Genomic DNA, 45,680 nt, shown 5'->3' on the forward strand with positions numbered 1-45,680 from the left:
TCGGCGGTCACCCGCCGCAGGTAGGTGCGGAGCTTCTGCTCGTCGTTGATCGGTCCGCTCCGGCCGTCGTCAGTCTTCCCGGTACGGGCATGACAGCCGGGGGTGCCCGGCGCTACCGTCGGGGAACGCGCGCGCCGACCGGGGTGCGACCGTGGCGAGGAGGAGCCTTGGCGGCGTCGGAAACGGGAACCGCCGGGACGGTCCCCACAGCGGCGGCGGGCCCGCCGACCCCGGGCGCGGCGGGCGGCGGCCGAGCGACGGACCAGCCGCGCGGCGGACCCCAGGGGGACCGGCCGGCCCGCGGCGAACAGCGGATCGGGCTGTTGAACGGGGTCGCCGCGTACGGCATGTGGGGACTCGTCCCGCTGTTCTGGCCGTTGCTCAAGCCCACCGGGGCGGTGGAGATCCTCGCCCACCGGATGGTGTGGTCACTGGTCGCGCTCGCCCTCGCCCTGCTCGTCGTCCGGCGTTGGGCGTGGATCGGGACGCTGCTGCGCCAGCCCCGGAAGCTGGCGCTGATCGCGGTCGCGGCGATCCTCATCGCCGTCAACTGGGGCGTGTACATCTGGGCCGTCAACACCGGGCACGTGGTGGAGGCGTCGCTGGGCTACTTCATCAACCCGCTGGTGACCATCGCCATCGGGGTGCTGCTGCTGAAGGAACGGTTGCGGCCCTGGCAGTGGGTGGCGGTCGGAACGGGGCTCGCGGCCGTCGTGGTGCTCGCCGTCGGCTCCGGCCGGCCGCCGTGGATCTCGCTGTGCCTGGCGTTCTCGTTCGCCGTGTACGGGCTGGTGAAGAAGAAGACGGGTCTCGGCGGACTGGAGTCGTTGGCCGCCGAGACCGCCGTCCAGTTCCTGCCGGGCCTCGCGTACCTGGTGTGGCTGGGCTCCCGGGGTGAGGGGACCTTCGGTACCGAGGGCGTCGGGCATGCCGCGCTGCTCATGGCCACCGGAGTGGTGACCGCCGTGCCCCTGGTGTGCTTCGGGGCGGCGGCGATACGGGTTCCGCTGTCCACGTTGGGCCTGCTCCAGTACCTGGCGCCGGTGTTCCAGTTCGGGCTCGGGGTGCTGTACTTCCGGGAGGCCATGCCGGTGGAACGGTGGGTCGGCTTCGGTCTGGTCTGGGCGGCCCTGTCGATCCTCACCTGGGACGCGGTCCGCACCGCCCGCCGAGCCCGCAAACGGCTCGCCCCGGGTTAGGCGGGCGCGGCCAGCCGTTCGTCCCGCGGGGCGGGTTCACCGGCGGACGGCGCCTTCGGCGGACGGCTCCGGTACATCCCGTACAGCGCGAGGGCCAGCCCGACCAGCGCCATGCCCAGCGGCACCGTGAGCGCCCAGCGGAACGCACCGAGCCGTGCGTCCCCGCCGGCGAGCCCGTACACCGCGGTCACCGAGGAGATGCCGATGGCCGAGCCGAACTGCACGCACGTGGTGAGCAGTCCGCCGGCCAGCCCCTGTTCCGAGGAGTCGACGCCGTCGGTCGCCGCGACCGTCAACGGCCCGAAGACGAAGGCGAAGGCGATCCCGGTCATCAGCAGCCCCGGGAACATCGCGGCGTACGACCAGTCGCTCCCGATCCGCAGGGTCAGCCCGTAGGAGAGGGCCGCGAGGACGAACCCGCCGAGCACCACCCGGGCGCTGCCGAACCGACGCACCAGCACCGGGGTGAGCGTCGGTGCGAGGAGCGCGTCCACCCCCATCGCGATCAGGGCGAACGCCGTCTGGAGCGTGGACCAGCCGCGCAGTTCCTGGAGGTAGAGGGTGAGCACGAACTGGAAGCCGAAGAAGGAGCCGACGAACAGCAGGGCGCCCAGGTCGGCCCGGACCATCGCGGCCCGGCGGAAGATCCCCAACCGGACCAGCGGACGGGCCGCGCGCCGTTCCACCCGGACGAACACCACCGCGCTCAGGGCGCCCACGGCCAGCACCGCCACGGTCAGCGGCCACCCGTGGAACCCGTGCTCGAAGCGGACCACCCCGTAGGCGGTCAGCAGCATCGCCCCGGCCGCCGTGACCGCGCCGAACACGTCGAAGGACCCGGTGCCCCGCGGCGGGCGCGGGGGGTCGACGGGGACCAGCCAGAAGGCCGTGGCCAGCAGGACCGCCGCGAACAGCACGGGTGCGAAGAACACCCACCGCCACCCCAGCGCGGTGAGCAGCCCACCGGTCACCAGGCCGAGGGAGAAACCCGCGGCGTTGGCCCCGGCGTAGATCATCAGCGCTCTGGTGCGCGCCGGACCCTGCGGGTACGAGGTGGTGATCAGCGACAGGGCCGCCGGGGTCATGAACGCGGCGGCGACCCCAGTCACGAAACGTGCGGCGACGAGCATCCAGCCGTCCGTGGCGAAGCCGCCGAGGCCGGAGAAGGCGACGAAGACGGCGAGCCAGAGCAGGAACATCCGACGCCGACCGAGTAAGTCCGCCGCGCGCCCGCCGAGCAGGGTGAAGCCCGCGTACCCGAGCACGTAACCGCTCATCACCCAGGCCGCCGTGCCGGTGCCGAGACCGAGGTCGGCGCGGATCGTGGGCACCGCCACCCCGAGCATGGCGACGTCGGCGCCCTCCAAGAAGATCGTTCCGCAGAGCACGAGCAGGAGGGCCCCACTCCGTCTGCTCATCCGGGGGGTGGTCTCCGCGCCCATGGCGGGGCTCCTTCGAGGGGTCGCTGTGCCGCGCACCCGTCGGGGCACGTCCGGTCGGGTTACCGGCGTGAGGGTCAGTTCCCTCTTGTAACCACCTTGATCGTGCGGCACCCTCGGGAGTTGTGGAAGAGGGCACTTTGAAGTCACCGAGTAACCCGGACGGCACCGTGGGCGGCGGCGCGCGCCCCGAGCCCGATCCGTTCCAGTGGGACACCCGCGAGGACTGCGAGGTCCGGCAGATCCTCGACCGGATCGCCGACAAGTGGTCGCTGCTGGTCATCGCGCTGCTCGACGGGCACCGGATGCGGTTCACCGAACTGCGCCGGGAGATCGACGGCATCAGCCAGCGGATGTTGACGGTCACCCTGCGGCAGTTGGAACGCGACGGCCTGGTGCTGCGCACGGTGTACCTGGTGGTGCCGCCGCGCGTGGAGTACGAACTGACGCCGCTGGGCCGCACCTTGCACCAGACGGTCCACCTGCTGGTGGAGTGGACCGAGGAGCACCGCACCGAGGTGGCCGCGGCCCGTGCCTCGTACGACGAGCGGGCCGCGGCGGACCAGGGCGACCGCTGACCCGCTGCCGGTGCAGGGCGACCGCCGCCGTGGCAGGGCGCGCGGGGCTCACCGAGGGGCGGGCGGGGTCTGCCGTGCGCGGTGGGCGCGGACCTTGTGGCGGTTCCCGCAGCGCTCCATGGCGCACCAACGGCGCCGACCGGGGCGGGAGGTGTCCACGAACAGCAGGGAGCAGTTGTCCGTGGCGCACTCCCGGACCCGCTCGGCGTGCGGGCCGGTGAACAGCTCGACGGCGTCCCGGGCGACGGTCGACAGGAGGTGGGGCGCGGTGGCGCCGGGGGCCCAACCGCGTTCGCCTCCGGGGGTGAAGCACACCGCGAGGGGGGCGTGGGCCGCGGCGGCGTTGACGACCCGGTACGCGGCCTGGTCCGGCTGACGCCCGTTCACCCGGTCGGCGGCGATGCCGTGGAGGGCGTCCCGCAGGGCGCGGGCGGCGGGCAGGTCGTCCTCGGTGACGGGGAGGTCGAGGCCCCCGGGGAGGCGGCTCAGGGCGGCCCAGCGGATCAGGTCCGCCGGTTCGTGCAGCACCTCGAACCGGGCGAGCCAGCCCGGGCCGCCGGTGAGCAGCAGTTCCAGACAGAGCGCGCCGGGGTCGAAGCGGAAGGTCGTTCCGGCCCGGTCGCGCAGGGTGAGGCCGTCCCCCGGAGCGCGCCGCGGCGCACCCAACTGGAGTCCGTTCACCACCGCTTCGGCCGCGGGGCCCTGATCCGTGCTTGCCGTCTCCGTCACCTAACCACTATAAGTGGTTACATGACCTCACGGACACTGCACTGGAAGCTCGTCGTCGACGCCGGCGACCCCCACGCCCAGGCCGCCTTCTGGGCCGCGACCCTCGGGTACGAGATCGAGGACAACAGCGCCCTCATCGAACGACTGCTGGGGTTCGGAGCGGTGACCGAGGACCAGACCGTCGAGTCGGGAGGGCGCCGCGCCTGGCGGGACCTCATCGCCGTGCGACACCCCGACGACCCGTACGACGGGGACACCGGTACGGGACTCGGGCGCCGGCTGCTGTTCCAGCGCGTACCGGAACCGAAGACCGTCAAGAACCGGCTACATATCGACGTGCACACGCCAAACGGGGAACGGGAGGCGGAAGAGGCGCGACTGATCGCCCTGGGCGCTTCGGTCCTGCGCCGGGTGACGGAACCCGCAGGTGGATGGGTACTGATGGCCGACCCGGAGGGGAACGAGTTCTGCCTGCACTGACGGACCGACCCCCCGGGCGCACGGGCCGGGTCCGCTTACCGGACGGTCCACCGGTATCCGAACACCAGTGTCCAAATAGCGCCCTTGAGGGAATCCCTGATTCCGCTGACCATCGGGCTCCCCCGTCCCCACGGAATCCGGAGCCCCCGCCATGCCCTCCACCCCCACCCGGGCCGCCGCCGCACGACGCGCCCTGACCGCCGCCCTCGCCGCCGGGGCCACTCTGCTGACCAGCGGGTTCGTCACCGGGACCGTCGCCGCGCCCAGAGTTGCGGCGCCCGACATCCCGGTGACCGCCCTCCAGGCCCATCTGACCCAGTTCCAGTCCATAGCCAACGCCAACGGCGGCAACCGGGCCCACGGCAGGCCCGGCTACCGCGCCTCGCTCGACTACGTGAAGGCCAAGCTGGACGCCGTCGGGTTCACCACCTCCATCCGGACCTTCACCTCGGGCGGGCGCACCGGCTACAACCTGATCGCCGACTGGCCGGGCGGCGACCCGAACCAGGTGGTCATGGCCGGGGCCCACCTCGACAGCGTCGCCGCGGGCGCCGGCATCAACGACAACGCGACCGGCTCGGCGGCCGTCCTGGAGACCGCGCTCGCCGTGGCGCGCACCCAGTACCAGCCCACCAAGCACCTGCGGTTCGCCTGGTGGGGCGCGGAGGAGTCGGGGCTGGTCGGCTCCCGCAACTACGTGAACGGGTTGTCGGCGGCGAACCGCTCCGTCATCAAGGGCTATGTGAACCTCGACATGGTCGGCTCCCCCAACCCCGGCTACTTCGTCTACGACGACGACCCGGTCATCGAGCAGACCTTCAAGAACTACTTCACCGGGCTCGGCGTCCCCACCGAACCGGAGACCGAGGGCGACGGCCGTTCCGACCACGCCCCGTTCAAGAACGTGGGCATCCCGGTCGGCGGACTGTTCACCGGCGCCAGCTACGCCAAGACCGCCGCCCAGGCCGCCAAGTGGGGCGGGACCGCGGGGCTGGCCTTCGACCGCTGCTACCACCGGGCGTGCGACACCACCGCGAACGTCTCGGCGACCGCCCTCGACCGCAACAGCGACGCCCTCGCCCACACCCTGTGGGCCCTGTCCTCCTGACGGACCCCGGGCGGGAGCCGTCGCGCCGACGACGGCTCCCGCCCGGTCGGAGCTCCCGCCGAGAACGAGCAGTATGACCAAAAACGACCGGCCACTGACCAAAAATTGACACTGAGGCAAGCCTCACCTATTCATTAGGGCGTCCGAAAACACGTTCCCGCAGGTCGTCGGTGCACCGGCCCCGGGTTGCCCAGGAGGCCCTCATGCGTCGCCCGCTCGCCCGTCGCGGTACCGCCCTAGCCCTTTCCGCCCTGCTCCTGCCCGCGCTCGCCGCCTGCGGTTCGAGCGACGGGGACGACAAGGCCGAGACCAAGAAGGGCGGCGACTCCCAGGCGAAGACCGCGGACGAGCTGGTCATCTACTCCGGCCGCAACGAAGAGCTGATCTCCCCGATCATCGACAAGCTGGAGAAGGCCACCGGCACCAAAGTCGAGGTCCGCTACGGCGACAGTGCCGAACTCGCCGCCCAGATCATCGAAGAGGGCTCCCGGACCAAGGCCGGACTGTTCTTCTCGCAGGACGCGGGTGCGCTCGGCGCGCTCTCCGGCGCCGGGCTGCTCGCCGACGCGCCGCAGAAGTCGCTGGCGAAGGTCGACAAGGCGTTCCGCGGCGCCGAGAACGACTGGGTCGGCGTCTCCGGCCGCTCCCGGGTGATCGCGTACAACCCGAAGCAGACCACCGAGGTCCCCGACAGCGTCAAGGAGCTCACCGAGCCGAAGTGGAAGGGCAAGGTCGGCTACGCGCCCACCAACGCCTCGTTCCAGGCGTTCGTCACCGGCATGCGCGTCCTGGAGGGCGACGCGGCCACCCTGAAGTGGCTCAAGGGCCTCAAGGCCAACGGCGCCAAGCAGTACGCCAAGAACGGCGCGATCCTCGACGCGGTGGACGCCGGTGAGGTCTCCCTCGGTCTGATCAACCACTACTACTGGTACGAGAAGGCCGCCGAGGTCGGTGCCGACAAGGTCAACGCGAAGATCCACTTCCTCCCCGGCGGGGACCCGGGCGCGCTGATCAACGTGGCCGGCGTCGGAGTCCTCAAGGACGGCGGGCAGCAGGCCGCCGCCGGGAAGGCCGTCGACTACCTGCTCTCCGCCGAGGCGCAGAAGTACTTCGCCGAGGAGACCAAGGAGTACCCGCTGGCCTCCGGCGTGACCTCCACCGTGAAGGACCTGCCCCCGCTCGCCTCCCTGGACGCCCCGGAGATCGACCTCGGTGAGCTGGAGTCGCTCCAGAAGACCCTGGAGATGCTCAAGGAAGCCGGGCTGGTCTGACAGCCGCACGGCAGGAACACCGGACTCCACGGTGAACGACAGCGTGACCGCGCGGACCGCCGCGCGGGAGCGGGGCGCCGCTCCGCCGCACCCGGACGGACCGTCCCGGGCGCGGCGGGGCGGCTCCGCCCGTTCCTCGGCCCGCGGGTCCGTGCTCGCCGCCGCCCGACGACGGGTGCCGCCGCTCGTCCTGCTGCTGCCCGCCACCGCCGCGGCGCTCGTCGCCCTGCTCCCGCTCGGCTACCTCGGGGTGCGCGCCCTGGAACGCGGATGGGGCTTCGCCTGGGACATCGTGTCCGAACAGCGCACCCTCGAACTGCTCGGCCGCAGCCTCGGACTCACCGCGATCGTGGTGGGCGCGTCCCTGGTGCTCGGGATCTCCCTGGCCTGGCTGACCGTGCGGACCGATCTGCCCGGCCGCAAGGCGTGGGCGGTGCTCGCGACGCTGCCGCTCGCCGTGCCCAGCTACGTCGCGGCCTTCACCTGGATCTCCGCGGCGCCCTCGCTCGCGGGGCTGACCGGAGCGTCGATCACCCTGACCTTCGCCTGCTTCCCGTACGTCTACCTCCCGGTGGCCGCGGTGCTGCGGGGCATCGACCCGGCGCAGGAGGAAGCGGCGCGGTCGCTGGGCAGCAGCGCACTGGGCGCCTTCCTGAAGGTCGCCCTCCCGCAGCTGCGGCCCGCGGCGGCCGGCGGCGCGATCCTCGTGGCGCTGTACGTCCTGTCGGACTTCGGTTCGGTGTCGATCACCCGGTACGACACCTTCACCCGGGCCATCCACACCTCGTACCAGGCGAGTTTCGACCGCACCCCGGCCGCCGTGCTCGGCTGCGTGCTGGTCGCCATGACCGTGCTGCTGGTGCGGGCGGAGAACCGCACCCGGGGCCGGGCCGGCCACTCCCGCACCGGCCGGGGCAGCGCCCGGCCACCGGTCCGCCTGCGGCTCGGTGCGTGGACCGCCCCCGCACTGGTCTGGTGCACCGCCGTCGCCGGCGCCTCCGTCGCCTTCCCGCTGGCGACCCTCGGCTACTGGCTCACCGTCGGCAACTCCGGCTTCGACGGGGAGAAGTTCTGGCCCGCAGTGCTCGCCACCCTCGGCGTCGCCGCCGTGGGCGCCGCCGTCACCACCCTGCTCGCCCTCCCGGTCGGGGTGCTGTCGGCCCGCTACCGGGGGCGGCCCGCCCGACTCCTCGAACAGTCCGTGTACGCGGGACACGCCGTCCCCGGGATCACCGTCGGACTGGCCCTGGTGTTCTTCTCCATCCGGTACGCCTATCCGCTGTACCAGGAGTTCCCGCTGCTCGTCGTCGCGTACGTGGTGCTGTTCCTGCCGGTCGCCGTCGCCTCGGCCCGCGCCGCGGTGCTCCAGGCGCCGCCGGTGCTGGAGGACGTCGCCCGCTCGCTGGGCCGCAGCCCCCTCCAGGTGCTGCGGGAGGTCACCGTGCCGCTCGCCGCACCCGGCATCGGGGCGGGCGCGGCCCTCACCTTCGTCGTGATCATGAAGGAACTCCCGGCGACGCTGCTGCTGCGGCCCACCGGGACGGACACCCTCGCCACCCGGCTGTGGACCGAAACCGGCGCCGGCGCCTTCGCCGGCGCCGCGCCCTACGCCGCGGCCATCGTGCTGCTCGCCGCCGTCCCCTCCTACCTCCTCGGAAGGCGCTCATGACCTCCGCCCCGCTGAGCAGGCCCCGGTGACCGGGCTGCGCATCACCTCGGTGTCCAGCTCGTACGGACCGGGCGACCCGGTGCTCGACGGGGTCGACCTCACCGTGCCCGAGGGCGAGGTGGCCGCCCTGCTCGGCCCCTCCGGCTGCGGCAAGACGACGCTGCTGCGGGTGATCGCCGGGTTCCTCGATCCGGACGCCGGCGAGGTCTCGGTCGGGGGCCGCACCGTGAGCGGACCGGGCGTACGGATACCGCCGGAGCGGCGCGGGATCGGCCTCGTCGCCCAGGAGGGGGCCCTGTTCCCGCACCTGAGCGTGGCACGCAACGTCGCCTTCGGGCTGCGCGGTGCCCCCCGCGGCGAACGGCGCTCGCGCACCGCCGAGATGCTGGAGCTGGTGGGGCTCGGGGACTTCGGCGAGCGGATGCCGCACGAACTGTCCGGCGGACAGCAGCAGCGGGTGGCACTGGCCCGGGCCCTGGCGCCCCGCCCCGCGCTGGTCCTGCTCGACGAGCCGTTCAACGCGCTCGACAGCGGGCTGCGGGCGGGGCTGCGCTCCGACGTCCGGACGGCGCTCCGGGCCGCCGGGGCCACCGCGCTGTTGGTCACCCACGACCAGGAGGAGGCCCTGTCCTCGGCGGACCGGGTCGCCGTGCTGCGGGCCGGCCGGGTCGTGCAGTGCGCGCCTCCCGAGGAGTTGTACGCCCGACCCGCCGACCCGTGGGTGGCGTCGTTCGTCGGGGCCGCCGTACGGCTGCCCGGCACGCTCGACGCGGACGGCGCCGGGGCCGGGGACGGCGTCGGCGTCGGGCGGGCGGTCACCGCGCTCGGGCCCGTCACGGTCACCGACCCGGACGCCGGGGCCGCTCAGCGGGTCGGCACGGTCGTCCTGCGCCCGGAGCACCTGCGACTGGTGCCGTCCGCGGAGGCCGGGCCGGACACCCCGACGGGACGGGTCACCGAGGTCCGCTTCCACGGGCACGACGCGCTGGTCCTCGTCTCCGTCGCGGAGGCGGGCACGGTCACCGTACGGGTGCCCGGCCCCGTCGCGGTGCGCTCCGGTGACGTGGTCGGCGTACGGGTCGCGGGGAACGGCACCTTCCACCGCGGGTGACGCAGCCGTCGCGGGTGACGGGGCCTTACGTCGTCACGTCCTTCGTGGTGAACCGCGCCCACGCCGCCGACCCGAACACCGCCGCGTACAGGGCCTGCACGCCGAGGTTCCGGACGATGTCGTCCCAGTACACCGGGGCGCGCATCACATCGGCGAACGACAACCAGTGGTGCGAGAACAGATACGGGTGCAGCACGTCCAGTTGGGGTATCTGGTCCAGGATCTGCACCGTGATCAGCAGCCCGACGGTGGTCGCCATCGCGGCGATCCCACTGCCGGTGAGCGTGGAGACGAACAGCCCCAGCGCGGCGACCCCGAGCAGGGACACCGCGACGAGCAGCGCGATGAACACCGCCCGGGCCAGCCCCTCGGCGAACCCGATCCGGGTGCCCGAGATGGTGGTGACCTCGCCCAGCGGGAACAGCAGCGCCCCCACCGCGAGTGCCGACACGGCCACCACCAGGGTCGCCACCAGGCAGAACGTCATCGTCGTCGCGTACTTGACCAGCAGCAGTCGGCTCCGGCCCGCCGGTGCGACGAGCAGGTAGCGCAGGGTGCCGGCACTCGCCTCGCCCGCGATCGCGTCCCCCGCGACGACGCCGACCGCCATGGGCAGGAAGAACGGCAGGGTCGCGGCGAGTCCCGCGAACACCAGGAACAGCCCGTTGTTGGTGACCTGGGCCAGGAACGCCGGGCCCGCCTCCCCGGAGCCGCCGCCCGCCGTGGAGCCGCCGCCCGTCTCCACCCGGATCGCGACGCCGATCAGGATCGGCACCGCCGCGAGCACGGCCAGCAGGGCGAGGGTCCGCCAGCGCCGGAACGTGGTACCCAGTTCGGACCGCAGCAGCCCGAACGTCCAGGCCCACCGGGCAGTGCGCTCCCCCGGCACCGCGCCGGTCGTGGCAGTCGCGCCGGTCGTGGCGGTCGTTTCACTGAGCGACATCGAAACCCTCCCCCGTGAGCGCGACGAACGCGTCCTCCAGCGAGCCCCGCTCGATCCCGAAGCCCCGCACCCGCACGCCCGCCGCCACCAGTGCCGCGGTGACCTCCGCAAGGTCGCCCTCGGGGGGCTCCGCCAGCACCCGGTCCCCGTCGGCGGAGACCCACGCGACCCCGCCCGACACCCCCCCCCCCCCCACCGCCGCGGTGGGGGGGGCGGTCACCCCCTGGTGGCCGCGCCCGCCCGCGACCAACTCCGCGACCGGGCCCTGGGTGATCAACCTGCCCCGGGCCATCACCGCCGCATGGGTGCACACCTGCTCGATCTCGTCGAGGAGGTGCGAGGAGAGGAACACCGTCGTCCCGTCCGACGCCAACTCCCGCACCAGGGCGCGGATCTCCCGCATGCCCTGCGGGTCGAGGCCGTTGGTCGGCTCGTCCAGGACGAGGAGGCGGCGGGGCCGCAGCAGGGCCGCCGCGAGCCCCAGCCGCTGCTTCATCCCGAGGCTGTAGGCCCGGGCCCGTTTCCCCGCGGCGGCGGTGAGCCCCACCCGGTCCAGAGCGGCGCCGACCCGGGTCCGACGGGTACGGGGATCGGCGGTGGGATCCGCCGCGTCGTACCGCAGGAGGTTGTCCCGCCCGCTCAGGAAGCCGTACAGCGCGGGGCCCTCGATCAGGGCGCCCACCCGGGGCAGCACGGTGCGCGCGGCACCGGGCATGGAGTGCCCCAGCACCTCGGCGGAACCCCCGGTCGGTTCGATCAGCCCCATCAGCATGCGGATCGTGGTGGTCTTCCCCGAGCCGTTGGGTCCGAGGAACCCGAAGACGGTCCCCTCGGGCACGCTCAGGTCGAGCCGGTCGACGGCGAGTTGCCCACCGCGGTACCGCTTGGTGAGCCCCCTCGTTTCAATCGCCACGCCCCGCGCCCCGTCGACACGCGGCCCCTCGATCCGTTCCGTCACGCGCCCCACCTCCATCCCTGACGCTACCCGCCGCCCACGGGATGTCGCCGGTCCCGCCGGGCCACCGGATCAGATGACGCTAGTCGGCATCCTGCTCTTCCAGCCACTTCGTCATCACCCGGTTCGTCTCTTCCGGCTCTTCCTGCTGGATCCAATGACCGCAGTCCAGACTGACCACTTCCACCCGGGGCACGAACTCCGCCAGCCGCTCCGACTTCTGGATCACGTCCCGGTCGCCGTAGATCATGAGCGTGGGCTGTTGGATGATCGGGTCCACGTCCGCCAGCAAGTGCCAGTTGCGGTCCAGGTTCCGGTACCAGTTCACACTGCCCGTGAACCCGGTCGATTCGAAGGCGGAGACGAAAACGGCCAGTTCGCTGTCGCTCATGACGGGATCACCGAGCGGCTTCTCCGCTCTGGCGAGATCGATCAGCGCCATACCCGGCTGAGGCTCCTTGAGGGGCTCGTTCTTCCGGTACAGGTTGCGGAGGAACCGGAAGGTGTTCTCGTCGAACACGGCGTCCGCGACACCCGGCTGCCGATTGAAGTGGACGAAGTAGAAGTCGCCGCCGAGCACCGCTTCCATGAACGCGATCCAAGGCGTTTCTCCGCGCTCCTGGTAAGGCAAGCTGAGGTTGATCACTTTGTTGACCCGGTTCGGATGCAGCAGGGTCAGGCACCAGACGACCATCGCTCCCCAGTCATGACCGACGAAGGTGGCGTCCTCGTACCCGTAGTGATCGAGAAGCGCGACGAGATCACCCGACAGGTGCTCGATGTCGTAGTCCGTCACTTCGGCCGGACGGGATGAATTGCCGTAACCCCGCTGGTTCGGCACGATGACGTGGTAACCCGCCGCGGCGAGGGCGGGCATCTGATGACGCCAGGAAAAGGCGTGCTCCGGCCAGCCGTGACAGAGCACGATGGGCTTTCCGGCATTCTGCCGGCCCGCTTCGAAGACTTCCAGCTCCACGCCGTTGACCGAAACGAGGGTGGGCTCGGGAAAATCAACCGGATCGAACATGGCTCTGCCTCTCTTGCTTTTCAGGGTGATCGGGCTCAGACGGCGGAGGTTCCCGAAGAATGCGCCGACGCACCCCGGGTGGGCAGGGGGGCGATACGGCTACGGCAGCGGGACTCGCCGGTGAGGCCATGTCGCCATCCTGCCGACCGAAACCGGTCAGCCCATGACCGGTTTTTATGGAAGTGTCGTCGGTATGCGAACCGATCGGCTGGTGGCCATCCTCCTCCTGCTGCAACGGCGCGAGCAGGTGACAGCGGCAGAGGTCGCCCGCGAGCTGGAGGTCTCCGAGCGCACCGCCCGCCGCGACCTCGACGCCCTGGCCATGGCCGGGGTGCCCGTGTACTCCCTCCAGGGCCGCAGCGGCGGCTGGCGCCTGGTGGGCGGCGCCCGTACCGACCTGTCCGGGCTCACCGCCAGCGAGGCCCGCGCCCTGTTCCTGGTCGCCGGCCCGGCCTCGACGGCGACACCGGCCGTGAAGGCAGCACTGCGCAAGCTCGTCCACGCCCTGCCGGAACCCTTCCGGGTGCAGGCCGAGGCAGCAGCGTCGTCGCTGGTCACGGACCCGCAGCGATGGGGATCGAGCCGGATCGAGCCCCGGCCGCCCCGCTTCCTCGACGAACTCCAGGACGCGGTGATCCGCGGCGTCCAGGTGCGGCTCGGCTACGTCGACGGCAAAGGCGCCGAAACCGAAAGAACCGTCCACCCGCTGGGCATCGTCGCCAAGGGCCCGTCCTGGTACCTCGTCTGCCACACCGAGGCCGGCCGGCGGACCTTCCGCATCGACCGCGTCTCGTCAGCCGACCCGACCGACGATCCCGTGCACCGACCGGAGGACTTCGACCTCGCCGAGAGCTGGCACGAGATCGCCGACGAGATCGAACGCAGGCGAGCGCCCCTCGAAATCCAGGCGGTATGCGCACCCCCCGGGATGTACCTGCTCCGGATGATGCTCGGCAGCCGACTCCAGGTGGGGGGTTCCACGGCCGACGGCCGGATCGAGGTCCTGATCCGCGGCCACAACGCGTACGCACTCGCCGGCGAGCTCGCCGGGCTGGTCGAATGGCTGGAGGTGACCGGCCCTCCGGGCGTGCGGGACCACCTGGCCGCGATCGGCACCGCGCTCGTCGAGCGATACGGCTGAGACCGTCCCGTGGTGTCGATCGTCCAGTGCGCCCCCGAGGACATCGCGATGCGTTCCGGCGACACCTGCTGGCGGGTCAGATCACCCCGGATACCGCCCCCCGGCCGGCTCTCGGCAACGGGGCACCCATTTCCGGGGGTGAGGTGACCGCTGCGGTCCCGCCGCGCCGCACCCCGCCCCCGGACCTTGCGGCCTAGCGGTCGCTGTTGGCCGCCTTGACCAGCGCGTCCTTGGTCACGGCACCGACGTACACCGTGCCGTCGTCGGTCACCAGGGCGTTGATCAGACGCGTGGAGTACACCGTCCCCGAACCGAAGGAACCGGAGACCTTGTCCCCGAGGGAGTCGAGGAACTGCTGGGCCGCGCCCGCCCCTTCGTCTCCCCGGCCGGTTTCGCCGGACGCGGCGGACCCGCCGGGCTCACCTATCCGGGCGATGGTGCTCCAGCCCTCGCCGAGGGTCTTCGACCCCGCGCCGCTCTGGGCACTGCCGAGGCCGGGCAGCCCGAAGCCGTCGAACCTGCCCAGGTCCTCCGAGCCCTTGTCGTTCTTGGCGTCCGCCAGGTCGTCCGCCTCGGTGACGTCGGCACCCTTCGGCGGGGTGAAGTCGAACGTCGAGGCGGCGGGCTTGGCGAAGTCGACCTTGGTGAAGCTGACGTCGACGATGGCGCTGCCCCCGGATGCGGGCACCAGCGTGAACTTCAGCGGGACGCCGTTCTTCGCGTCCACCGCTATCTGCACCGAACCGACCGTGGAACCGGCCTGCTTCGGCTTGAGGACGAGCTTGTAGGCGTCCCGCCCGGCGACCCGGGAGCTGCCGTCCACCGTGACCGAGGTGGTGTCGCCAGCCGCCTTGAGCACCTCGTCGGCGAACTCCTTCGGTGTGGCGGGCACGTCCGCGCCCCGCTTCGGGGCGTCCTCGCCGGGAGCGCCCGCGGTGACGTCCTTCGCGTGGAAGACCTGGTTGGAGCCGCTGTCATAGGCCCAGACGTCGCCGTCGTTCTGGATGAGGCTGTACTCGGAGCCCTTGCCCAGGATCGACAGCTTGGTCCGCTCGGGGCCGTCGGCCGCGACGCGCAGCGTGTGCGTACCCGAGGCGAGTTCCATCAGCTTGGCCTGCGGGTCCGCGGAGCCGCTGCCGCCCTCTCCGGCCTCGGGCACGAAGGAACTCAGCGCGTCACCGAAGTCGGGCAGTCCCAGATCGGTGCTGATCTTCACCGTGCCGGAGAGCTGCTCGGTCTCCGAGGCGGCGATCTTCTCGATGAGCTGCTGGGCGCTGATCTTCGGCAGGTCCGGGTCTCCCGAGTCGGCGAGCGCGGGGACCAGACCGATGGTCGCCGCCGCCACTCCCACGACCGTCACCGGGACGGCGTACCTGGCCGCCCGGCGGCGTCCCGCGCGGGGGCGTGCGGGGCGTGCGCCCGGCTCGACGTCCGCGTCGGAAGTCTTGTTGGATTCGTACGGTGCCATGTGTGCCCTACCTCCGTGGTCGGCGGCGACCTTCCGTATCCCTCTTGGGTCCACCCCGCGCCGCCATTCTCACTGGAACTGCTCAGGAGTGGTCTTCCCCCATGACACCAAACCGGAGGCGGTGGGGCGTCAGACCTCGGAGCCAACTTCACGTACTGCCCGGGTATGACATGAGCGGGGGAACGCTTACCCCTCCCGTAGGGGATGGGCCCGGGTCGGGGAGCCTGATCGGGGGGGCGGATCGGGGGGGGCCGGGCCGCAGGGGCAGCGCCGGGAGACTCAACCGGCGCGGTGCACCACGGCGTCACACAGTTCGACCAGCGCGGCCTTGGCATCGCACTCGGGTAGTGGTTCCAGGGCGGCGCGCGCGTCCTCGGCGTAGCGCACGGTGTCCTTGCGGGCGTGCTCCAGCGCGGGATGCGCCCGCAACCGGGTCAGGGCCTCCCGGTGCCGGGCGTCGTCGCTCAGGTCCGAGGCGAGGAGTTCGCACAGGGCGAGGTCGTCCGGGTCGCCGAGTCGTTCCGCGCGCTCCCGCAGCCGCAGCACGGGCAGGGTGGGGATGCCCTCGCGCAGGTCGGTCCCCGGCGTCTTGCCCGACTCGTGCGAGTCGGAGGCGATGTCCAGGACGTCGTCGGCGAGCTGGAAGGCGATGCCGAGCCGTTCGCCGTACTGCGTCAGCACGGTCACCACCGTCTCGTCGGCCCCGGACATCATCGCGCCGAAGCGGCCGGCCACGGCGATCAGGGAGCCGGTCTTGCCGCCGATCACGTCGAGGTAGTGCGCCACCGGGTCGCGCCCGTCCCGGGGGCCCGCGGTCTCCAGGATCTGCCCGGTGACCAGTCGTTCGAACGCCTCGGCCTGGATGCGGACGGCGTCCGGCCCCAGGTCGGCCAGGATGTGCGAGGCGCGCGCGAACAGGAAGTCGCCGGTCAGGACGGCCACCGAGTTGTCCCAGCGGTTGTTCGCACTGGGCACCCCGCGCCGGACGTCGGCCTCGTCCATCACGTCGTCGTGGTACAGCGTCGCCAGGTGCGTCAGCTCGACGACGACGGCCGCGGGCACCACCCCGGGCGAGTCGGGATCGCCGAACTGGGACGCCAGCAGTGCCAGCAGGGGGCGGAACCGCTTGCCCCCGGCGCGGACCAGGTGCTGGGCCGCCTCCGTGATGAAGGGCACCTCGCTCTTGGTGGCGTCGAGCAGCCCCTCCTCGACAGCAGCCAATCCGGCCTGGACATCGGCTTCGAGAGCCTGGTCCCGCACGCTCAGCCCGAAAGGCCCGACGACGGTCACGAGGGGGTCTCCTGTCTGCTGACGATCACTAGGTCGTACACATGGCTGGTCGATGTGTCGCTGCCCTCACTCAAGTCAGCGTATCCGGTCCCCTTTCGATCACTGTGAGCCCCCGCCCGCCCATGGCGGTCGGCACGCGATCGACGTTGCCGCGTTTTTGATCAGCTCATCTGATTTCACCCGAGATAGCGGAGAAACCACCGAAAGGCGGGAAAAGCCAGCTCCGGCACAAGGTTCCCATCCCCGCTCGCCCCCCCGACCACCGCCCCCGGCCACGGGCAACGCACCCGAGCGGAACGCACCCGATCAAGGGGCGCGGGGAACTACGCGAACCCGAAGCGCACCCCACAGAAACCACGCACGCCCAGCAGAACGCACCCGACCAGGCGCAGCGCACCCGCCCCCGCGGCGCGCCACCCCGGCCTCAGGGCCGAGCCCGCCCCACCCGAGCCCGCGGACGGGCCTGACTCACGATCCCCGCCCGGAGGTCCGCCGCCGCCCCGTAGAGCCGCTCCAGCACCACCGCGACCCCGTCGTCCTCGTTGGACACCGCGATCTCGTCGGCGACGGCCTTCAGGTCCTCGTGCGCATTGGCCATGGCGACCCCGTGGGCCGACCACAGGAACATGGGAATGTCGTTGGGCATGTCGCCGAAGGCGAGGGTCGCCGCCGGACCGGTGCCGAGCAGCGCGGCGGCCCGTGCCAGGGCGGTGGCCTTGGTGATGCCGAGCGGCTGGAGCTCCACCGCGCCGGGGCCCGCCATCGTGATGGTGACGAGGTCCCCGACGACCGCGCGGGCCGCGGCGGCCAGCGCGTCCTCGGGGATTCCGGGGCGGTGGATCAGCACCTTGGTCAGCGGACGGGACCACAGCTCGTCGCGGTGCCGGGCGCGCTCCCCCGACAGGGTCGGATGGGTGACCGTGAACCCGGGCTCCATGAGCATCAGCCCGTCCGTGCCGTCCTGGTTGACCGCCGCGTACACGGAGCCGACCTCCGCCTCGATCTTGCCGAGGGCGACCTCGGCGATCTCCCGGTCGAGCGTGACCGACCAGACGATCCGCCCGGTGCCGGCGTCGTAGAGCTGGGCGCCCTGACCGCACACCGCGAGCCCCTGGTGGCCCAGTCCGCGCAGGACCGGCACGACCTGCGGAACGGGCCGGCCGGTGGCCACGATGTGCGTCGCGCCCGCCGCGACGGCAAGGGACAGGGCGGCGCGGGTGCGCGGCGAGAGGGAGTCGTCGTCGCGCAGCAGGGTGCCGTCGAGATCGGTGGCGATGAGGGCGAATGCAAGTGCGGGCATGATCCCGAGAATACGGACGCCGCACGCCCAACGGGCCCACAGTGGCCAGGAGATGACCGAGAGGGGGTCGGTGCGGTAATGGAGTCTGACGGTATTTCAGGCTCCGTTCGGCCCCGGCGCGCCCCGCTCCCGAACACCCCTGCGTACGAAGCTGCGCATGCGCCCGTCTGTGCGAGGAGCACGGGCTGCGCGGGCGGTGCTTCCACCGCGGCGCGCGGCGGCCCGCCGGAGCGCGCCCGGGCCGACGGCCCCGGAGAACCCGGAATCCGGTCATCTGACCGATCGGGCACGGCGGGCCCTTCCGTCACTGCCCCCGCACCACCACGGGGACGTAACGTGTGCCCCAACCACACGGAAAGTGAGGCAGCAGCGATGCCCGACCCCCACGAGCACACCCCGCTCGACCGTCCCCAGGGCGACCCCTTCGACCTCGCCGCGGGTGACCCCTTCGGTCCGCACAACCTTCCGTACGGTGTCTTCTCCCTGCCCGCGTCGGACGCCTCCCCCACCGCTCCTGGAGTTGCCGGCGCCCCGGACGGACGCCGGGTCGGCGTGCGCCTCGGGAACCACGTCCTCGACGCCGGGGCGGTCGCCGCAGCGCTCGGTTCGCCCTACGTGTCGCTCCTCGCGCGGCCCACCCTCAACCCGCTGCTCGCGGCCGGTCGCACCGCCTGGAGCGACGTGCGGCGCGCGCTGACCGCATGGGTGACCGTGCCGGCGCACCGGGAGACCGTACGACCGCTGCTGCACCCGTTGTCCGAGGTGACGCTGCACCTGCCGTTCGAGGTGGCGGACTACGTCGACTTCTACGCGTCCGAGAACCACGCGCGCAACGTCGGACGGATCTTCCGCCCCGACGCCGAGGACTCCCTGACGCCCAACTGGAAGCACCTCCCGATCGGTTACCACGGCAGGTCGGGCACCGTGGTCGTGTCCGGGACCGATGTGGTCCGGCCGCAGGGGCAGCGCAAGGGTCCCGACGATCCGGCACCGGTGTTCGGGCCCTCGGTGAAGCTCGACATCGAGGCCGAGGTCGGGTTCGTGGTCGGCGTCCCCTCCGCACAGGGTTCCCCGGTCGCCCTCGGGGACTTCCGCGAGCACGTCTTCGGGCTGTGCCTGCTCAACGACTGGTCGGCGCGGGACCTCCAGGCGTGGGAGTACGTGCCGCTCGGCCCGTTCCTCGGCAAGTCCTTCGCCACCTCGGTCTCCGCCTGGATCACCCCGCTCGACGCCCTCGACGACGCCCGGACCGCGCCGCCGCCGCGCACCCACGCACTGCTGCCGTACCTGGACGACTCCCCCGAAGCCTCCGGCGAACCGGGCGGCCAGGAGCCCGGCGGCTACGACCTGCGCATCAGCGTCGCGATCAACGGCCGGACCGTCGCCGAACCGCCCTTCGCCACGATGTACTGGACGGCCGCGCAGCAGCTCGCCCACATGACGGTGAACGGCGCCTCGCTGCGCACCGGCGACCTCTACGGTTCCGGGACCGTCAGCGGCCCGCGGCCGGACCAGCGCGGCTCCCTGCTGGAGCTCACCTGGAACGGACGGGACGCGCTGGACCTCCCCGACGGCCCGCGCACCTTCCTGCGGGACAAGGACGAGGTGACCCTCACCGCCTGGGCCCCGGGTCCGGACGGCGTCCGGGTCGGCCTCGGCGAGGTGCACGGACGGGTCGTCGCGGGCGGCTGAACGGCTCCCACCGGCTCGGCCGCGCGGGGGACGGGAGCAGTGCGCCCCGCCGGGCGGCCGAGCGGTCGGTCAGCCGCCCGGGCGGTCACCAGCCGAGGTCGTCCGGCTCCTCCGGCTCGGCGCTCCAGTCGAACGCGTCGTCCGCCGCCGAGGACGCGACGGGTTCCCGCGTGGCGGCCCGGGTGCCCGACGGCGCACCACCGGCGTCCGGAGCCGGTTCGGCGGGAGCCGCAGGGGCCGACGAACGCCCGCCGTCCGACGCGCCCGCGGAGGCACCCGAGCCGGTGGACCCGCCCGCGCCCGCCGCCGCCAGGACACCGAGCACGCCCTCGCCGTAGGTCGCGAGCTTCTTCTCGCCCACACCGCCCACGCCGCCGAGTTCCGCGACGGTCGTGGGGGCGAGCGCCGCGATCTCCCGCAGGGTCGCGTCGTGGAAGATGACGTACGCCGGCACGCCCTGCTCCCGCGCCTGCTCGGCCCGCCAGGCGCGCAGCGCCTCGAAGACCGGCAGCAGCTCGGGGGCCAGATCGACGGGGGCCTTCGCCTTGCGTTCGCCCGCCGGCGCCCGGGCCGCTCGGGAGGTGGGCCGCTCGGGCTCCTTGCGCAGCGGCACCTTGCGCTCGCCGCGCAGCACCGGCCCGCTCCCCTCGGTGAGCACCAGGGTGCTGTACTCGCCCTCGACCCCGATGAGTTCCATGGCCAGCAGCTGCCGCATGACCCCGCGCCACTCGGCCTCGCTCAGGTCCTCGCCGATGCCGAACACCGAGAGCTGGTCGTGGTCGAACTGGATGACCTTGGCCGTCCGGCGCCCCCGCAGGATGTCGACCAGGTGGACGGCTCCGAACTTCTGTCGCCGCTCGCGGTCCAGCCGGACGATGGTCGACAGCACCTTCTGGGCGGCCACCGTGCCGTCCCAGGTCTCGGCCGGGGTCTGGCAGGTGTCGCAGTTGCCGCAGCTCTCCCGCTCGGGTTCCTGGCCGAAGTACCGCAGCAGTCGCGCACGGCGGCACTCCACGGTCTCGCACAGGGCCAGCATCGCGTCCAGATGGGCCCCGGCCCGGCGCCGGAACGCCTCGTCGCCGTCGCCCGACTGGATCATCCGGCGCTGCTGGACCACGTCGTTGAGCCCGTACGCCATCCAGGCCGTGGACGGCAGCCCGTCCCGGCCCGCGCGTCCCGTCTCCTGGTAGTAGCCCTCGACGGACTTCGGCAGGTCGAGGTGGGCGACGAACCGGACGTCGGGCTTGTCGATGCCCATGCCGAAGGCGATCGTCGCCACGACGACCAGACCGTCCTCGCGCAGGAAGCGGGACTGGTGCTCGGCGCGGGTGCGGGCGTCGAGACCCGCGTGGTACGGGACGGCGGCGATGCCGTTGCGCACCAGGAACTCCGCCGTCTTCTCCACCGACGCGCGCGACAGGCAGTACACGATGCCCGCGTCGCCCGCGTGCTCCCGCTGGAGGAAGGACAGCAGCTGCTTGCGCTGCTCGGCCTTCGGCACGATCCGGTACTGGATGTTGGGGCGGTCGAAACTCGCCTCGAAGTGCCTGGCCCGGGGCATGCCGAGCCGTGCGGTGATCTCCTGGTGGGTGGCGGCGGTCGCCGTGGCCGTGAGGGCGACCCGGGGGACGTCGGGCCAGCGCTCGCCGAGCACGGAGAGCGCCAGGTAGTCGGGCCGGAAGTCGTGGCCCCACTGGGCGACGCAGTGCGCCTCGTCGATCGCGAAGACCGAGACCTCGCCGCGGGACAGCAGATCGAGGCTGGACTCCAGCCGCAGCCGCTCGGGGGCGAGGTACAGCAGGTCCAGCTCGCCCGCGACGAACTGGGCCTCGACCGTCCGCCGCTCGTCGAAGTCCTGCGTGGAGTTGATGAAGCCGGCGCTGACACCGAGGGCGCGCAGCGCGTCCACCTGGTCCTGCATCAGCGCGATCAGGGGCGACACCACCACGCCCGTACCCCGTCTGACCAGGGCCGGGATCTGGTAGCAGAGGGACTTGCCGCCGCCGGTGGGCATGAGGACCACGGCGTCGCCGCCGGCGACCACGTGCTCGATGACCTCTTCCTGGTCCCCGCGGAACGCCTCGTACCCGAACACCCGCCGCAGCGTGTCCAGCGCAGCACTGCGCTCACGCTCCGCCACGGCCGTCGTCTGTGCCCCCACCGTCTCCGTCACCCCGGTCACCTGATCCCCGTCCACCTCGTCCACCGCGTCCACCTCGACCACGCACCCCACGATAGGCGCACCCGCCGACAGCGTGACGAGTTATCCACAACCCGGCCGAAGTGCGCGATCCCCGACCGCCGGTTCACCGGGCGAGCACCCGGCCAGCAATAATTGACCGATCGTTCCCGATACGCCTAGGGTCTTGCTCGTGGCCAGGACCAAGGAATTCGATCCGGACGCCGCCCTCCAGTCGGCCCTTGAGCTGTTCTGGCGGCGCGGCTACGAGGCGACCTCGATGACCGACCTCGTCGAGCACCTGGGCATCGGCCGCGCCAGCATCTACGCGACCTTCGGCAGCAAGCACGAGCTGTACCTGAAGGCGATGGACCGGTACGTCGAGCTGTGCGATCCGCCGCTCCTCGCCGAGCTGTCCCAGCCGGGGCCCGTCCTACCGGCGGTACGGGCGGTGGTGCGGCGCTTCGCCGCGGAGGCCGCCTCCCCCGAGACCCGGCTGAACGGCTGTTTCATCACCAACACCGCCGCCGAGCTGGCGCCGCACGACACCGCGGCGGCCCACCGGGTCGAGATCAGCTGGGAGCGCGTCGAGACCCCGCTGTACTCCGCACTGGTACGGGCCCAGGCCCAGGGCGAGCTGCCCGCGGACCGCGATCCGCACGCACTGGCCCGCCTGCTCTTCGTGATGCTCCAGGGCGTGCGGATCGTCGGCAAGGCGTCACAGGACCCGGCCCGGGTGCGGGACGCGGCCGAGCAGGCACTGACCCTGCTGGACTGAACCCGCCGGACGGGACCCGCGAGCCACACCGCACCCGCCCCACCACCCCGCACCCCACCTCGGGCACCCCGCACCCACCTCAGTCACGGAGACCCTGCACCCTGCCCGAATAATGGACTGATCGGTCAAGATTAGGGGGAGGACATGACCGTCACGGGCGCCACCCGCCACGCCACCCAGCAGCAGCAGCGATACGCCTTCGTCCTACTCGGCAGCGTCCAGGCCACCCTGATCTTCACGTTCACCGCGATCTCCGTACCGTTACCCCTCATCGAGCGTGAACTCGACCTGCAACACGCCGACTTGATCCTGCTGAACGCCGCCTACGGACTGACCTTCGCCGGGCTCCTGCTCTGCGGCGGACGCCTCGCCGACCGCTACGGCGGCCGGCCGGCCCTCACCGCGGGCCTGGCCCTCTTCGGTGCCGCCTCGGCCGCCGCCCTGCTCGCCCCCACCCTGGGAACCCTGCTCGCCGCGCGCTTCGTGCAGGGCGCGGGAGCGGCCCTGATCGCCCCCGCCGCCATGGCCGTGCTGCGCACCCTCTTCCCCTCCGCCCCCGCGTACGGCAGGGCGATGGCCGTCTGGGGCGGGCTCTCGGTGCTCGGCGCGACCGCCGGCAACCTGCTCTCCGGCGTCGTGGCCACCGTGCTGTCCTGGCGCGGGACCTTCGCCGTACCGCTCGTGGTGGCGGTGGCGGCCCTCGTCCTCGCCCCCCGGTTACCGCTCGACACCACCCCGAGCCGGGGCCGGGCGCTCGACCTGCCGGGCGCACTGCTCGCCACCGCGGGCATCACCTTCACCAGTTACGGGCTCGTCGTCACCCACACCCTCCCCTGGTCGTCCGGCAGCGTGCTCGTGCCGCTGCTCGGCGGGACCGCGCTCCTGGTCGCCTTCCGGTACGTCGAGCGCCGCGCCCGCGACCCGCTGCTGCCGCCCCGCTTCCTGCTCGACCGACGCCGGGGCGCCGCGCTCGCGGCCATCGCCCTGAGCGCCTGCGGAACCTCACTGACCTTCCTGGTCCTCTCGCTCCACCTCCAGCAGGAGCGCGACTGGTCACCGCTGCGCACCTCGGCCGCGTTCGTGCCGTTCGCCGTCGCCCTGCTCGCCGCGGGCCGCGCGGCCGGACCGCTCGTCGACCGGTACGGGGCCCGGACCGTCACCGCCGCCGGGTTGGGCACCGGCGCGGCCGGCCTCGCCCTCCTCGCCCTCACCGGGACCGACGCCCACGTCCCCTACGGGTACGGACTGCTGCCGGGCCTCGTCCTGCTGTCGGCCGGCGCGGCGGCCTCCTTCGCGGGGGCCGCGGTGCTCGCCACCGAAGGCGTGTCGGAGCAGCAGAGCGGCCTCGCGGGCGGCGTGCTGAACACCGCGATGGAGTTCGGCCCGACCGTCCTGTTCGCGCTCCTGCTGGCGCTCGGCGACGACGCCTCGTCCCTGGCCGCGACGGGGGCCGCGCTCGCCGTCGTCGCCCTCCTGAACCACCGCACCCGGCCGTCCACCACCTCCAAGGAGTCACCGCAATGAACCGTTTCCCCGGCAAGACCGTCCTCGTCACCGGCGCGGGGTCCGGCATCGGCCGCGCCGTCGCGCTCGCCTTCGCCGCGGAGGGCGCCTCCGTGGTCGTCGCGGGACGCACCGCGGCGCCGCTGGACGAGACGGTCGCCCTGATCGAGGCGGCCGGCGGCACGGCCGCCGCCGTCACCGTCGACGTCACCGACTCCGACCGGCTGCGGAACCTCGTGCGGGAGAGCGTCGCCCGCTTCGGCTCCCTGGACGTCGCGGTCAACAACGCGGGGATACTCCGCGGCACCGTGCCCGTCGCGGAGGTGAGCGAGGAGGACTGGGACGCGGTGCTGCGGACCAACGTCACCGGCGTCTGGCTGGCCATGAAGCACGAGATCGCGCACATGCGGGAGAACGGCGGCGGCACCATCGTCAACGTCTCCTCCAACCTGGGCGCCCACCAGCGCATCCCGAACGCCGCCGCGTACCTCACCTCGAAGGCGGCGGTCTCCGCGCTGACCCGGGCCGCCGCGCTGGACCACATCCACCAGGGCGTCCGCATCGTCGCGGTGAGCCCCGGCGCCGTGGACGCCCCGATGTCGCTGCGGCCCGGCGAGACGGCGGCGGACCGTACCGAGCGGATGAAGACGGAGAACCCGCTGGGCCGGGTCGCGGAGGCGGCGGAGGTGGCGGAGGCGGTGCTGTACCTCGCCTCGCCCGCGGCGGGTTCGGTGGTCGGCGCCGACCTGGTCATCGACAGCGGCTCCTCGGCCTGACCGCTCCCGGCTCCGGAGCAGGCCGGGAACACAGCGACGGCCCGCCGGGGGGCGGGCCGTCGAGGTGTCCGGCCGGTGCGGGCCGGGCGGATCAGCGCACGAACACCCCCGCCTGACCTGCGAGGTCGAGGAAGTACTGGGGGGCGACGCCCAGCACCAGGGTGACCGCGACGCCCACGGCGATCGCCGTGGAGGTCAGCACGGAGGGCACCGCCACGGTCGGCCCCTCGGGGTTCGGCTCGCTGAAGAACATCAGCACGATCACCCGGATGTAGAAGAACGCGGCGATCGCGGAGGACAGCACGCCGACCACGACCAGCGCCCCGGCGCCCCCTTCGGCCGCCGCCTTGAACACGGCGAACTTGCCCGAGAAGCCGGAGGTCAGCGGAATGCCGGCGAAGGCCAGCAGGAACACCGCGAACACCGCCGCGACCAGGGGCGAGCGCCGGCCCAGCCCGGCCCATTTGGACAGGTGCGTGGCCTCGCCGCCGGCGTCGCGCACCAGGGTGACCACGGCGAAGGCGCCGACGGTCACGAAGGAGTACGCGCCCAGGTAGAAGAGCACCGAGGAGACGCCCTCCGGGGAGGCCGCGATGACACCCGCGAGGATGAATCCCGCGTGCGCGATGGACGAGTAGGCGAGCAGTCGCTTGATGTCCGTCTGGGTGATCGCGACGATCGCACCGCCCAGCATGGTGAGGATGGCGATGCCCCACATCACCGGTCGCCAGTCCCAGCGCAGCCCGGGCAGCACCACGTACAGCACGCGCAGCAGTGCGCCGAAGGCGGCGACCTTGGTGGCCGCGGCCATGAACCCGGTGACGGGGGTCGGCGCGCCCTGGTAGACGTCCGGGGTCCACATGTGGAACGGCACCGCGCCGACCTTGAACAGCAGGCCCATGATCAGCATGGCCGCGCCGACGAGCAGCAGGGCGTCGTTGCCCATGGTCTCGGCGAGCGCGGGGGTGACCTCGGCGACGGTGCCGTCGACGACCTGGGCGATCGTGGCGTACGAGACGGAGCCCGCGTACCCGTACAGCAGGGCGATGCCGAAGAGGGTGAAGGCGGAGGCGAAGGCGCCGAGCAGGAAGTACTTGACGGCCGCTTCCTGGGAGATGAGCCGCTTGCGGCGGGCCAGGGCGCACAGCAGGTACAGCGGCAGCGAGAAGACCTCCAGGGCGATGAACAGCGTCAGGAGGTCGTTCGCGGCGGGGAAGACGAGCATCCCGCCGATCGCGAACAGGGCGAGCGGGAACACCTCGGTGGTGGTGAACCCGGCGCGGACCGCGGCCTTCTCGCTGTCGCTGCCGGGGATGGCGGCCCCCTGGGCGGCGAAGGAGTCGACGCGGTTGCCGTGGGTGGCCGGGTCGAGGCGCCGTTCGGCGAAGGTGAAGACCGCGACGATCCCGGTCAGCAGGATGACGCCCTGGAGGAACAGGGCGGGGCCGTCGACCGCGATGGCGCCCATGGCGGCGATGCCCGCCTTGGTGGTGGCGTACCCGCTCGCGGCGAGGGCCACCACCGCGGCGAAGGCGGCGGCCAGCGCACCTACCGACAGCAGGAGTTGGGCGTGGTAGCGCGCTTTGCGCGGGACCGCGGCTTCCACGAGGATGCCGAGGACCGCCGCGACGATCACGATCAGGACGGGCGAGAGCTGCCCGTACTCGATCTTGGGTGCGTCGATCTTGTTGAGGGGATCGGCCGCTGTTGTCCACAGGCTGTGGACGGCTGATGCGTTCACTTGGCCGCCTCCACCTCGGGCTGGGGGTCCTTCTTCTGGACGTCGGACATGGTGTGCTCGACCGCCGGGTTGACGATGTCCGTGAGCGGCTTCGGGAAGACGCCCAGGAAGAGCAGCAGGGCGATCAGCGGGGTCACCACCACGAGTTCCCGCACCCGTAGGTCGGGCATGGACGCGACTTCCGGCTTGACCGGGCCGGTCATCGTCCGCTGGTAGAGGACGAGCACGTACAGCGCGGCCAGGACGATGCCGAGGGTCGCGACGATCCCGGCGGCCGGATAGCGCGAGAAGGTGCCGACCAGGACGAGGAACTCACTGACGAACGGGGCCAGTCCGGGCAGCGAGAGGGTGGCGAGACCGCCGATCAGGAAGGTCCCGGCGAGCACCGGGGCGACCTTCTGGACCCCCCCGTAGTCGGCGATGAGCCGCGAGCCGCGCCGGGTGATCAGGAACCCGGCGACGAGCATCAGGGCCGCCGTCGAGATGCCGTGGTTGACCATGTACAGCGTGGCGCCGCTCTGGCCCTGGGAGGTCATCGCGAAGATGCCGAGCACGATGAACCCGAAGTGCGAGATCGACGCGTACGCGATCAGCCGCTTGATGTCGCGCTGGCCGACCGCGAGCAACGCCCCGTACACGATGCTGATCAGGGCGAGGACGATCACCACCGGGGTGGCCCACTGGGACGCCTCGGGGAACAGGCCCAGGCAGAAGCGGAGCATCGCGAAGGTGCCGACCTTGTCGACGACCGCGGTGATCAGCACGGCGACCGGTGCGGTGGACTCGCCCATCGCGTTGGGCAGCCAGGTGTGCAGCGGCCACAGGGGCGCCTTCACCGCGAAGGCGAAGAAGAACCCCAGGAACAGCCAGCGTTCGGTGCTGGTCGCCATCTCCAGCGAACCGTTGGCCCGGGCCTCGGCGATCTCCTGGAGCGAGAAGCTCCCGGCGACCACGTAGAGGCCGATCACCGCGGCGAGCATGATGAGCCCGCCGGCGAGGTTGTAGAGCAGGAACTTGACCGCGGCGTAGGAGCGTTGGGTGGCCGCGGCCTTGTCGCCGCCCTCGTGGGCCCGGTCCCCGAAACCGCCGATGAGGAAGTACATCGGGATGAGCATGGCTTCGAAGAAGATGTAGAAGAGGAAGACGTCGGTGGCCTCGAAGGAGAGGATCACCATCGCCTCGACGGCGAGGATCAGGGCGAAGAAGCCCTGGGTCGGGCGCCAGCGGGAGTTGTGGGTCTCCAAGGGGTCGGCGTCGTGCCAGCCGGCGAGGATGATGAACGGGATCAGCAGCGCGGTGAGCCCGATGAGGACCACGGCGATGCCGTCGACCCCGAGTTCGTAGCGCACCCCGAAGTCGCTGATCCAGGAGTGGGATTCGGTGAGCTGGTAGCGGTCGCCGCCCGGCTCGAAGCGGACCAGTACGGCGACGGCGAGGGCCAGGGTGGCCAGCGAGACGAGCAGCGCCAGCCACTTGGCGGCGGTGCGGCGCGCGGCGGGGACGGCGGCGGTGGCGATCGCGCCGAGTGCCGGGAGCACGGCCGTCGCGGTGAGCAGGGGAAAGGACATGGCTTCAGACCGCCCTCATGAGCAGGGTCGCGGCGATGAGGACAGCCGCGCCGCCGAACATCGAGACCGCGTACGAGCGCGCGTAACCGTTCTGGAGTCTGCGCAGCCGCCCCGACAGTCCGCCGACGGAGGCGGCGGTGCCGTTGACGACCCCGTCGACCAGGGTGTGGTCGACGTACACCAGGGACCGGGTGAGGTGCTCGCCGCCGCGGACCAGGACGACGTGGTTGAAGTCGTCCTGGAGGAGGTCGCGGCGGGCGGCGCGGGTGAGCAGGGAGCCGCGCGGGGCGACCACCGGGACGGGGCGGCGACCGTACATGACGTAGGCGACGCCGGCGCCGAGGACCAGTGCGACGACCGTGGCCAGGGTGACCGTCAGCGCGCTGAGCGGCGGGTTGCCGTGCTCGGTGTGCCCGATGACGGGCTCCAGCCAGTGCTGGAAGCGGTCGCCGATGCTGAACAGGCCGCCCGCGAACACCGAACCGAAGGCCAGGATGACCATGGGGATGGTCATCGAGCGGGGCGACTCGTGCGGGTGCGGCGGGTTGCCGTCCGCATCGGGCTGCCAGCGCTTCTCACCGAAGAACGTCATGATCATCACGCGGGTCATGTAGAACGCGGTGATGACCGCGCCCAGCAGGGCCGCGCCGCCGAAGATCCAGCCCTCGACGCCGCCCTTGGCGAACGCCGCCTCGATGATCTTGTCCTTGGAGAAGAAGCCGGACAGACCGGGGAAGCCGATGATGGCGAGGTAGCCGAGGCCGAAGGTGACGAAGGTGACCGGCATGTACTTCCGCAGGCCGCCGTACTTGCGCATGTCGACCTCGTCGTTCATGCCGTGCATCACGGACCCGGCCCCCAGGAACAGCCCGGCCTTGAAGAAGCCGTGCGTCACCAGGTGCATGATCGCGAAGGCGTAGCCCAGCGGGCCGAGCCCCGCGGCGAGCACCATGTAGCCGATCTGCGACATGGTCGAGCCGGCGAGCGCCTTCTTGATGTCGTCCTTGGCGCAACCGACGATCGCACCGAACAGCAGCGTCACCGTGCCGACGATGGCGACGACCAGCTGCGCGTCCGGAGCCGCGTTGAAGAGGGCGCCGGAGCGCACGATCAGATAGACGCCCGCGGTCACCATGGTCGCCGCGTGGATCAGCGCCGAGACCGGGGTCGGGCCCTCCATCGCGTCCCCCAGCCAGGACTGGAGGGGCACCTGCGCGGACTTGCCGCAGGCCGCCAGCAGCAGCATCAGGCCGATCGCGGTGAGCGTGCCCTCGGAGACCTCCCCGGTGGACGCCAGGACCGGCCCGAAGGCGAAGGTCCCGAAGGTGGTGAACATCAACATGATCGCGATGGACAGGCCGATGTCACCGACCCGGTTGACCAGGAACGCCTTCTTGGCGGCGGTCGCCGCGCTGGGCTTGTGCTGCCAGAAGCCGATCAGCAGGTACGAGGCGAGGCCCACGCCCTCCCAACCGAAGTACAGCAGCAGGTAGTTGTCGGCGAGCACCAGGAGGAGCATCGCCGCGAGGAACAGGTTGAGGTAGCCGAAGAAGCGGCGGCGCCGCTCGTCGTGCTCCATGTAGCCGATCGAGTAGACGTGGATCAGGGTGCCCACACCGGTGATCAGCAGGACGAAGGTCATCGACAGCGGGTCGAGCTGGAAGGCGATGTCCGCCTGGAAGCCCTCGACGGGAATCCAGCTGAACAGGTGCTGGTGCAGCGTGCGGTCGTCGGCGCTCCGGCCGAGGAGGTCCGCGAACAGCACCGCACCGATGAGGAACGACGCACCGGCGAGGGCCGTGCCGAGCAGATGGCCGGTGCGGTCGAGCCGACGGCCGCCGCAGAGCAGGACCGCCGCTCCGAGCAGGGGCGCCGCGACCAGCAGCGCGATCAGGTTCTCCACGATTCAGGGTCCCCTTACAGCTTCATCAGGCTAGCGTCGTCGACCGAGGCCGAATGCCGGGAACGGAACAGCGACACGATGATCGCGAGCCCGACCACGACCTCGGCGGCGGCGACGACCATCGTGAAGAACGCGATGATCTGCCCGTCGAGGTTGCCGTGCATCCGGGAGAAGGCGACGAGCGCGAGGTTGCAGGCGTTCAGCATCAGCTCGATGCACATGAACACCACGATCGCGTTGCGTCGGATCAGTACGCCGGTGGCCCCGATGGTGAACAACAGGGCGGCGAGGTACAGGTAGTTGATCGGGTTCACTTCGACGCCTCCTCGGGCCGGGTCCGCTCCAGCCGGTCCTCGGAGCTCCGCTCGATGGCCTTCAGGTCGTCGAGCGCGTCCCGGGACACGTCACGGATCTGGCCCCGCGCGCGCAGCGTCTGGTTGACGGTCAGCTCGGACGGGGTGCCGTCCGGCAGCAGACCGGCGATGTCGACGGCGTTGTGCCGGGCGTAGACGCCCGGCGCGGGCAGCGGCGGCACGTGCGTGTTCGCGCGCACCCGCTGCTCGGCCAGCTCGCGCTGGGTCTTCGCCCGCTCGGTGCGCTCCCGGTGGGTGAGCACCATGGCGCCGACGGTCGCCGTGATCAGCAGCGCGCCGGTGATCTCGAAGGCGAAGACGTACTTGGTGAAGATGAGGGCGGCAAGCCCCTCGACGTTGCCGCCGGCGTTGGCCTGGGCGAGGCCCTGCGACTCGGTGATCGCGGCGTTCCCGATCCCCCCGATCAGCAGGGCGCCGAAGCCGAGGCCGCAGGCCACGGCCAGCCAGCGCTGGCCCTTGATGGTCTCCTTGAGGGAGTCCGCGGCGGTCACGCCGACGAGCATGACCACGAAGAGGAACAGCATCATGATCGCGCCGGTGTAGACGACGATCTGGACGATCCCGAGGAAGTACGCGCCGTTGGCGAGGTAGAACACCGCCAGGATGATCATGGTCCCGGCGAGGCAGAGCGCGCTGTGCACCGCCTTGCGCATCAGGATCGTGCACAGCGCGCCGATGACGGCGACCGTTCCGAGGATCCAGAACTGGATCGCCTCACCCGTCGACGTGGCGGCGGCGAGCTGGTTCACGCCTGGCTCCCTTCCGCCCGCCGGGCCGCCGAAGCGCGCTGTGCCGACGGCTCGGGCACACCGCCCCCCGCGGCCTGGGCGGACTCGTCGCCCTCGGGCTTCTCCCCCTGGGAGAGGGCCACTTGGGGCACCGTCCCCGGAGCTGCACGGGTGATCAGGCCCTTGTAGTAGTCCTGCTCGTCGGCGCCCGGGAAGATCGCGTGCGGGCTGTCGACCATGTCCTCGTCCAGGCCGGCGAGGAGCTGTTCCTTGGTGTAGATCAGGTTCTCGCGGCTGCTGTCCGCCAACTCGAACTCGTTGGTCATCGTCAGCGCTCGGGTGGGGCACGCCTCGATGCAGAGCCCGCACAGGATGCAGCGGGCGTAGTTGATCTGGTAGACGCGGCCGTAGCGCTCACCGGGCGAGTAGCGCTCCTCCTCGGTGTTGTCGGCGCCCTCCACGTAGATGGCGTCGGCCGGGCACGCCCAGGCGCACAGCTCGCAGCCCACGCACTTCTCCAGGCCGTCCGGGTGCCGGTTCAGCTGGTGACGGCCGTGGAAGCGGGGCGCCGTGGTCTTCGGCTGCTCCGGGTACTGCTCGGTCAGCCGCTTCTTGAACATGGCCTTGAACGTCACGCCGAAACCCGCCACGGGGTTCTGGAACCCCTCCTTGGCCGCTCGGGTGTCGTCCGGCTCGGGGGATCGCTCAGCCATCGGACGCCTTCTTTCCGTCGGTGGTCCCGCCCACGGGTTGCTCGCTCGTCGGGTCCGGCCCGCCGCTGGTGACGAGCTCCCGCTCCCGCCGCGAACGCCTGCGCGGCACGGCCGGCAGCTCCTGGCCGGGCAGCGGGGGCACCGGGAACCCGCCCGCCAACGGGTCGAACGCGGGGGGTTCCACGGCCTGTTCGGCGGCGACCCGGGCCCGGCCGCGATCGCGGAAGATGTCCACCACGATCGACAGCAACAACAGGGTGAGGATGCCGCCGCCGACGTACAGCGCGATGTCGGCGAAGTCGTAGTTCTCGTTGCGCAGGGTCCGCACGGTGGCGACGAGCATCAGCCACACCACGGAGACCGGGATCAGGACCTTCCAGCCGAGCTTCATCAACTGGTCGTAACGGACGCGGGGCAGGGTGCCGCGCAGCCAGATGAAGAAGAACAACAGCAGCTGGACCTTGACGATGAACCAGAGCATCGGCCACCAGCCCTGGTTGGCGCCCTCCCAGAAGGTGCTGATCGGGTACGGGGCCCGCCAACCGCCCAGGAACAGCGTCACCGACACCGCGGAGACCGTCACCATGTTCACGTACTCGGCGAGCATGAACATCGCGAACTTGATCGACGAGTACTCGGTGTTGAAGCCGCCGACCAGGTCGCCCTCGGACTCCGGCATGTCGAACGGCGCCCGGTTGGTCTCGCCGACCATGGTGACCACGTAGATCAGGAACGACACCGGGAGCAGCACCACGAACCAGCGGTCCGCCTGGGCGTCCACGATCGCCGAGGTGGACATCGACCCGGAGTACAGGAACACCGAGGCGAACGCGGCGCCCATGGCGATCTCGTACGAGATCATCTGCGCGCAGGACCGCAGCCCGCCGAGGAGCGGGTACGTCGATCCGGAGCTCCAGCCGGCCAGCACGATGCCGTAGATGCCGACCGAGGCGACCGCGAGCACGTACAACATCGCGATCGGCAGGTCGGTGAGCTGCATCGTGGTGCGCTGCCCGAAGATCGACACCTGGTTGTCGGCGGGGCCGAACGGGATCACCGCGATCGCCATGAACGCGGGCACCGCAGCGACGATCGGCGCGAGGACGTAGACCACCTTGTCCGCGCGCTTGACGATGAGGTCTTCCTTGAGCATCAGCTTGATGCCGTCGGCGAGCGACTGGAGCATGCCCCACGGGCCGTGCCGGTTGGGGCCGATCCGCAGCTGCATCCAGGCGACGACCTTGCGCTCCCAGACGATGGACACCAGCACGGTCACCATCAGGAAGGCGAAGCAGAACACCGCCTTGATGACCACCAGCCACCACGGGTCGCGGCCGAACATGGACAGGTCTTCCAGGGCGAGCGACGTCAGCGCCGGGGGCGTCATGACTCCACCTCCGTACCCTCCTGTGACGCCGACGCCGGCGGGGCCGCCGGGCCGATCCGGACCAGGGCGCCGGGCAGCGCCCCGGTGTCGGCGGCGACGCCCGCGCCCGCCGAGTTGAGCGGCAGCCACACGACCCGGTCGGGCATCGGGGTCACCTGCAACGGCAGCGCGGTGCTGCCCGCGGGCCCGGTGACGGTGAGGACCTCGCCGTGCGCGACGCCCGCCTCGGCCGCGGTGGCCGCCGAGAGCCGGGCGACGGCGGCGTGCCGGGTCCCGGCGAGCGCGTCGTCGCCGTCCTGGAGCCGGCCCCGGTCGAGCAGCATCCGGTGGCCCGCGAGCACGGCCTCACCGGCGGCCGGGCGGGGCAGCGCACCGCCGGCGGTCACCGGGTCGTCGGCCCGCGGACCGCTCCAGCCGCCGAGCCGGTCCACCTCCCGGCGCAGGGTGGCGAGGTCCGGCAGGCCCAGGTGCACGTCCATCGCGTCGGCGAGCATCTGGAGGACGCGCGCATCGGTGGGGGCGACCCGGCGGGACATCTGGTCGGGCTTGAGCGCGGCCTCGAACGGCCGGGCGCGACCCTCCCAGTTGAGGAAGGTGCCGGCCTTCTCGGCGACCGCCGCGACCGGGAACACCACGTCCGCGCGGTCGGTGACCTCGCTGGGCCGCAGTTCCAGGCTGACCACGAACGCGGCCCCGTCGAGCGCGGCGCGGGCGCGCGCCGGGTCCGGGAGGTCCTCGACCTCGACGCCGCCGACCAGCAGGGCGCCGAGGATGCCGTCCGCGGTGGCCGCCACCATCTCGGCGGTGTCCCGACCCCGGCGGTGCGGGAGTTCGGCGAGGCCCCAGGCCGCGGCGACCTCCTCGCGGGCCCGCGGGTCGGTGGCCGGCCGGCCGCCCGGCAGCAGGGTCGGCAGGACGCCCGCCTCGACCGCACCGCGTTCGCCGGCCCGGCGCGGAATCCACACCAGTCGGGCACCGGTCGCGGCGGCGGCCCGTGCGGCGGCCGTCAGACCGCCCTTGACCCCGGCGAGGCGTTCGCCGACGACCAGCACGGCCCCCTCGGTGCGCAGCGCCTCGGCGGCCCCGGTGCCACCGGCCTCCAGACCGATACCGGTGGCCAGGGCGTCCAGCCACTCGGTCTCGGTGCCGGGGGCGGCCGGCAGCAGGGTGCCGCCCGCCTTCTCCAGTCCCCGGCTGGCGTGGGTGGCGAGCGCGAACACCCGCTGTCCGTGGGTGCGCCACGCCTTGCGCAGCCGCAGGAAGACCCCGGGGGCCTCCTCCTCGGACTCGAAGCCGACGAGGAGCACGGCGGGCGCCTGCTCCAGCGTGCGGTACGTGAGTCCGCTGCCGTCGAGGTCCCGGCCGCGGCCGGCGACCCGGGCGGCCAGGAAGTCGGCCTCCTCGGCGCTGTGCACCCGGGCCCGGAAGTCGACGTCGTTGGTGTCGAGGGCCACCCGCGCGAACTTGCCGTACGCGTAGGCGTCCTCCACGGTCAGCCGTCCGCCGGCCAGCACCCCGGCCCGGCCGCGGGCCGCGGCCAGTCCGCGGGCCGCCGCGTCCAGCGCCTCCGGCCAGCTCGCGGTCTCCAGTTCACCGGTGTCGGCGTTGCGGACCAGCGGGTGGGTGAGCCGGTCGGGCCGCTGGGCGTAGCGGAACCCGAAGCGGCCCTTGTCGCACATCCACTCCTCGTTGACCTCGGGGTCGTCGGCCGCGAGGCGGCGCATGACCTTGCCGCGCCGGTGGTCGGTGCGGGTGGCGCAGCCGCCGGAGCAGTGCTCGCACACGCTGGGCGAGGACACCAGGTCGAAGGGGCGGGAGCGGAACCGGTAGGCGGCCGAGGTGAGCGCGCCGACCGGGCAGATCTGGATGGTGTTGCCGGAGAAGTACGACTCGAAGGGGTCGCCCTCGCCGGTGCCGACCTGTTGCAGGGCGCCCCGCTCGACGAGTTCGATCATCGGGTCGCCGGCGATCTGGTTGCTGAAGCGGGTGCAGCGGGCGCACAGCACGCAGCGCTCGCGGTCGAGGAGCACCTGGGTGGAGATGGGGACGGGCTTCTCGTAGGTGCGCTTGCGGCCCTCGAAGCGGGTGTCCGGGGAACCGACCGACATGGCCTGGTTCTGGAGCGGGCACTCGCCGCCCTTGTCGCAGACGGGACAGTCCAGCGGGTGGTTGATGAGCAGCAGCTCCATCACCCCGCGCTGTGCCTTCTCGGCGACCGGGGAGGTGACCTGGGTGCGGACCACCATCCCGTCGGTGCAGGTGATGGTGCAGGACGCCATCGGCTTGCGCTGGCCCTCCACCTCGACGATGCACTGGCGGCAGGCGCCCGCGGGGTCGAGCAGGGGGTGGTCGCAGAAGCGGGGGATCTCGATCCCGAGGAGTTCGGCGGCGCGGATCACCAGGGTGCCCTTGGGCACGCTGATCTCGACGCCGTCGACGGTCAGGGTGACGAGGTCCACGGGCGGGAGCACCGCGTCGCCGCCCCCGGAGGGGGTGCTCGTGGTGACCGTCATGCGTTCACCTCCGTGGTGTCGGCGGGGTTGTCGGCCCAGGCGGTGGACCGGGCGGGGTCGAAGGGGCAGCCCCGGCCGGTGATGTGCTCCTCGTACTCGGCGCGGAAGTGCTGGAGCGAGGAGAAGATCGGCGACGCGGCTCCGTCGCCGAGGGCGCAGAAGGACTTGCCGTTGATGTTGTCGGCGATGTCGTTCAGCTTGTCGAGGTCGCGCATCAGTCCGCGGCCGGCCTCGATGTCACGCAGCAACTGGACGAGCCAGTAGGTGCCTTCGCGGCAGGGGGTGCACTTGCCGCAGGACTCGTGGGCGTAGAACTCGGTCCAGCGGGTCACCGCGCGCACCACGCAGGTCGTCTCGTCGAAGCACTGGAGGGCCTTGGTGCCGAGCATGGAGCCGGCGGCGGCGACGCCCTCGTAGTCGAGCGGGACGTCGAGGTGTTCCTCGGTGAGGATCGGGGTGGAGGAGCCGCCGGGCGTCCAGAACTTGAGGCGGTGTCCGGGGCGCATCCCGCCGCTCATGTCGAGCAGTTGGCGCAGGGTGATCCCCAGGGGTGCCTCGTACTGGCCGGGGCCGGCGACGTGGCCGCTGAGCGAGTACAGGGTGAAGCCCGGGGACTTCTCGCTGCCGAGCGAACGGAACCAGTCCTTGCCCCGGTTGAGGATCGCGGGAACCGAAGCGATGGACTCGACGTTGTTCACCACAGTGGGGCACGCGTACAGGCCCGCGACGGCAGGGAAGGGGGGGCGCAGTCGCGGTTGGCCGCGGCGACCCTCCAGCGAGTCCAGGAGGGCGGTCTCCTCGCCGCAGATGTACGCGCCGGCGCCGGCGTGGACGACGACGTCGAGGTCGAGGCCGCTGCCGAGGACGTCCTTGCCGAGGAAGCCCGCGTCGTACGCCTCGCGCACGGCCTCGTGCAGTCTGCGCAGCACGGGGACGACCTCACCGCGCAGATAGATGAAGGCGTGCTGCGAGCGGATGGCGTAGCAGGCGATGGCGATGCCCTCGATGAGGGAGTGCGGGTTGGCGAAGAGCAGCGGGATGTCCTTGCAGGTCCCGGGCTCCGATTCGTCCGCGTTGACAACTAGATAGTGGGGTTTGCCGTCTCCCTGGGGGATGAACTGCCACTTCATCCCGGTGGGGAAGCCTGCGCCGCCCCGGCCGCGCAGGCCGGATTCCTTGACGTAGGCGATGACGTCGTCGGGCGACATGGCGAGGGCCTTGCGGAGCCCTTCGTAGCCCTCGTGTCGTCGGTAGACGTCCAGTGACCAGGACTTCTCCTCGTCCCAGAAGGCCGACAGAACCGGTGAGAGCAGTTTCTCCGGGTTGCTGTGGCTGATCTCCGGCGCCAAGGTCATCACGCTCCCTCCTCGGTGTCCCCGCTGGCCGGGCCCGCCGGGTGTGACGGGTCGGGTGCCGGCATGTCTTGAGGGTTCTGCGGGGTCTGCGGGCCGTGCTGTCCGGCGCGCGGGTGGACGACGCGTGCGGCGGACTCGCCGCGGGCCAGGCGCAGTCCGATCAGGGACGCGGGGCCGGCGCCGCCGGTCGCGTCCACGGCTCCGGCGCGCTCGTCGGGGAAGCCGGCGAGGATGCGGGAGGTCTCCTTGAAGCTGCACAGCGGGGCGCCGCGGGTGGGTTCGACGGTGGCGCCGGTGCGCAGGTCGTCGACGAGGCGCCGGGCGGACTGGGGGGTCTGGTTGTCGAAGAACTCCCAGTTGACCATCACCACGGGGGCGAAGTCGCAGGCCGCGTTGCACTCGATGTGTTCGAGGGTGATCGTGCCGTCCTCGGTGGTCTCGCCGTTGTCGACGCCGAGGTGTTCCTTCAGGCTCTCGAAGATGGCGTCGCCGCCCATGACGGCGCACAGCGTGTTGGTGCAGACGCCGACCTGGTAGTCGCCGCCCTGCTTGCGCCGGTACATCGAGTAGAAGGTGGCGACGGCGGTGACCTCGGCGGTGGTCAGGTCGAGCACGTCGGCACAGAACCGCATCCCGGTCCGGGTGACGTACCCCTCCTCGGCCTGCACGAGGTGCAGCAGCGGCAGGAGCGCGGAGCGGGAGTCGGGGTAGCGGGCGATCAGTTCCGCCGCGTCCGTTTCGAGTCGGGCGCGGACGTCGGCCGGGTAGTCGGCGGCGGGCAGCTGGGGCATGCCCAGGCCCACCTCCCGGGGTGCGGGGTGAGCGGGTGTGGCGGTCACCGGTCGACGCCTCCCATCACGGGGTCGATGGACGCGACGGCGACGATGACGTCGGCGATCTGGCCGCCTTCGCACATCGCCGCCATGGCCTGGAGGTTGGTGAAGGACGGGTCGCGGAAGTGGACCCGGAAGGGGCGGGTGCCGCCGTCGGACACCACGTGCACGCCGAGTTCGCCCTTGGGCGACTCGACGGCGGTGTACGCCTGGCCGGCGGGGACCCGGAAGCCCTCGGTCACCAGCTTGAAGTGGTGGATCAGGGCCTCCATGGAGGTGCCCATGATCTTCTTGATGTGGTCGAGGGAGTTGCCGAGTCCGTCCGGGCCCTGGGCGAGTTGGGCGGGCCAGGCGATCTTCTTGTCCGCGACCATGACCGGGCCCGGCTCCAGCCGGTCGATGCACTGCTCGACGATCCGCAGTGACTGCCGCATCTCCTCCAGCCGGACCAGGAAGCGCCCGTAGGAGTCGCAGGTGTCGGCGGTCGGGACCTCGAAGTCGTACGTCTCGTAGCCGCAGTACGGCTGGGACTTGCGCAGGTCGTGCGGGAGGCCGGCGGAACGCAGTACGGGTCCGGTGGCGCCCAGGGCCATGCAGCCGGTGAGGTCGAGGTAACCGACGTCCTGCATGCGGGCCTTGAAGATGGGGTTCCCGGTGGCGAGCTTGTCGTACTCGGGGAGGTTCTTCTTCATCTTCTTGAGGAAGTCGCGCAGGTGGTCGATCGTGCCGGGGGGCAGGTCCTGGGCGAGTCCGCCGGGTCGGATGAACGCGTGGTTCATCCGGAGGCCGGTGATCAGTTCGAAGATGTCGAGGATGAGTTCGCGGTCGCGGAAGCCGTAGATCATGATGGTGGTCGCGCCGAGTTCCATGCCGCCGGTGGCGATGCAGACCAGGTGCGACGACAGCCGGTTGAGCTCCATCAGGAGCACCCGGATCACGGTGGCCCGGTCGGGGACCTCGTCCTCGATGCCGAGCAGCTTCTCGACCGCCAGACAGTACGCCGCCTCGTTGTAGAACGGCGTCAGGTAGTCCATGCGGGTCACGAAGGTGGTGCCCTGGGTCCAGGTCCGGTATTCGAGGTTCTTCTCGATGCCGGTGTGGAGGTAGCCGATGCCGCAGCGGGCCTCGGTGACCGTCTCCCCGTCGATCTCCAGGATCAGTCGGAGCACCCCGTGCGTGGAGGGGTGCTGGGGGCCCATGTTGACGATGATGCGCTCGTCGTCGGCCTTGGCGGCGGACTCGACGATCTCGTCCCAGTCGCCACCGGTGACCGTGTAGACGGCGCCTTCGGTCGTTTCCCTCGGGAAGGCAGATGAAGTGGTCATCAGGAGTACGACCTCCGCTGGTCGGGAGCCGGGATCTGGGCGCCCTTGTACTCGACGGCGATGCCGCCCAGGGGGTAGTCCTTGCGCTGCGGGAAGCCCTGCCAGTCGTCCGGCATCATGATCCGGGTGAGCGCGGGATGGCCGTCGAAGACGATGCCGAAGAAGTCGTACGCCTCGCGCTCGTGCCAGTCGTTGGTGGGGTAGACGCGGACCAGCGAGGGGATGTGCGGGTCGGCGTCGGGGGCCGAGACCTCCAGGCGGATCAACCGGTTGTGGGTGATCGAGCGCAGGTGGTAGACGGCGTGCAGTTCGCGACCCTGGTCCCCGAGGTAATGCACCCCGCTGACGCCGGTGCACAGTTCGAAGCGGAGCGCCGGGTCGTCGCGCAGGATCTGGGCGACGCGCACCAGGTAGGCCCGCTCGATGTGGAAGGTCAACTCGTCCCGGTCGACGACCGTCTTGTCGATCGCCTCCTCGGGGACGAGCCCCTGCTCCTCCAGGGCGCCTTCGAGTTCGTCGGCGACCTCGTCGAACCAGCCGCCGTAGGGGCGGGAGGACTCGCCGGGCAGCCGCACCGAGCGGACCAGCCCGCCGAAGCCGGAGGTGTCCCCGGTGCCCCCGGCGCCGAACATGCCGCGCTGGACGCGGATCTCCTCGCCGTGGTCGCCGCGCTGCCCCGGCAGGTTCTGGGCGTTGAGCTCCCGATCGGGATTCACGCCGTTGCCCTCGCTCATCGCAGCAGCCCCTTCATCTCGATGGTCGGGAGCGCCTTGAGGGCCGCTTCCTCCGCCTCGCGGGCCGCCTCCTCGGCGTTGACGCCGAGCTTGGAGGTCTGGATCTTCTGGTGCAGCTTGAGGATCGCGTCCAGCAGCATTTCGGGCCGCGGCGGGCAGCCCGGCAGGTAGATGTCCACGGGGACGACGTGGTCGACGCCCTGGACGATCGCGTAGTTGTTGAACATGCCGCCCGAGGACGCGCAAACGCCCATCGAGATGACCCACTTGGGGTTCGGCATCTGGTCGTAGACCTGACGCAGCACGGGCGCCATCTTCTGGCTGACGCGGCCGGCGACGATCATCAGGTCGGCCTGGCGCGGCGAACCGCGGAACACCTCCATGCCGAAGCGCGCGAGGTCGTAGCGACCCGCGCCCGTCGTCATCATCTCGATCGCGCAGCACGCGAGGCCGAAGGTGGCGGGGAAGACGGACGCCTTGCGCACCCAGCCCGCGGCCTGTTCGACGGTGGTCAGCAGAAATCCGCTCGGCAGTTTCTCTTCGAGTCCCATGGGTGGCTCCTAGACCCTTCTGTCCCTCGCGGGTTTCAGTCCCATTCCAGGCCGCCGCGCCGCCACACGTATGCGTAGGCGACGAAGACGGTGAGCACGAAGAGCAGCATCTCCACGAGCCCGAAAAGACCCAGGGCGTCGAAGCTGACGGCCCACGGGTACAGGAAGACGATCTCGATGTCGAAGATGATGAAGAGCATCGCCGTCAGGTAGTACTTGATCGGGAACCGCCCGCCGCCCGCTGGCGTCGGTGTCGGTTCGATACCGCATTCGTACGCTTCGAGCTTCGCCCGGTTGTATCGCTTTGGACCGATAAGCGTGGCCATGACCACGGAGAAGATCGCAAAGCCTGCCCCGAGGGCTCCCAGTACGAGGATGGGCGCATATGCGTTCACCGCTCCTCGCTCCTCTCAGTCGGCATTGACTGCTTCGGCGGTCCCCCCGCGACCACGGGGCCGGGGAGGCTTTGAACCCGTCACCCGCCCCATGCGCCTCACGAGCCCTGCGGAACTCTCCCGTCCCGTAGCCCTCATGAGCCTCTGCCACCTCGGGAAGCCCCCCAGGTCACTCCCGGAGCGCCTACCAAGATCGCGTTCATGTGAAGCAGGTCACAAGCCCAACTGCGGTGCATCCTATGCCTGTGGGTCTGTGATCTGCGACACGGGGGTCTTGATCAGCTTTGTGATCTCCACCACCTGGCGAAGGATCATCAAGTCGGATGAGCAGTGATCTTCGTACGCGAAGCGGCGGTGCGGTCACGAGACGTGACAAGTTGGCTCGTCGGTGCAGGTGAAACGGGGTTTGCACTATCAAGCGATGCAGCGTTCAGGCAAATTCGCGCTGGACGCGACGCCTTGATAGTGGAGTCGCGTTCACATCCGCCCCCTTCCGACCCGGCTCTGTGAACGCGATGTGAACACCCGCCCGCCGGGCGCCACTACGCGCTCCCGTTCACGAGCGGCGACGCTTCAGCCGCCCCAGAACACCCCTCGCGCCACATCCATCACAGAAGTGACGTGACCGGGATGATCCACCTGAATCAGAACCTTCGGGATGGTCGACGTGACGACCGCGACCACGCGACGCCCACCCCCCGACGACGACACCCCGACAGCGGGTGACGACGGAGGGTGACGGCGACGCACAGCGACGGAGCTGCCGCGGTGTGCGAGGATGGGAACGAGGGGAGGCGCCGACGCGATCGAGCCGTCGGGAGCCGCCCGCGAGCGCGACGAGAGACCCCCCTGTGACCTCCGTCACATGACACGCCCTGTGCGACTTACCGGGCTTGGCCATCCTCCGTAACCAGTGGTAAGCGCAGGGCAATTCGGACGTAAACAAGAAACCGTGTGATCACAGGCATGATCACCAACGCCCGCATTGTCCGTTACGGCGTCAATAAAGGTCGACACGCCCGGGATTCACGGCAGTGGTGGCGCAACTGTGGCGCAGGCCACGTTTCTTGAAGGTAACGGTGCCCCCCTGATAGCGGTGGAGCATGTCCCACACCGCTCACATACCCAGCCACCGGAAGCCCCGCCGCGGCAACGCCACGAAGCTGCGCGCCGGAGTGGCCGGTGGCGTGCTCAGCACCCTCGCGGTGGCCGGTTCGGCCGGATCGGCGTCCGCCGCCGAGCCCGTGACCGAGACCATCGAACTCCCCACGCTCTCCTCCGACCTGTCCGTGCAGGTCGCCCGTTCGGCGAGCGCCACCCAGCTCACCGCCGCGACCTACGAGCTCCAGGCACAGCAGGAGCAGGTCGAGGCCGAGCGCGACGCGGCCACCGAGAAGGCCGCCAAGCAGGCGAAGAAGGACCGCGACGAGGCCGTCCGCAAGGCCGAGGCCAAGAAGGCCGAGGAGCGCGCCGCCGCCGAGGCCGAGCGCAAGGCCGAGGAGCGCGCCTCCCGCACCGCCGACGAGCGCACCAAGCTCGCCACCGCTTCGGCCCCCGCCGCCGGCGGCTCGTCCGGTTCCGCCGGCTCCGGCAGCTCCTCCGGCTCCGGCTCCTCCGGCTCGGGCAACTCGTCCTCCAGCGGCAACGAGCAGGGCACCGCCACCCCGTCCAGCGGCAATCTGAACGCCGTCATCGCCTTCCTCAAGGCGCAGGTGGGCGACGCCTACGTCATGGGTGCCACGGGCCCCAGCTCCTGGGACTGCTCGGGACTCGTCCAGGCCGCCTTCAAGCAGGCCAACATCAACCTGCCGCGCACCTCGCAGCAGCAGTCGACGGCCGGCACCCAGGTCGGCACGTCGAACCTCCAGGTCGGCGACATCCTCTACTGGGGCGGTGCCGGCTCGGCGTACCACACCGGCGTCTACATCGGTAACGGCCAGTACCTGGACGCGGCGAACCCCGCGAAGGGCGTCGTCATCCAGGACCTGTCGGGCTACCCCGCCGACGGTGCGATCCGCGTGCTCTGAGCACCTCGTGCTTCCCGCACCACGTCGAAGGCCGTCGCCCTCCCCGGGTGACGGCCTTCGTGTTCCACGGGTGCGCTGGGATTGCCCGCGCGGTTCCCCGCGCCCCTTTCGGTACGTCCACCTGACGGTGCGCTGACCGGCCCGGGTGCACGCGGCGCTCTCCCGTGCGGGTGCGCTGTAGTTCCCCGCGCCCCCTTCGGGGCCCATCCCGGCGGGGGTGCGCTGCTCGGGAGGAGAGCCCCTTCAGGGGCGCGGGGAACTGCGCAAACGCGGGACGGACCCCCACGGGACAACGCACCCCGGGCACAGCGCACCGACAGGGGGCGCGGGTGGTCGCCCACGCACGCTCAGGCGCGGGGGGTGACCTTGGTGAGGCCGTTGATGATGCGGTCCATCGCATCGCCCCCCGTGGGGTCGGTGAGGTTGGCGAGCATCTTGAGGGTGAAGCGCATCAGCACCGGATGCGTGAGGCCGCGCTCGCTCGCGAGCTTCATGATCTTCGGGTTCCCGATCAGCTTCACGAAGGCGCGACCGAGGTTGTAGTAGCCGCCGTACGTGTCCTTGAGGACCTTCGGGTACCGCTGGAGCGCGAGTTCGCGTTGCGCGGGCGTCGTACGGGCGTTGGCCTGGACGATGACCTCGGCTGCGATCTGCCCGGACTCCATGGCGTACGCGATGCCCTCGCCGTTGAACGGGTTGACCAGCCCGCCCGCGTCACCGACGAGCAGCAGCCCCCGCGTGTAGTGGGGTTGGCGGTTGAACGCCATCGGCAGCGCGGCGCCCCGGATCGGGGTCGTCATGTTCTCCTCGGTGTAGCCCCACTCCTCGGGCATCGAGGCGCACCACGCCTTCAGCACCTCGCGCCAGTCGAGCTCCTTGAACGAGGCGGTGGTGTTGAGGACGCCGAGACCCACGTTGGACGTGCCGTCGCCCATGCCGAAGACCCAGCCGTAGCCGGGCAGCAGCTTGTCCACCGGGCCGCGCCGGTCCCACAGCTCCAGCCAGGACTCCAGGTAGTCGTCGTCGTGGCGGGGCGAGGTGAAGTAGGTGCGCACGGCGACGCCCATCGGACGGTCGTCGCGCCGGTGCAGCCCCATCGCCAGGGACAGCCGGGTGGAGTTGCCGTCCGCGGCGACCACGACCGGGGCGTGGAAGGTGACGGGCGTCTTCTCGTCACCGAGCTTGGCCTCGACACCCGTGATCCGGCCGGTGCGGGGGTCGGTGATGGGTGCGCCGACGTTGCAGCGTTCGTAGAGCCGAGCACCCGCCTTCTGGGCCTGCTGGGCGAGTTGCTCGTCGAAGTCGTCGCGTTTGCGGACCAGTCCGTAGTCCGGGAAGCTGGCGAGTTCCGGCCAATCCAGCTGGAGCCGGGTGCCGCCGCTGATGATCCGCAGACCCTTGTTGCGCAGCCACCCCGCCTCCTCGGAGATGTCGATGCCCATCGCGACGAGCTGTTTGGTGGCGCGCGGGGTGAGGCCGTCGCCGCAGACCTTCTCCCGCGGGAAGGCGGTCTTCTCCAGCAGCAGTACGTCCAGGCCCGCCTTGGCCAGGTAGTACGCGGTCGTCGAGCCGGCCGGTCCGGCCCCGACGACGATCACATCTGCGCGGTGTTCGGAGAGCGGCTCGGTCACGGCGGGTTCTCCCCAAGGACGTGGATTTCTACGTGCCGACCGGCACGGGACACGTGCAGTCTAAGAGGCGGAACCGACTAGCCAGCCGAAGGGCCGCCCAGTGAGTCAACCCGTACGCCCCGCCGTCCCGTCCGTCGCGCCGTCCGCCGTGCCGCTCCCCGTGGTGGGTCTGCGGGTGCCCACCCATGAGGACGCCCACCATTGGCACCGGGTGTTCGACGACCCGGAGGTGATGCGGTTCCTCGGCGGGACGTCGGCGGAGCCGTCCGCGTACGAGGAGTTGACCGCCAGGCAACGGCGTCACCACGCGGAACTCGGCTTCTGCCTCTGGACGGTGACCGGTGGCGTTGGCGGTGAGGTGCTCGGGTTCACCGGCGCGCAGCCCTGGCCGCGGGACTGGGGGCCGGTGGGCGAGATGGAGATCGGCTGGCGACTGGGGCGGGAGCACTGGGGGCGCGGGTACGCGACCGCGGCGGCGCTCGCCGGGCTCGACGCGGTGCGCGGCGCCGGGGTGCGCCACGTGGTGGCGATGGTGGACTCCGAGAACGCCCGCTCGCTCGCGGTCACCGAACGGCTGGGCATGGAGCGGGCCGAGGAGTTCGCCACTCCGGGCGGACGCCTGGCGTACTGCTTCCGACTGGACCTGTAGGGCCCGGAAACGGGGGCGTGCGGAGGGTGCCGGGGGCGCGCCCTGATGAGCACGCTCCCGTAGGGCGGGCATCACGCTCCGCGTACGCGGGGTCGCGGCGCTTCCGGGCGGGCCGGTGTCGGAGCTACCCTTTTCGGTACCACTGGGGGTGAGTTTGTGCGCTTTGCACCCAGAACACATGACGTACGGGTCCCCCGGCTCGTCGGGCTGATGGCCGTGGACGCGAAGGCCGCCGCGCAGGCGCACGGAGTGCTGCTCAGCGCGCCCGATCGGCCCGATCTGCGGCACGCCGTCGTCGATTACGTGGTGCGGCAGTACCCCGCGCCCGGGGTCGAGGTGCCGCGGGGGGCCACGGTCACCGTGTGGTTCGACCTGGGGCCCGGGGAGGGGGACGGCGGCTCGGGCGTGCGGGAGCCGCGGCGGCCTGGGCCCGAGCCGGACGGGGTGGGTCGGGAGCGGTCGCCCTGCGGGACGTAGGCTCCGCGTGGGTTGCGTTTGACCTGTGCGATGCGCTGCGCGGTGCCTGATCCGGTGCGCTCCGGTGCTCGTGCGCGGTCCAGTCCGCGTGCGCTGGAGGATTGCGCAGTTCCCCGCGCCCCTATCCGGTGCGACCCGCC

Annotated in this window: 39 protein-coding genes; 15 read left to right on the top strand and 24 right to left on the bottom strand. The window is 71.4% G+C overall.

Annotation, left to right across the window (positions count from 1 at the left end; all coding sequences use genetic code 11):
- Nucleotides 1-314: 314 nt before the first annotated feature.
- On the top strand, nucleotides 315-1,199 hold the full coding sequence (rarD, locus tag ACFWIA_RS13585) for an EamA family transporter RarD (RefSeq protein WP_387003848.1): 885 nt from the start codon (nucleotides 315-317) through the stop codon (nucleotides 1,197-1,199).
- On the opposite strand, the gene ACFWIA_RS13590 is transcribed toward rarD, so the two are convergent.
- Entirely contained in the window at nucleotides 1,196-2,617 is a 1,422-nt protein-coding gene (locus ACFWIA_RS13590) for an MFS transporter (RefSeq protein WP_387003850.1), read from the bottom strand. The genes rarD and ACFWIA_RS13590 overlap by 4 nt on opposite strands.
- 146 nt (nucleotides 2,618-2,763) lie before the next feature.
- On the opposite strand from ACFWIA_RS13590, the gene ACFWIA_RS13595 reads away from it, so the two are divergent.
- Complete coding sequence (locus tag ACFWIA_RS13595; protein WP_387003572.1) at nucleotides 2,764-3,216, top strand: winged helix-turn-helix transcriptional regulator; 453 nt, start codon at nucleotides 2,764-2,766, stop codon at nucleotides 3,214-3,216.
- Between the two features lie 48 nt (nucleotides 3,217-3,264).
- Here ACFWIA_RS13595 and ACFWIA_RS13600 read toward each other — a convergent pair whose 3' ends face one another.
- Entirely contained in the window at nucleotides 3,265-3,882 is a 618-nt protein-coding gene (locus ACFWIA_RS13600; protein WP_387003852.1) for a CGNR zinc finger domain-containing protein, read from the bottom strand.
- 84 nt (nucleotides 3,883-3,966) lie between these two features.
- On the opposite strand from ACFWIA_RS13600, the gene ACFWIA_RS13605 reads away from it, so the two are divergent.
- The 5 genes from ACFWIA_RS13605 (at nucleotide 3,967) to ACFWIA_RS13625 (ending at nucleotide 9,584) form a co-directional block, all read left to right on the top strand.
- Complete coding sequence (locus ACFWIA_RS13605) at nucleotides 3,967-4,425, top strand: VOC family protein (protein WP_387003575.1); 459 nt, start codon at nucleotides 3,967-3,969, stop codon at nucleotides 4,423-4,425.
- Nucleotides 4,426-4,576: 151 nt separating this feature from the next.
- The gene (locus tag ACFWIA_RS13610; RefSeq protein ID WP_387003577.1) at nucleotides 4,577-5,533 is read left to right on the top strand and encodes a M28 family metallopeptidase; all 957 of its coding nucleotides are present in this window, start codon (nucleotides 4,577-4,579) and stop codon (nucleotides 5,531-5,533) included.
- Between the two features lie 203 nt (nucleotides 5,534-5,736).
- On the top strand, nucleotides 5,737-6,804 hold the full coding sequence (locus ACFWIA_RS13615) for an iron ABC transporter substrate-binding protein (RefSeq protein WP_387003580.1): 1,068 nt from the start codon (nucleotides 5,737-5,739) through the stop codon (nucleotides 6,802-6,804).
- 31 nt (nucleotides 6,805-6,835) lie between these two features.
- Nucleotides 6,836-8,473, top strand: a complete 1,638-nt coding sequence (locus ACFWIA_RS13620) for an ABC transporter permease (protein ID WP_387003583.1) — start codon at nucleotides 6,836-6,838, stop codon at nucleotides 8,471-8,473.
- Between the two features lie 25 nt (nucleotides 8,474-8,498).
- Nucleotides 8,499-9,584, top strand: a complete 1,086-nt coding sequence (locus ACFWIA_RS13625) for an ABC transporter ATP-binding protein (RefSeq protein ID WP_387003586.1) — start codon at nucleotides 8,499-8,501, stop codon at nucleotides 9,582-9,584.
- A 25-nt stretch (nucleotides 9,585-9,609) separates the two neighbouring features.
- Here the strand turns inward: ACFWIA_RS13625 and ACFWIA_RS13630 are convergent, their stop codons facing one another.
- From ACFWIA_RS13630 to ACFWIA_RS13640, 3 genes are all read right to left on the bottom strand, one after another.
- Complete coding sequence (locus ACFWIA_RS13630) at nucleotides 9,610-10,527, bottom strand: ABC transporter permease (RefSeq protein WP_387003589.1); 918 nt, start codon at nucleotides 10,525-10,527, stop codon at nucleotides 9,610-9,612.
- Nucleotides 10,514-11,500, bottom strand: coding sequence for an ABC transporter ATP-binding protein (locus ACFWIA_RS13635; protein ID WP_387003592.1), 987 nt, complete (start codon nucleotides 11,498-11,500; stop codon nucleotides 10,514-10,516). The genes ACFWIA_RS13630 and ACFWIA_RS13635 overlap by 14 nt, the downstream gene beginning before the upstream one ends.
- Nucleotides 11,501-11,564: 64 nt before the next feature.
- The gene (locus tag ACFWIA_RS13640) at nucleotides 11,565-12,509 is read right to left on the bottom strand and encodes an alpha/beta fold hydrolase (RefSeq protein ID WP_387003595.1); all 945 of its coding nucleotides are present in this window, start codon (nucleotides 12,507-12,509) and stop codon (nucleotides 11,565-11,567) included.
- A 193-nt stretch (nucleotides 12,510-12,702) separates the two neighbouring features.
- Between ACFWIA_RS13640 and ACFWIA_RS13645 the strand changes: the two genes are divergently transcribed.
- Complete coding sequence (locus ACFWIA_RS13645) at nucleotides 12,703-13,650, top strand: helix-turn-helix transcriptional regulator (protein ID WP_387003598.1); 948 nt, start codon at nucleotides 12,703-12,705, stop codon at nucleotides 13,648-13,650.
- A 193-nt stretch (nucleotides 13,651-13,843) separates the two neighbouring features.
- Here ACFWIA_RS13645 and ACFWIA_RS13650 read toward each other — a convergent pair whose 3' ends face one another.
- The 3 genes from ACFWIA_RS13650 to ACFWIA_RS13660 form a co-directional block, all read right to left on the bottom strand.
- Entirely contained in the window at nucleotides 13,844-15,118 is a 1,275-nt protein-coding gene (locus ACFWIA_RS13650) for an outer membrane lipoprotein carrier protein LolA (protein WP_387003601.1), read from the bottom strand.
- A 279-nt stretch (nucleotides 15,119-15,397) separates the two neighbouring features.
- A complete protein-coding gene (locus ACFWIA_RS13655; protein WP_387003604.1) occupies nucleotides 15,398-16,408 on the bottom strand; it encodes a polyprenyl synthetase family protein in 1,011 nt (336 codons plus the stop codon).
- Between the two features lie 424 nt (nucleotides 16,409-16,832).
- Nucleotides 16,833-17,708 carry an HAD family hydrolase gene (locus tag ACFWIA_RS13660; protein WP_387003607.1) on the bottom strand — a complete coding sequence of 292 codons (876 nt, stop codon included), beginning with the start codon at nucleotides 17,706-17,708 and terminating at the stop codon, nucleotides 16,833-16,835.
- Between the two features lie 372 nt (nucleotides 17,709-18,080).
- Between ACFWIA_RS13660 and fahA the strand changes: the two genes are divergently transcribed.
- Nucleotides 18,081-19,400, top strand: coding sequence for a fumarylacetoacetase (fahA, locus tag ACFWIA_RS13665; protein ID WP_387003610.1), 1,320 nt, complete (start codon nucleotides 18,081-18,083; stop codon nucleotides 19,398-19,400).
- Nucleotides 19,401-19,485: 85 nt separating this feature from the next.
- Here the strand turns inward: fahA and recQ are convergent, their stop codons facing one another.
- Nucleotides 19,486-21,582, bottom strand: a complete 2,097-nt coding sequence (gene recQ / locus ACFWIA_RS13670; protein ID WP_387003855.1) for a DNA helicase RecQ — start codon at nucleotides 21,580-21,582, stop codon at nucleotides 19,486-19,488.
- Between the two features lie 190 nt (nucleotides 21,583-21,772).
- Between recQ and ACFWIA_RS13675 the strand changes: the two genes are divergently transcribed.
- The 3 genes from ACFWIA_RS13675 to ACFWIA_RS13685 all read left to right on the top strand — a co-directional run bounded on the left by ACFWIA_RS13675 (nucleotide 21,773) and on the right by ACFWIA_RS13685 (nucleotide 24,636).
- Nucleotides 21,773-22,357, top strand: coding sequence for a TetR/AcrR family transcriptional regulator (locus ACFWIA_RS13675; RefSeq protein ID WP_387003613.1), 585 nt, complete (start codon nucleotides 21,773-21,775; stop codon nucleotides 22,355-22,357).
- A gap of 144 nt (nucleotides 22,358-22,501) precedes the next feature.
- Entirely contained in the window at nucleotides 22,502-23,881 is a 1,380-nt protein-coding gene (locus ACFWIA_RS13680; RefSeq protein ID WP_387003616.1) for an MFS transporter, read from the top strand.
- On the top strand, nucleotides 23,878-24,636 hold the full coding sequence (locus tag ACFWIA_RS13685; protein ID WP_387003619.1) for an SDR family NAD(P)-dependent oxidoreductase: 759 nt from the start codon (nucleotides 23,878-23,880) through the stop codon (nucleotides 24,634-24,636). Before ACFWIA_RS13680 ends, ACFWIA_RS13685 begins: the two co-directional genes overlap by 4 nt.
- Nucleotides 24,637-24,727: 91 nt before the next feature.
- Here the strand turns inward: ACFWIA_RS13685 and nuoN are convergent, their stop codons facing one another.
- From nuoN to ACFWIA_RS13755, 14 genes are read right to left on the bottom strand one after another with little or no spacing between them, the layout of a single operon-like run.
- On the bottom strand, nucleotides 24,728-26,377 hold the full coding sequence (gene nuoN, locus ACFWIA_RS13690; protein WP_387003622.1) for an NADH-quinone oxidoreductase subunit NuoN: 1,650 nt from the start codon (nucleotides 26,375-26,377) through the stop codon (nucleotides 24,728-24,730).
- A complete protein-coding gene (locus tag ACFWIA_RS13695) occupies nucleotides 26,374-27,945 on the bottom strand; it encodes an NADH-quinone oxidoreductase subunit M (protein WP_387003625.1) in 1,572 nt (523 codons plus the stop codon). The genes nuoN and ACFWIA_RS13695 overlap by 4 nt, the downstream gene beginning before the upstream one ends.
- Nucleotides 27,946-27,949: 4 nt before the next feature.
- Nucleotides 27,950-29,848, bottom strand: a complete 1,899-nt coding sequence (gene nuoL, locus ACFWIA_RS13700; protein WP_387003628.1) for an NADH-quinone oxidoreductase subunit L — start codon at nucleotides 29,846-29,848, stop codon at nucleotides 27,950-27,952.
- A gap of 14 nt (nucleotides 29,849-29,862) precedes the next feature.
- Nucleotides 29,863-30,162 (bottom strand): NADH-quinone oxidoreductase subunit NuoK, encoded by a 300-nt coding sequence (nuoK, locus tag ACFWIA_RS13705; protein ID WP_385494999.1) that lies wholly within the window; start codon nucleotides 30,160-30,162, stop codon nucleotides 29,863-29,865.
- Nucleotides 30,159-30,971, bottom strand: coding sequence for an NADH-quinone oxidoreductase subunit J (locus ACFWIA_RS13710; RefSeq protein WP_385494998.1), 813 nt, complete (start codon nucleotides 30,969-30,971; stop codon nucleotides 30,159-30,161). Before ACFWIA_RS13710 ends, nuoK begins: the two co-directional genes overlap by 4 nt.
- Nucleotides 30,968-31,663: an NADH-quinone oxidoreductase subunit NuoI gene (gene nuoI, locus ACFWIA_RS13715; protein WP_387003632.1), complete on the bottom strand. Its 696-nt coding sequence runs from the start codon at nucleotides 31,661-31,663 to the stop codon at nucleotides 30,968-30,970. Before nuoI ends, ACFWIA_RS13710 begins: the two co-directional genes overlap by 4 nt.
- Nucleotides 31,656-33,050: an NADH-quinone oxidoreductase subunit NuoH gene (gene nuoH / locus ACFWIA_RS13720; protein ID WP_387003635.1), complete on the bottom strand. Its 1,395-nt coding sequence runs from the start codon at nucleotides 33,048-33,050 to the stop codon at nucleotides 31,656-31,658. The genes nuoI and nuoH overlap by 8 nt, the downstream gene beginning before the upstream one ends.
- Complete coding sequence (locus ACFWIA_RS13725; protein WP_387003637.1) at nucleotides 33,047-35,563, bottom strand: NADH-quinone oxidoreductase subunit G; 2,517 nt, start codon at nucleotides 35,561-35,563, stop codon at nucleotides 33,047-33,049. Before ACFWIA_RS13725 ends, nuoH begins: the two co-directional genes overlap by 4 nt.
- The gene (gene nuoF / locus ACFWIA_RS13730) at nucleotides 35,560-36,921 is read right to left on the bottom strand and encodes an NADH-quinone oxidoreductase subunit NuoF (RefSeq protein WP_387003640.1); all 1,362 of its coding nucleotides are present in this window, start codon (nucleotides 36,919-36,921) and stop codon (nucleotides 35,560-35,562) included. The genes ACFWIA_RS13725 and nuoF overlap by 4 nt, the downstream gene beginning before the upstream one ends.
- Nucleotides 36,918-37,709, bottom strand: coding sequence for an NADH-quinone oxidoreductase subunit NuoE (nuoE, locus tag ACFWIA_RS13735; RefSeq protein WP_387003643.1), 792 nt, complete (start codon nucleotides 37,707-37,709; stop codon nucleotides 36,918-36,920). The genes nuoF and nuoE overlap by 4 nt, the downstream gene beginning before the upstream one ends.
- A gap of 44 nt (nucleotides 37,710-37,753) precedes the next feature.
- Nucleotides 37,754-39,076 (bottom strand): NADH-quinone oxidoreductase subunit D, encoded by a 1,323-nt coding sequence (locus ACFWIA_RS13740; RefSeq protein ID WP_387003646.1) that lies wholly within the window; start codon nucleotides 39,074-39,076, stop codon nucleotides 37,754-37,756.
- The gene (locus tag ACFWIA_RS13745; protein WP_387003649.1) at nucleotides 39,076-39,810 is read right to left on the bottom strand and encodes an NADH-quinone oxidoreductase subunit C; all 735 of its coding nucleotides are present in this window, start codon (nucleotides 39,808-39,810) and stop codon (nucleotides 39,076-39,078) included. The genes ACFWIA_RS13740 and ACFWIA_RS13745 overlap by 1 nt, the downstream gene beginning before the upstream one ends.
- Entirely contained in the window at nucleotides 39,807-40,361 is a 555-nt protein-coding gene (locus ACFWIA_RS13750; RefSeq protein ID WP_351248288.1) for an NADH-quinone oxidoreductase subunit B family protein, read from the bottom strand. The genes ACFWIA_RS13745 and ACFWIA_RS13750 overlap by 4 nt, the downstream gene beginning before the upstream one ends.
- Nucleotides 40,362-40,396: 35 nt before the next feature.
- Nucleotides 40,397-40,756, bottom strand: a complete 360-nt coding sequence (locus ACFWIA_RS13755) for an NADH-quinone oxidoreductase subunit A (RefSeq protein ID WP_073792966.1) — start codon at nucleotides 40,754-40,756, stop codon at nucleotides 40,397-40,399.
- A gap of 1,103 nt (nucleotides 40,757-41,859) precedes the next feature.
- Here ACFWIA_RS13755 and ACFWIA_RS13760 point away from each other — a divergent pair.
- Nucleotides 41,860-42,783 (top strand): C40 family peptidase, encoded by a 924-nt coding sequence (locus ACFWIA_RS13760; protein ID WP_387003654.1) that lies wholly within the window; start codon nucleotides 41,860-41,862, stop codon nucleotides 42,781-42,783.
- Nucleotides 42,784-43,130: 347 nt separating this feature from the next.
- On the opposite strand, the gene ACFWIA_RS13765 is transcribed toward ACFWIA_RS13760, so the two are convergent.
- Complete coding sequence (locus ACFWIA_RS13765; protein WP_387003657.1) at nucleotides 43,131-44,414, bottom strand: geranylgeranyl reductase family protein; 1,284 nt, start codon at nucleotides 44,412-44,414, stop codon at nucleotides 43,131-43,133.
- 100 nt (nucleotides 44,415-44,514) lie between these two features.
- Here ACFWIA_RS13765 and ACFWIA_RS13770 point away from each other — a divergent pair, with 100 nt between their 5' ends.
- Nucleotides 44,515-45,063, top strand: coding sequence for a GNAT family N-acetyltransferase (locus ACFWIA_RS13770; protein WP_387003660.1), 549 nt, complete (start codon nucleotides 44,515-44,517; stop codon nucleotides 45,061-45,063).
- A gap of 156 nt (nucleotides 45,064-45,219) precedes the next feature.
- Nucleotides 45,220-45,540: a PASTA domain-containing protein gene (locus ACFWIA_RS13775; RefSeq protein ID WP_387003663.1), complete on the top strand. Its 321-nt coding sequence runs from the start codon at nucleotides 45,220-45,222 to the stop codon at nucleotides 45,538-45,540.
- Nucleotides 45,541-45,680: the final 140 nt, after the last annotated feature.

The organism is Streptomyces sp. NPDC127068, assembly GCF_042724695.1.
Taxonomy (GTDB): domain Bacteria; phylum Actinomycetota; class Actinomycetes; order Streptomycetales; family Streptomycetaceae; genus Streptomyces.

What these genes read in the sequence shown, in the direction of transcription:
- ACFWIA_RS13640 (WP_387003595.1), bottom strand. Translation starts at nt 12,509, where the DNA reads ATGTTCGATCCGGTTGATTTTCCCGAGCCCACCCTCGTTTCGGTCAAC.
- ACFWIA_RS13685 (WP_387003619.1), top strand. Translation starts at nt 23,878, where the DNA reads ATGAACCGTTTCCCCGGCAAGACCGTCCTCGTCACCGGCGCGGGGTCC.
- ACFWIA_RS13660 (WP_387003607.1), bottom strand. Translation starts at nt 17,708, where the DNA reads ATGCCCGCACTTGCATTCGCCCTCATCGCCACCGATCTCGACGGCACC.
- ACFWIA_RS13650 (WP_387003601.1), bottom strand. Translation starts at nt 15,118, where the DNA reads ATGGCACCGTACGAATCCAACAAGACTTCCGACGCGGACGTCGAGCCG.
- ACFWIA_RS13680 (WP_387003616.1), top strand. Translation starts at nt 22,502, where the DNA reads ATGACCGTCACGGGCGCCACCCGCCACGCCACCCAGCAGCAGCAGCGA.
- ACFWIA_RS13725 (WP_387003637.1), bottom strand. Translation starts at nt 35,563, where the DNA reads ATGACGGTCACCACGAGCACCCCCTCCGGGGGCGGCGACGCGGTGCTC.
- ACFWIA_RS13615 (WP_387003580.1), top strand. Translation starts at nt 5,737, where the DNA reads ATGCGTCGCCCGCTCGCCCGTCGCGGTACCGCCCTAGCCCTTTCCGCC.
- ACFWIA_RS13750 (WP_351248288.1), bottom strand. Translation starts at nt 40,361, where the DNA reads ATGGGACTCGAAGAGAAACTGCCGAGCGGATTTCTGCTGACCACCGTC.
- ACFWIA_RS13745 (WP_387003649.1), bottom strand. Translation starts at nt 39,810, where the DNA reads ATGAGCGAGGGCAACGGCGTGAATCCCGATCGGGAGCTCAACGCCCAG.
- ACFWIA_RS13695 (WP_387003625.1), bottom strand. Translation starts at nt 27,945, where the DNA reads ATGTCCTTTCCCCTGCTCACCGCGACGGCCGTGCTCCCGGCACTCGGC.
- nuoI (WP_387003632.1), bottom strand. Translation starts at nt 31,663, where the DNA reads ATGGCTGAGCGATCCCCCGAGCCGGACGACACCCGAGCGGCCAAGGAG.
- ACFWIA_RS13590 (WP_387003850.1), bottom strand. Translation starts at nt 2,617, where the DNA reads ATGAGCAGACGGAGTGGGGCCCTCCTGCTCGTGCTCTGCGGAACGATC.
- fahA (WP_387003610.1), top strand. Translation starts at nt 18,081, where the DNA reads ATGCCCGACCCCCACGAGCACACCCCGCTCGACCGTCCCCAGGGCGAC.
- nuoE (WP_387003643.1), bottom strand. Translation starts at nt 37,709, where the DNA reads ATGCCCCAGCTGCCCGCCGCCGACTACCCGGCCGACGTCCGCGCCCGA.
- ACFWIA_RS13760 (WP_387003654.1), top strand. Translation starts at nt 41,860, where the DNA reads ATGTCCCACACCGCTCACATACCCAGCCACCGGAAGCCCCGCCGCGGC.
- ACFWIA_RS13645 (WP_387003598.1), top strand. Translation starts at nt 12,703, where the DNA reads ATGCGAACCGATCGGCTGGTGGCCATCCTCCTCCTGCTGCAACGGCGC.
- ACFWIA_RS13610 (WP_387003577.1), top strand. Translation starts at nt 4,577, where the DNA reads ATGCCCTCCACCCCCACCCGGGCCGCCGCCGCACGACGCGCCCTGACC.
- ACFWIA_RS13740 (WP_387003646.1), bottom strand. Translation starts at nt 39,076, where the DNA reads ATGACCACTTCATCTGCCTTCCCGAGGGAAACGACCGAAGGCGCCGTC.
- nuoH (WP_387003635.1), bottom strand. Translation starts at nt 33,050, where the DNA reads ATGACGCCCCCGGCGCTGACGTCGCTCGCCCTGGAAGACCTGTCCATG.
- ACFWIA_RS13635 (WP_387003592.1), bottom strand. Translation starts at nt 11,500, where the DNA reads ATGGAGGTGGGGCGCGTGACGGAACGGATCGAGGGGCCGCGTGTCGAC.
- ACFWIA_RS13630 (WP_387003589.1), bottom strand. Translation starts at nt 10,527, where the DNA reads ATGTCGCTCAGTGAAACGACCGCCACGACCGGCGCGACTGCCACGACC.
- ACFWIA_RS13605 (WP_387003575.1), top strand. Translation starts at nt 3,967, where the DNA reads ATGACCTCACGGACACTGCACTGGAAGCTCGTCGTCGACGCCGGCGAC.